This window comes from Bacillus sp. ISL-46 (assembly GCF_018613205.1).
This window is the reverse complement of record NZ_JAGGQR010000026.1, coordinates 1-55,902: the sequence shown is the minus strand read 5'-3', so window position 1 is coordinate 55,902 and position 55,902 is coordinate 1. Positions and strand designations below refer to the sequence as shown.

Annotated in this window: 70 protein-coding genes, 1 tRNA gene and 9 pseudogenes (1 of these 80 only partly in view); 13 read left to right on the top strand and 67 right to left on the bottom strand. The window is 37.3% G+C overall.

Going from position 1 to position 55,902, the window contains the following annotated elements:
- From J7E67_RS14860 to J7E67_RS14645, 44 genes and pseudogenes are all read right to left on the bottom strand, one after another.
- A protein-coding gene (locus J7E67_RS14860; protein WP_214732236.1) for a phage distal tail protein crosses the window boundary here: on the bottom strand, positions 1-779 show its 5' portion. 82 nt of this gene lie to the left of the window's left edge; only the first 779 of its 861 coding nucleotides appear in the window; the start codon lies at positions 777-779; its stop codon lies off the left edge, out of view.
- On the bottom strand, positions 772-3,081 hold the full coding sequence (locus J7E67_RS14855) for a phage tail tape measure protein (protein WP_214732235.1): 2,310 nt from the start codon (positions 3,079-3,081) through the stop codon (positions 772-774). The genes J7E67_RS14860 and J7E67_RS14855 overlap by 8 nt, the downstream gene beginning before the upstream one ends.
- Positions 3,082-3,086: 5 nt before the next feature.
- Entirely contained in the window at positions 3,087-3,344 is a 258-nt protein-coding gene (locus J7E67_RS14850; RefSeq protein ID WP_214732234.1) for a hypothetical protein, read from the bottom strand.
- Positions 3,345-3,370: 26 nt separating this feature from the next.
- On the bottom strand, positions 3,371-3,664 hold the full coding sequence (locus J7E67_RS14845; protein WP_214732233.1) for a hypothetical protein: 294 nt from the start codon (positions 3,662-3,664) through the stop codon (positions 3,371-3,373).
- 47 nt (positions 3,665-3,711) lie between these two features.
- On the bottom strand, positions 3,712-4,263 hold the full coding sequence (locus J7E67_RS14840; RefSeq protein ID WP_214732232.1) for a hypothetical protein: 552 nt from the start codon (positions 4,261-4,263) through the stop codon (positions 3,712-3,714).
- Between the two features lie 6 nt (positions 4,264-4,269).
- Positions 4,270-4,632: a DUF3168 domain-containing protein gene (locus J7E67_RS14835; RefSeq protein WP_214732231.1), complete on the bottom strand. Its 363-nt coding sequence runs from the start codon at positions 4,630-4,632 to the stop codon at positions 4,270-4,272.
- Positions 4,625-5,080, bottom strand: coding sequence for an HK97 gp10 family phage protein (locus J7E67_RS14830; RefSeq protein ID WP_214732230.1), 456 nt, complete (start codon positions 5,078-5,080; stop codon positions 4,625-4,627). Before J7E67_RS14830 ends, J7E67_RS14835 begins: the two co-directional genes overlap by 8 nt.
- Positions 5,073-5,390, bottom strand: a complete 318-nt coding sequence (locus J7E67_RS14825; RefSeq protein WP_214732229.1) for a phage head closure protein — start codon at positions 5,388-5,390, stop codon at positions 5,073-5,075. Before J7E67_RS14825 ends, J7E67_RS14830 begins: the two co-directional genes overlap by 8 nt.
- On the bottom strand, positions 5,377-5,646 hold the full coding sequence (locus tag J7E67_RS14820; RefSeq protein WP_214732228.1) for a head-tail connector protein: 270 nt from the start codon (positions 5,644-5,646) through the stop codon (positions 5,377-5,379). The genes J7E67_RS14825 and J7E67_RS14820 overlap by 14 nt, the downstream gene beginning before the upstream one ends.
- 62 nt (positions 5,647-5,708) lie before the next feature.
- Positions 5,709-6,911 (bottom strand): phage major capsid protein, encoded by a 1,203-nt coding sequence (locus J7E67_RS14815; protein WP_214732227.1) that lies wholly within the window; start codon positions 6,909-6,911, stop codon positions 5,709-5,711.
- A 35-nt stretch (positions 6,912-6,946) separates the two neighbouring features.
- Positions 6,947-7,087: a hypothetical protein gene (locus J7E67_RS14810; RefSeq protein ID WP_214732226.1), complete on the bottom strand. Its 141-nt coding sequence runs from the start codon at positions 7,085-7,087 to the stop codon at positions 6,947-6,949.
- A 16-nt stretch (positions 7,088-7,103) separates the two neighbouring features.
- Positions 7,104-7,697 (bottom strand): HK97 family phage prohead protease, encoded by a 594-nt coding sequence (locus J7E67_RS14805; protein ID WP_308161412.1) that lies wholly within the window; start codon positions 7,695-7,697, stop codon positions 7,104-7,106.
- On the bottom strand, positions 7,663-8,868 hold the full coding sequence (locus J7E67_RS14800) for a phage portal protein (RefSeq protein ID WP_214732224.1): 1,206 nt from the start codon (positions 8,866-8,868) through the stop codon (positions 7,663-7,665). Before J7E67_RS14800 ends, J7E67_RS14805 begins: the two co-directional genes overlap by 35 nt.
- A gap of 18 nt (positions 8,869-8,886) precedes the next feature.
- On the bottom strand, positions 8,887-10,575 hold the full coding sequence (locus J7E67_RS14795; protein WP_214732223.1) for a terminase large subunit: 1,689 nt from the start codon (positions 10,573-10,575) through the stop codon (positions 8,887-8,889).
- Positions 10,572-10,934, bottom strand: coding sequence for a hypothetical protein (locus J7E67_RS14790; RefSeq protein ID WP_214732222.1), 363 nt, complete (start codon positions 10,932-10,934; stop codon positions 10,572-10,574). The genes J7E67_RS14795 and J7E67_RS14790 overlap by 4 nt, the downstream gene beginning before the upstream one ends.
- A gap of 132 nt (positions 10,935-11,066) precedes the next feature.
- Complete coding sequence (locus tag J7E67_RS14785) at positions 11,067-11,372, bottom strand: HNH endonuclease (RefSeq protein ID WP_214732221.1); 306 nt, start codon at positions 11,370-11,372, stop codon at positions 11,067-11,069.
- Between the two features lie 14 nt (positions 11,373-11,386).
- Positions 11,387-11,551, bottom strand: coding sequence for a hypothetical protein (locus J7E67_RS14780; protein WP_214732220.1), 165 nt, complete (start codon positions 11,549-11,551; stop codon positions 11,387-11,389).
- Between the two features lie 261 nt (positions 11,552-11,812).
- Entirely contained in the window at positions 11,813-12,001 is a 189-nt protein-coding gene (locus J7E67_RS14775; RefSeq protein WP_214732219.1) for a hypothetical protein, read from the bottom strand.
- A gap of 75 nt (positions 12,002-12,076) precedes the next feature.
- Positions 12,077-12,238 (bottom strand): hypothetical protein, encoded by a 162-nt coding sequence (locus J7E67_RS14770; protein WP_214732218.1) that lies wholly within the window; start codon positions 12,236-12,238, stop codon positions 12,077-12,079.
- Between the two features lie 62 nt (positions 12,239-12,300).
- Entirely contained in the window at positions 12,301-12,870 is a 570-nt protein-coding gene (locus J7E67_RS14765; RefSeq protein WP_214732217.1) for a hypothetical protein, read from the bottom strand.
- A 427-nt stretch (positions 12,871-13,297) separates the two neighbouring features.
- Positions 13,298-14,488 (bottom strand): YaaC family protein, encoded by a 1,191-nt coding sequence (locus J7E67_RS14760; RefSeq protein ID WP_214732216.1) that lies wholly within the window; start codon positions 14,486-14,488, stop codon positions 13,298-13,300.
- 195 nt (positions 14,489-14,683) lie between these two features.
- Positions 14,684-15,226: a site-specific integrase gene (locus tag J7E67_RS14755; RefSeq protein ID WP_214732215.1), complete on the bottom strand. Its 543-nt coding sequence runs from the start codon at positions 15,224-15,226 to the stop codon at positions 14,684-14,686.
- Positions 15,223-15,678, bottom strand: a complete 456-nt coding sequence (locus J7E67_RS14750; protein ID WP_214732214.1) for an ArpU family phage packaging/lysis transcriptional regulator — start codon at positions 15,676-15,678, stop codon at positions 15,223-15,225. Before J7E67_RS14750 ends, J7E67_RS14755 begins: the two co-directional genes overlap by 4 nt.
- A gap of 70 nt (positions 15,679-15,748) precedes the next feature.
- Positions 15,749-15,919, bottom strand: a complete 171-nt coding sequence (locus tag J7E67_RS14745; RefSeq protein WP_214732260.1) for a hypothetical protein — start codon at positions 15,917-15,919, stop codon at positions 15,749-15,751.
- Positions 15,920-16,096 (bottom strand): hypothetical protein, encoded by a 177-nt coding sequence (locus tag J7E67_RS14740; protein WP_214732213.1) that lies wholly within the window; start codon positions 16,094-16,096, stop codon positions 15,920-15,922. It lies immediately after the preceding gene.
- A gap of 36 nt (positions 16,097-16,132) precedes the next feature.
- Positions 16,133-16,294 (bottom strand): hypothetical protein, encoded by a 162-nt coding sequence (locus tag J7E67_RS14735; protein ID WP_214732212.1) that lies wholly within the window; start codon positions 16,292-16,294, stop codon positions 16,133-16,135.
- A 36-nt stretch (positions 16,295-16,330) separates the two neighbouring features.
- Entirely contained in the window at positions 16,331-17,116 is a 786-nt protein-coding gene (locus J7E67_RS14730) for a hypothetical protein (protein WP_214732211.1), read from the bottom strand.
- Positions 17,117-17,128: 12 nt separating this feature from the next.
- Positions 17,129-17,356, bottom strand: coding sequence for a hypothetical protein (locus tag J7E67_RS14725; protein ID WP_251026781.1), 228 nt, complete (start codon positions 17,354-17,356; stop codon positions 17,129-17,131).
- A gap of 4 nt (positions 17,357-17,360) precedes the next feature.
- A complete protein-coding gene (locus J7E67_RS14720; protein WP_214732209.1) occupies positions 17,361-17,498 on the bottom strand; it encodes a DUF3983 domain-containing protein in 138 nt (45 codons plus the stop codon).
- Between the two features lie 4 nt (positions 17,499-17,502).
- Complete coding sequence (locus J7E67_RS14715) at positions 17,503-17,664, bottom strand: hypothetical protein (protein ID WP_214732208.1); 162 nt, start codon at positions 17,662-17,664, stop codon at positions 17,503-17,505.
- Positions 17,665-17,689: 25 nt separating this feature from the next.
- Positions 17,690-18,052, bottom strand: a pseudogene (locus J7E67_RS14710) (DUF1064 domain-containing protein); the annotation flags it as partial.
- Positions 18,053-18,120: 68 nt separating this feature from the next.
- Positions 18,121-18,426, bottom strand: coding sequence for a MazG-like family protein (locus J7E67_RS14705; RefSeq protein ID WP_214732206.1), 306 nt, complete (start codon positions 18,424-18,426; stop codon positions 18,121-18,123).
- Positions 18,423-18,698, bottom strand: coding sequence for a hypothetical protein (locus tag J7E67_RS14700; RefSeq protein ID WP_214732205.1), 276 nt, complete (start codon positions 18,696-18,698; stop codon positions 18,423-18,425). The genes J7E67_RS14705 and J7E67_RS14700 overlap by 4 nt, the downstream gene beginning before the upstream one ends.
- Complete coding sequence (locus tag J7E67_RS14695) at positions 18,698-18,901, bottom strand: hypothetical protein (protein WP_214732204.1); 204 nt, start codon at positions 18,899-18,901, stop codon at positions 18,698-18,700. Before J7E67_RS14695 ends, J7E67_RS14700 begins: the two co-directional genes overlap by 1 nt.
- Before the next feature lie 222 nt (positions 18,902-19,123).
- Positions 19,124-19,480: a hypothetical protein gene (locus J7E67_RS14690; RefSeq protein ID WP_214732203.1), complete on the bottom strand. Its 357-nt coding sequence runs from the start codon at positions 19,478-19,480 to the stop codon at positions 19,124-19,126.
- Positions 19,461-19,649, bottom strand: a complete 189-nt coding sequence (locus J7E67_RS14685; protein ID WP_214732202.1) for a hypothetical protein — start codon at positions 19,647-19,649, stop codon at positions 19,461-19,463. Before J7E67_RS14685 ends, J7E67_RS14690 begins: the two co-directional genes overlap by 20 nt.
- Positions 19,642-20,484 carry a DnaA ATPase domain-containing protein gene (locus J7E67_RS14680; RefSeq protein WP_214732201.1) on the bottom strand — a complete coding sequence of 281 codons (843 nt, stop codon included), beginning with the start codon at positions 20,482-20,484 and terminating at the stop codon, positions 19,642-19,644. The genes J7E67_RS14685 and J7E67_RS14680 overlap by 8 nt, the downstream gene beginning before the upstream one ends.
- A complete protein-coding gene (locus tag J7E67_RS14675) occupies positions 20,399-21,232 on the bottom strand; it encodes a phage replisome organizer N-terminal domain-containing protein (RefSeq protein ID WP_214732200.1) in 834 nt (277 codons plus the stop codon). The genes J7E67_RS14680 and J7E67_RS14675 overlap by 86 nt, the downstream gene beginning before the upstream one ends.
- A gap of 88 nt (positions 21,233-21,320) precedes the next feature.
- The gene (locus J7E67_RS14670; RefSeq protein ID WP_214732259.1) at positions 21,321-21,515 is read right to left on the bottom strand and encodes a hypothetical protein; all 195 of its coding nucleotides are present in this window, start codon (positions 21,513-21,515) and stop codon (positions 21,321-21,323) included.
- Between the two features lie 10 nt (positions 21,516-21,525).
- Complete coding sequence (locus J7E67_RS14665; protein ID WP_214732199.1) at positions 21,526-21,696, bottom strand: hypothetical protein; 171 nt, start codon at positions 21,694-21,696, stop codon at positions 21,526-21,528.
- Between the two features lie 114 nt (positions 21,697-21,810).
- Positions 21,811-22,461, bottom strand: a complete 651-nt coding sequence (locus tag J7E67_RS14660) for a Rha family transcriptional regulator (protein WP_214732198.1) — start codon at positions 22,459-22,461, stop codon at positions 21,811-21,813.
- 98 nt (positions 22,462-22,559) lie between these two features.
- Entirely contained in the window at positions 22,560-22,913 is a 354-nt protein-coding gene (locus J7E67_RS14655) for a hypothetical protein (protein ID WP_214732197.1), read from the bottom strand.
- Between the two features lie 17 nt (positions 22,914-22,930).
- Positions 22,931-23,200 (bottom strand): DUF771 domain-containing protein, encoded by a 270-nt coding sequence (locus J7E67_RS14650; protein WP_214732196.1) that lies wholly within the window; start codon positions 23,198-23,200, stop codon positions 22,931-22,933.
- Between the two features lie 41 nt (positions 23,201-23,241).
- Positions 23,242-23,478: a helix-turn-helix transcriptional regulator gene (locus J7E67_RS14645; RefSeq protein WP_214732195.1), complete on the bottom strand. Its 237-nt coding sequence runs from the start codon at positions 23,476-23,478 to the stop codon at positions 23,242-23,244.
- A gap of 155 nt (positions 23,479-23,633) precedes the next feature.
- Here J7E67_RS14645 and J7E67_RS14640 point away from each other — a divergent pair, with 155 nt between their 5' ends.
- The 3 genes from J7E67_RS14640 to J7E67_RS14630 all read left to right on the top strand — a co-directional run bounded on the left by J7E67_RS14640 (position 23,634) and on the right by J7E67_RS14630 (position 25,776).
- Positions 23,634-23,999 (top strand): helix-turn-helix domain-containing protein, encoded by a 366-nt coding sequence (locus tag J7E67_RS14640; RefSeq protein WP_214732194.1) that lies wholly within the window; start codon positions 23,634-23,636, stop codon positions 23,997-23,999.
- Between the two features lie 67 nt (positions 24,000-24,066).
- Entirely contained in the window at positions 24,067-24,588 is a 522-nt protein-coding gene (locus J7E67_RS14635) for an ImmA/IrrE family metallo-endopeptidase (RefSeq protein ID WP_214732193.1), read from the top strand.
- A gap of 69 nt (positions 24,589-24,657) precedes the next feature.
- Positions 24,658-25,776 (top strand): site-specific integrase, encoded by a 1,119-nt coding sequence (locus tag J7E67_RS14630; protein ID WP_214732192.1) that lies wholly within the window; start codon positions 24,658-24,660, stop codon positions 25,774-25,776.
- 50 nt (positions 25,777-25,826) lie between these two features.
- Here the strand turns inward: J7E67_RS14630 and mutL are convergent, their stop codons facing one another.
- Together mutL and mutS are read right to left on the bottom strand one after the other, a co-directional pair.
- Positions 25,827-27,743, bottom strand: a complete 1,917-nt coding sequence (mutL, locus tag J7E67_RS14625) for a DNA mismatch repair endonuclease MutL (RefSeq protein WP_214716011.1) — start codon at positions 27,741-27,743, stop codon at positions 25,827-25,829.
- Between the two features lie 13 nt (positions 27,744-27,756).
- Positions 27,757-30,366, bottom strand: a complete 2,610-nt coding sequence (gene mutS / locus J7E67_RS14620) for a DNA mismatch repair protein MutS (RefSeq protein ID WP_214732191.1) — start codon at positions 30,364-30,366, stop codon at positions 27,757-27,759.
- A 230-nt stretch (positions 30,367-30,596) separates the two neighbouring features.
- Here mutS and J7E67_RS14615 point away from each other — a divergent pair, with 230 nt between their 5' ends.
- Together J7E67_RS14615 and J7E67_RS14610 are read left to right on the top strand one after the other, a co-directional pair.
- Positions 30,597-31,340: a YwaF family protein gene (locus tag J7E67_RS14615; RefSeq protein WP_214716013.1), complete on the top strand. Its 744-nt coding sequence runs from the start codon at positions 30,597-30,599 to the stop codon at positions 31,338-31,340.
- 64 nt (positions 31,341-31,404) lie between these two features.
- Positions 31,405-31,478 (top strand) — tRNA-Arg (locus J7E67_RS14610).
- A gap of 103 nt (positions 31,479-31,581) precedes the next feature.
- Here the strand turns inward: J7E67_RS14610 and J7E67_RS14605 are convergent.
- The 10 genes and pseudogenes from J7E67_RS14605 to J7E67_RS32545 form a co-directional block, all read right to left on the bottom strand.
- The gene (locus J7E67_RS14605) at positions 31,582-31,794 is read right to left on the bottom strand and encodes a hypothetical protein (RefSeq protein WP_214716015.1); all 213 of its coding nucleotides are present in this window, start codon (positions 31,792-31,794) and stop codon (positions 31,582-31,584) included.
- A gap of 946 nt (positions 31,795-32,740) precedes the next feature.
- Positions 32,741-33,049: an ArsR/SmtB family transcription factor gene (locus J7E67_RS14600; protein WP_214716033.1), complete on the bottom strand. Its 309-nt coding sequence runs from the start codon at positions 33,047-33,049 to the stop codon at positions 32,741-32,743.
- Between the two features lie 225 nt (positions 33,050-33,274).
- Positions 33,275-33,865, bottom strand: coding sequence for an MBL fold metallo-hydrolase (locus J7E67_RS14595; protein ID WP_308161415.1), 591 nt, complete (start codon positions 33,863-33,865; stop codon positions 33,275-33,277).
- A gap of 2 nt (positions 33,866-33,867) precedes the next feature.
- Complete coding sequence (locus tag J7E67_RS14590) at positions 33,868-34,143, bottom strand: MBL fold metallo-hydrolase (RefSeq protein ID WP_214732190.1); 276 nt, start codon at positions 34,141-34,143, stop codon at positions 33,868-33,870.
- Between the two features lie 34 nt (positions 34,144-34,177).
- Positions 34,178-34,654, bottom strand: a complete 477-nt coding sequence (locus J7E67_RS14585) for a hypothetical protein (protein WP_214732189.1) — start codon at positions 34,652-34,654, stop codon at positions 34,178-34,180.
- Between the two features lie 84 nt (positions 34,655-34,738).
- Positions 34,739-35,647, bottom strand: a complete 909-nt coding sequence (locus tag J7E67_RS14580; RefSeq protein WP_214732188.1) for a DMT family transporter — start codon at positions 35,645-35,647, stop codon at positions 34,739-34,741.
- 813 nt (positions 35,648-36,460) lie between these two features.
- Positions 36,461-37,037, bottom strand: a pseudogene (locus J7E67_RS14575) (recombinase family protein).
- A gap of 534 nt (positions 37,038-37,571) precedes the next feature.
- Positions 37,572-37,930: pseudogene (locus tag J7E67_RS31315) on the bottom strand (IS110 family transposase); the annotation flags it as partial.
- Positions 37,931-37,945: 15 nt separating this feature from the next.
- A pseudogene (locus J7E67_RS32315) lies at positions 37,946-38,089 on the bottom strand (RHS repeat domain-containing protein); the annotation flags it as partial.
- Between the two features lie 943 nt (positions 38,090-39,032).
- Positions 39,033-39,482, bottom strand: a complete 450-nt coding sequence (locus J7E67_RS32545; RefSeq protein ID WP_214732186.1) for a zincin-like metallopeptidase domain-containing protein — start codon at positions 39,480-39,482, stop codon at positions 39,033-39,035.
- A gap of 13 nt (positions 39,483-39,495) precedes the next feature.
- On the opposite strand from J7E67_RS32545, the gene J7E67_RS14555 reads away from it, so the two are divergent.
- Positions 39,496-40,221: an MFS transporter gene (locus J7E67_RS14555; protein ID WP_251026780.1), complete on the top strand. Its 726-nt coding sequence runs from the start codon at positions 39,496-39,498 to the stop codon at positions 40,219-40,221.
- Between the two features lie 132 nt (positions 40,222-40,353).
- Here J7E67_RS14555 and J7E67_RS14550 read toward each other — a convergent pair whose 3' ends face one another.
- The 3 genes from J7E67_RS14550 to J7E67_RS14540 are packed head-to-tail and all read right to left on the bottom strand — an operon-like array spanning position 40,354 to position 44,008.
- Positions 40,354-41,418 carry a Ger(x)C family spore germination protein gene (locus tag J7E67_RS14550; protein WP_214732184.1) on the bottom strand — a complete coding sequence of 355 codons (1,065 nt, stop codon included), beginning with the start codon at positions 41,416-41,418 and terminating at the stop codon, positions 40,354-40,356.
- Positions 41,415-42,503 (bottom strand): GerAB/ArcD/ProY family transporter, encoded by a 1,089-nt coding sequence (locus J7E67_RS14545; RefSeq protein ID WP_214732183.1) that lies wholly within the window; start codon positions 42,501-42,503, stop codon positions 41,415-41,417. Before J7E67_RS14545 ends, J7E67_RS14550 begins: the two co-directional genes overlap by 4 nt.
- A gap of 17 nt (positions 42,504-42,520) precedes the next feature.
- Complete coding sequence (locus J7E67_RS14540; protein WP_214717125.1) at positions 42,521-44,008, bottom strand: spore germination protein; 1,488 nt, start codon at positions 44,006-44,008, stop codon at positions 42,521-42,523.
- A 288-nt stretch (positions 44,009-44,296) separates the two neighbouring features.
- On the opposite strand from J7E67_RS14540, the pseudogene J7E67_RS14535 reads away from it, so the two are divergent.
- Positions 44,297-44,482: pseudogene (locus J7E67_RS14535) on the top strand (multidrug ABC transporter permease); the annotation flags it as partial.
- Positions 44,483-44,504: 22 nt separating this feature from the next.
- Positions 44,505-44,926: pseudogene (locus J7E67_RS14530) on the top strand (response regulator transcription factor); the annotation flags it as partial.
- Here the strand turns inward: J7E67_RS14530 and J7E67_RS31310 are convergent.
- Complete coding sequence (locus J7E67_RS31310; protein ID WP_308161413.1) at positions 44,912-45,091, bottom strand: hypothetical protein; 180 nt, start codon at positions 45,089-45,091, stop codon at positions 44,912-44,914. The pseudogene J7E67_RS14530 and the gene J7E67_RS31310 sit on opposite strands and share 15 nt — an antisense overlap.
- On the bottom strand, positions 45,088-45,309 hold the full coding sequence (locus J7E67_RS31305; RefSeq protein WP_251026788.1) for a hypothetical protein: 222 nt from the start codon (positions 45,307-45,309) through the stop codon (positions 45,088-45,090). The genes J7E67_RS31310 and J7E67_RS31305 overlap by 4 nt, the downstream gene beginning before the upstream one ends.
- Before the next feature lie 831 nt (positions 45,310-46,140).
- Between J7E67_RS31305 and J7E67_RS14520 the strand changes: the two are divergent.
- The 4 genes and pseudogenes from J7E67_RS14520 (at position 46,141) to J7E67_RS14505 (ending at position 49,336) form a co-directional block, all read left to right on the top strand.
- A pseudogene (locus tag J7E67_RS14520) lies at positions 46,141-47,408 on the top strand (spore germination protein).
- A 17-nt stretch (positions 47,409-47,425) separates the two neighbouring features.
- A complete protein-coding gene (locus J7E67_RS14515) occupies positions 47,426-48,517 on the top strand; it encodes a GerAB/ArcD/ProY family transporter (protein WP_214732182.1) in 1,092 nt (363 codons plus the stop codon).
- Between the two features lie 213 nt (positions 48,518-48,730).
- Positions 48,731-48,892: pseudogene (locus J7E67_RS14510) on the top strand (Ger(x)C family spore germination protein); the annotation flags it as partial.
- A 96-nt stretch (positions 48,893-48,988) separates the two neighbouring features.
- Positions 48,989-49,336 carry a Ger(x)C family spore germination protein gene (locus tag J7E67_RS14505; RefSeq protein WP_214732180.1) on the top strand — a complete coding sequence of 116 codons (348 nt, stop codon included), beginning with the start codon at positions 48,989-48,991 and terminating at the stop codon, positions 49,334-49,336.
- 152 nt (positions 49,337-49,488) lie between these two features.
- On the opposite strand, the gene sinI is transcribed toward J7E67_RS14505, so the two are convergent.
- Both sinI and J7E67_RS14495 read right to left on the bottom strand, forming a co-directional pair.
- Positions 49,489-49,590 (bottom strand): DNA-binding anti-repressor SinI, encoded by a 102-nt coding sequence (gene sinI / locus J7E67_RS14500; RefSeq protein ID WP_214717487.1) that lies wholly within the window; start codon positions 49,588-49,590, stop codon positions 49,489-49,491.
- A 181-nt stretch (positions 49,591-49,771) separates the two neighbouring features.
- Complete coding sequence (locus J7E67_RS14495) at positions 49,772-50,686, bottom strand: tyrosine-type recombinase/integrase (protein WP_214717484.1); 915 nt, start codon at positions 50,684-50,686, stop codon at positions 49,772-49,774.
- Positions 50,687-51,237: 551 nt separating this feature from the next.
- Between J7E67_RS14495 and J7E67_RS14490 the strand changes: the two genes are divergently transcribed.
- Positions 51,238-51,834 carry a right-handed parallel beta-helix repeat-containing protein gene (locus J7E67_RS14490; RefSeq protein WP_214717483.1) on the top strand — a complete coding sequence of 199 codons (597 nt, stop codon included), beginning with the start codon at positions 51,238-51,240 and terminating at the stop codon, positions 51,832-51,834.
- On the opposite strand, the pseudogene J7E67_RS32540 reads toward J7E67_RS14490, so the two are convergent.
- The 4 genes and pseudogenes from J7E67_RS32540 to J7E67_RS14475 all read right to left on the bottom strand — a co-directional run.
- Positions 51,783-51,894 (bottom strand): annotated as a pseudogene (locus J7E67_RS32540) (IMEF encapsulin system ferritin-like cargo protein); the annotation flags it as partial. The gene J7E67_RS14490 and the pseudogene J7E67_RS32540 sit on opposite strands and share 52 nt — an antisense overlap.
- 304 nt (positions 51,895-52,198) lie before the next feature.
- On the bottom strand, positions 52,199-53,446 hold the full coding sequence (locus J7E67_RS14485; protein WP_214717482.1) for a type III PLP-dependent enzyme: 1,248 nt from the start codon (positions 53,444-53,446) through the stop codon (positions 52,199-52,201).
- A gap of 21 nt (positions 53,447-53,467) precedes the next feature.
- Entirely contained in the window at positions 53,468-54,691 is a 1,224-nt protein-coding gene (locus tag J7E67_RS14480) for an MFS transporter (protein WP_214732179.1), read from the bottom strand.
- Positions 54,679-55,902 (bottom strand): IucA/IucC family protein (locus J7E67_RS14475; protein ID WP_285291929.1); only part of this gene is annotated, 1,224 nt, incomplete at its 5' end. The genes J7E67_RS14480 and J7E67_RS14475, both read right to left, overlap by 13 nt.

The window sequence follows — 55,902 nt, the reverse complement described above, 5'->3', positions numbered from 1 at the left end:
TTTTCGCCTTCTTGCAAGGACCAGAGAGAGCTTTCATCAATCAGGGTATAGAAAAGGTTAGCCCCATCATTTTTCGTCACAGTCTTAGCGTATGGATTTGTGTCGATAGTGATGGTTTCGCCCACACCTAAAGAAGTTTCTAAGTTCATGACATCCCCTGTGGACATATTCCTCAAGACGATATTTTCACCAGGTCCTGTGATGATCCATTCCGGCCAGGTTTCCACATCTCCTGTATTTTCAATGCTTATATCAGCAAAGACTGTGGATGAAGATAAGCGTAAAGGAAAGATAGGAAAGAATGTACCTGGTGATTCATTAATTTTAAAGGTTTGGACGATGGTGTTTGAATCGTGCCAGAATGGGTCAAAGGCTCTAAATATCAATAATACGATTTTCCATGTACGCCCTTTAGAATCTTTGCTTTCTGTCCCTTCTAACCCTGCTTTGTAACGGCAAATAAGTTCCCTTTGACTATCATCAGGAGCTGTTACTTTTAATTTTCCATCCCCAGTTAAAGGGTTAAACATTCTTAAGCAGTCTCTAACCTTTTGTCTGAGTTCAATTTCTGACTCGCATTTTATAAATAATTGAACATCGACATCACGGGGCTTTACTTGAATATTCCTCAATCTACTACCCGACTGAAACGGTGCCTCTTCCTCCACAAATTCAATCTGGGGCATAAATAATCCGCTTGTACTTAATACAGAAAAATTATCTTGAAAGGTCAATGGATATTCAGTGCCCTGGCTGTCAATCCAAGAGATTTTATCCATGAAGCACCTCCAACCGTTGGAACACCCTCAGCAATTGATACTCATCTAAATCGACTGACTTTGCATCAATCTGAACATTAATATCGCCGCCACGTTTATCTAATAATCCTCGTGTCTCACTCGCATTTTTTACTTGTGATCCGCGCGGGATATTAAGTATTTCTGGACCATGTTCCCCAACAACAGACAATCCACCATCCGCATAATTGGTTCCCTTTGCGTACCATTCAATACCTAAGGACGGCATATTTTTCACCCAATCCAAAGGGTTCTTGGACCAGTTTTTTAATTTAAAATGAGGAGTCTTAATATCAGGTAGTTTTAAGCCAAGTCCACTAAACAGGCTTTTAATTTTACCAAGTGCCGTACTAACAGCATCTCGTGCCGCATTAATTGGTTTTGTTATGGCGGATTTAATGTTCTCAAACTTGGTTTTTATATTTGACCAAATTTCCCCTGCTTTTCCGGTAATAGCTGATTTTATTTCTCCAAAAATTCCAACTGCTTTTGATTTGGCAGCGTTCATTTTTTCTGAAATCGAATTTTTTAAGGATTCAAATTTTGACTTCACGCTATTCCAAATTTCAGATGCTTTTCCGACAATCGCCGATTTCAAATTACCCCAAATTTCTGCTGCTTTAGTTTTTATGGCTGACCAAATTTCGATTGATTTCGACTTGATTTTGTCCCAATTTTTAAAGATTAGTAGGGCTAGTATCCCAATTGGGCCAGTGATTACTGCTAAAATAGTTAGACCCCATTTTTTAAAAAAACCAACGAGCCAATCAAAAACAGATACGGCCACATTTTTGATCCATTGCCAGGATTTTGTTAGCCATTTACTTACGGAATCCCAGTTTTTCCAAAGTAGTAAACCTACTGCAATTAATGCTCCAATCGCTAGAGCAACCAATCCAATTGGATTCGCATTCATTGCCGCATTAAGTAACCATTGCATGGTTGTTTGTGCTTGCGTTGCGGCTTTCCATTTTCCATATAAACCAACGAGAGTGTTTATAATTAATTGCGCCGTAAGTGTGGCAGTAACACCTGCGATAATAGGACCAATAATATTAAAATTATCGATGACAAATTTAATGGCTGTTTTCAACTTGTTAAAAACTTCAGTAGCTCCACCAATAGCAGTCTCTATACCTGATTTAATTTGTGGCAGATGTCCTGAAATCCATTGGGCAAATTCGTTTAATTTCGGCATTACTTTTTCGCTTAACGGCAGAATAATACCTGTAGTTATTTGACGACCTATGCCTGTTAATGCTTCACCAAATGAGTCATATTTAATTTCATTTATTTCATTCAATACATCTATGGAGCCTTTTATACTATCATTCGTCTTTGTCATAGCCAGGATTCCCTTAGCTCCAACATCTTCAAATTTAGTACCGAATAAGGCTACACCATCGGAATATTGCTTTTGTGGATTCTTTTCTTTTGCTAAAGCTTGTGATATTTCAGCCAAAGCTTTCTTGGCTCCATCTCCACCTTTAGCGAATTGTTTTTGCAGTGCAGCACCATTCAGACCCATATTGTCTAATGTTTCAGCAGCTGAACCGCCTTGCTCGGTCATTATAATTCCGAATTCCTTAATTGCATCCCCAGCATAATCAAGGTTAAAAATTCCTGCAGATTTTGCATTTTGGAAGAGTCCAAACATCTCACTAGCTGAGAATCCAGCCTGTTTGAAATAAACAGAGTACTCGTCAATGGTAGGAAGAAGGTCATCGGCATAATTAAGCCCCTTCTGTGAACCTTCTGCAATTAATGCCATGGCATCCGAACCAGCTAATCCAAACTGTTTCATCAGTTTATCAGCTGAACGTATAGATTCATTCGTATCATAGCCAAAGGTATCACTGAACATTAAAGCATCCTGGGTAAGATACTTAAGATCCTCGCCCCATTCACCAGTGATTTTTTTAGCATTGGCCATAACCTCTCCAATTTGTTCAAATGATTCCCCGAAATTATTTCCGTAGATTTCCTTAACTGAATCGCCCATGTCTTTCATTTCATCAGTGGTGGATCCTGTTGAGGCTTGTAGTCCATTTAACGCTTTTTGAAGGTCATCACCAGCAAGAACCATCGCTCCGATACCGACACCTGCTAATCCGGTTCCTGCTAGTAAGGCTCCTCCGATTAATTTACCTGCAGTTGCAGCAGCTCCACCAAGAGTACCGAAAACTTTAGAGAGGCCTTGCCCTTTTTTCTCAGTGTCATCAATTGCTTTATCCGCTTTATCGTTATCAATGAATATGGATCCAAATAATTTGAATATCTCCATAACTTTTACTTCACCTTCCCTTCATAGGAGGCAATCACATCATCCATTTCCCGGCCAATTTCTTCGTATGTTTTATCCGAATGTTTATGAACTGGAGAGTGCAATTTTTGTTTAAACTCATCGAACGACATGAATTTGATTTTTTCCATCATCATATGAGGATAAATAGCCATCCACAATTGCCAGTCTGTGTTCTCGGTTTCTTTGTCGATTGCATGTTTTATATAACTTAGTGATAAGGGTAAATCAAGAATGGCTGACAAATCATAAGTCTTAGATAGTAATTCGACTATTCTTGGACATTTGATTTGGCAGCAGATTTGAAAAAACCAGCTGTGGTTGCATCAGAAAATAATTCTTTAATAAAACTGATTAAGTCGATTTCCTCTGCTTCTTGAATAGTACATTTCTTAATTTCAGCCACAAAAGTATAAATCTCTTGTTCTGCCTTGTAAGCTTTTTTAACTACCTGCATGATTAAATCAGCGCCGACCGCTTCCTGTGAGGATTTCGCATTCGTTACTTGAATATCTAATTTATCAATAATGGCTGAGAGTTTAATTCCTTGTTTTAAAGTAAGCATTATTTCTCCTCCTCATATAAAAAAAGACAGGGATAGTCTCCCTGTCCTTAAGCTGGTTCTGTGATAGTTGTTACATCTTCGATTGAATATAAATCGTCTGATACTTCTAATGGATCCCAGTGCGCGAACACTTCGAGTGCAATCTCACCTTCCGCTTTTGGAGCAGATGATAGGACAAAATCACTTTCATTCATGGCATTGAAGATCGTGATTTTTTTGTATTTACCATTCATTAGCTTTCCAAACATTGTAATGTTTTTAAAGTATCTCGAAGCTGGGATAGCGCCACCTTTATTGTTTTTAATGATTTTAGTAATATCGTCATAATCTGCTTGAGGCAAGGTCTTCGCTAATGTTTCAAGACTCGTATCCAAGATGCTGAATTTAAGAGAAGCGTTGATTTCGTCAATGACCTGCATCCCCACCGATTTCCCTAATGAACCATCATATTCAATATCACGAATATTCTTGGTGGCATTAAATTCAGCGCCGCCTTTAGTAGGTCCTAGACGTTCTGCGTCGAGTTCTCCATAATTCAGTATGACAATACCGTAATCAATTTGAATGTTATCGATCTGTTCTTGTTTTAGTTTTGTCACTTATCTTCACTCCCTTTTATATAACCTAGCTTGATAAATATATTTCCTTCTCTTTATGAGAGGTTCGGGATCGGTTAATGCTAATTTACGGTCTAAATAAAAAGTGACAGCTAAATCATCAGCCATCAATGTTTTTTTATTCAATCCGTTAATACTAACCATTAGATTTTCCAGGGTTGTAGTGTCGCCTGTTCTATCCCATCCATCGATATCTAAAATGAAGAGTTCTTGAAATTCTCCATCATCGGAACTGTTAGGAAAATTAACAACTATATAAGGATAAACGGCTTTATCAGGAGCAGCCTGATAAAAAACACGGGGGTGAATGCCTTTTAAGTAAGAAATTAATGCTTTTCTTAGATTAATCATCTGCTTCTTCATCCTCCACTTCTGGCAAGCCGTTTGCCTTTAGATGTTCTATTTGCCTTAAGTATTCCGCTTGAAGCTGGCGAATTAAGTCAATATTTCCGAATACTGGCCCTCGCATGTAATCGGTAGCTGGCATTTCTCCATTACGAGCACCAAATTGAACTAAATGGGCATGATATGCGTATGTGTAGCCTTTTTTTCTTGCTCTAGCTGCATCATACACACCAATTTGAAGGACCGGTGCTTCGCTTGCCTTTCCTCTTACCCATGAACCCACATTCTTTTTGAGGTCTCCTTCATCCACAGGGACAGCTCGCTTAATTTCTTTCCTCAAAAATTTAGCTACTTCTCTTAATGCTTTTTTCTCCAATTGACCTAATGCTTTCTTGACATCAGGGGCAAATGAGGAGTATCTTTGTGCGTTGTTATTGGAGTCTCTTCTAGCCATTGGAATCACCTTTATTAACAATTCCAGTGCAAATAAGCTCTATGATCTCACCGTTTTTATCAAACGTCCGCAGGATTTCATATTCTTTACCATTAAACAAGAGTTTTGGTTCGTCCAGGTATTCACTGGACCGAACCTCAAATTTTATTTCTGGCTTTAATCCTGTGGAAGCTGCTTGATAAAATTCAGATTGACTTATAGATTTTTTATTTGCGAATATTTGCCGATTACTTTTTATTTCGATAGTGTCGGCCATGTCATTTTCAGTAAGAGTGACTGAAATAAGATCGATAACATCACGAAACAACATTGTAATCACCAGCTAAGGACAAATGTATTTTTAATGATGTGTAAGCTTGATTAAGCTTTTCAGAATCAGGATTATCAAAACCAAAATTAGCCTTACAATAGGTTGTAACCGCTCGGATAATTAACGGATCATCACTATCGGTTTTTTTAACTCCAGAAAGTTGTAAATCTAAAATAGCCCCATCAATCAAATCTTGAATTTCATCATCAAGAGCATTGTGAGTGATTCTAAGGCTTTTACGAATCTTATCAAGCATTTAAACACCTGCTTTCAAAAGAAAAGAGCCACCTCAAAGTGGCTCCTTTCTAATTCACCTCATTAGGCACCTTTCTTAATTAACAATACTCCATTTGCATCTCTTAATTTTCCATCACCAATAAGAGTTGCTTTATCAATCCATTCGTCTGTGTTCTCATCGAAATAACGTTTCATTGCCATTTGAAGATTGGAGTTGAATACATACTCGCTTAAATCAACAAATACAGCAAATACATCACCAGTAGCAGCTGCAGCATAGTTAGCTAAGTAGTCAGGCTCAACACATAACACATCATAACCGCCAAATCGTCTTACTGGTGACCCTGTAATTCCATAGTTTGTTCTAGCAATAGGTTGACCATTTGTATCAACCATTCCATCGATATAACCTTCGAAAGTAGCCTTAGACATAATAAGAATTCCGCTTCCTTCATAAGCCAATGGAATATTTGCAAAAACATTCTTTTTCCATTTATCCCATTTACTGATATCAGCAGATGCAACTGTAATTTGTTGAGCAGCAGGAATTTCTGTAGTGTGGGCAAGAATACCTTTTGGCTGTCCAGTACCAGTACCGCTAATAACAGACTTTTCAATTGCGACAACCATAGCTTCAGCCATATCTGATGCAAGAGTAGCTTCAAAAACAGGCAAAGCGACAGTTTCAGCTTCTAAACTAGTAGCAATTCTGCATTGCAATTTGTAATAACTAAACTCAATAAAGGTATTGATGGTTTTCTTTTGCTTATCAGATAGAGTACCTTCACCTTGCCATGTTGCTACTGGCTTAACGGAAGCAGTCGGGATTTTTAATCCGCCTTTAAAGGCTGTATTTCGAATCCTAGAGAAAATCTGCCCATAAGATTTCATTTTTTGGACGACTTCATTCATGATTGTGGTCGGAATTACAGCACCAATGTCAGTAGTTACTGTTGTTGCATTAGCGCGTAATTCTTCCGACATAACTCCTGTAGTTACATAAGTTCTAAACGCTTTGCGATATTCAAAAGAAGAATATTTATCTTCCCTTTCTTCAACCTCTTTTTCATTTGCATTAGGAGAAAAGATTCCTCGAGTTTCACCAGCTGCACCCTTGTTGATTTCGCCAGCTTCTTTCATAAGCTGTTCTCTCTTTTCAATTTTGGCCTGCATTTCGTTAAGTTCACGAAGTTCTGTTTCAATGGCAGCAAGGTCTGCTTTAGGATCTTCTAGCATTGTACGCAATTCTACTTTTCTATCTAAAATTTCTTTGAAAGTTTTCATATAAATAAACACCATCCGTTTCTAATATTAGTAAATTATTTATCTTTCTTTTTTTGTTGTGACTCTAGCTTATCCAAATCTTTTAGCTCTTTTTCTAAAGGATCAATTTGCCTTTGATACGAATCAATTGTATTTTTTAAAGCTGCTTTTCTTGCTTCAATTTCATGAAGTTCCATTATCATCACCTCATTTCTAAAAGAGTGTTTGAATCAATAATTTTTTTCTGAGGTCTGAATTTTCTTGTTCTGTTTTCTTAAAATCTTCTAAACTCCTAACACTTATTTGACTTGTATCATAAGCCGGAAAAGTGCAGGGACTTACTTCAAACAGTTCAGCTTCTACAATGCTTCTTTTATAAATCTCTCTACCTTCGTATTGAACCTTTGACCAAACGTCATTAGTACAAACAAAGCCAAATGAAGAACCATCTACATCACCGCGTTGTACACTTTCATAAGCATCATTTCCGAATGTATTGTTAGGTAAATCAATATCATAATTCAATCCAGAAGTATCAGAATTAAACCTTAATGTTCCTGCTGATACGCTTCCTAATGGTTTTGATTTATCATGATTCCATAATGCTTTTTGATTCCTATTTTGAAGTGAATTATCAAAGGCACCAGTAGAGATCTCCTCAAGAAATTCATCACCCCACCTATCGCGAATTAAGGTAGGCGAATTATATTTAACAGCATAACCGCCGATAGTCTTTTTTTGACCATCAGTAACTGCTCTAACTTCCAATTTTTCAGTTATCAGCTGCCTTACTTCCGTTTTTTTCACCATCATCACCTCCTTTATTGCCGTCTTTAACCAACGCAGTATCTAAACGACGTATAGGCTTGTCTCCACCTTCAATAGGTCCCAAGGATAGGATAGAACGCCATTCATTCGGTGTCATTGCTCCACGATCAACCATTTGTACAAGATTCATCTTTGTGGACATAGAAGCGTACTGTAAAGCCGACGCTTCAAAAATAATTTTGTTTCCGTATCCGCGTTCTCGTCTGGAAAAAAGCTTTCTAGTAAATTCTCCAGATAACTGCATTGCCACAGGTTCGATTTCAGACTCATAATAAGCATTCCACTGGTCCTCAGTAAATTTACTTTGGATAATATTTTCATTTGTATTAAAAAAGCTATATATCCTTTGCAGAGTCTCTTTCATTTGATCTGCATTAGGTACATAGCTTTCTGGTTTTACTTGTTGCAAGTCGTAGCGTGGATCTGCAGCAGCTGCCCCACCATTACTTTCAATGTTTAAATAATCATTAATAAAAGCATCGACTTGTTTCTTTGTATCTTCAGGTTTTAAAACAGATGTAAACTTTAAAATCCACTTAATCACATTGCTGTTTTTAATAGCCTTCACAATACCTTGGTCTGTGGTATTGATTACCTCCATTAGTGGAGATAACGCTTGACCAGGATGCTCGCCAAAGAAATCATTTTCATTAAAATCTTTTCTTAAATGAATGATATCCGTGTATGGAATGGTCATTTGCTTTCCATTACCAAAATAAAACTTAAGAAAGATATCGCCTAGACTTCCTTCCACAACTTCTACAGTGGTGCATGGTATTGGATACACTTCAGCAGCATAACCAAGTTCATCCCGTTTGATAAATGCAAAAGCATTATTGTTTAGCTCCATTTGTGTTGCCATTTTTTCCTGAAGCATCTGCCCGGTCATCAATGGGTTAGGTTCTTCTAAAATAAACCGCATGTATGGGTCCGGATTGACTTTAAACTCTGTGGCATTATCACGAATATGTTTGGCCGTAAGTTTCCCAACTGCTTTCGCCTTGGGGCGAATACAAGCTCTCACAATATCACTCTGATAAATGTTCCCATTCCAAGAATAGAATCCATTGGATGAATCATTAATCATTTCAAACCTAGTTGTTGTAGCAGGATTTTTGTTTTTATTGAAAATGCGATCAAATAGTCCCAAATTCTCACCACCTTTCGATTAAACCATGTTAAGATAATCATTTTTCTTTTCTTGGAGAACGACATACGCATTTAAAAGAGCTGCAGTACCGTCAATTCTCCGGCGTTGATTATTTGTCTTACATGGTTGGATGTTCAAATTCTTATCAACCTCAATTGCAGTATTAGATAAGCACCATTTGTCCACAGGATGATTGTTATAAATGATTTTTTTCGCTTCTAAATCAGCGCCCAACATTTTCATAGGAGCTGATAAGGTCTTTTTACCTTGAATTACAGGTATCATCGATTCTTTTCCGAAATGTCCTTGCATTTCCTCAACCCAATACCTAGCAGACCAGCTATCATAACCAATCCACGGAATATAAATTCCAAATTCATCGCGTATTTCCAAAAACCACTCAGTGACAAACTTAGGATGAACACTATTGCCGGGCGTGGTCCTTAATAAATCTTGATCATGCCATAAATCATAAGGTATCTTATCTTCCTTAGTACGCTGTTCAAGTAAATCTTCAGGCAACCAATACATTTGTTTTACATATATCCTCGGATCATCCGGTAGCATAAAAATTACCTTTGCTGCTGTTAAGTCTGTCGTGCTGGATAAGTCCACACCACCTATGCCGTAATTAGGCATTAACTTTTCTACATCAAAGGTTTCCGTATTATTCAATTGTTCAAAGGTTAACCAGGCTTCGCTAGAAGTTTCACGAATATTAAAGTCTTTGGTTAGCAAGTTCTTTACTAGCAATGGATTTGCTTGTGCTTTATTAACCTTGGTTCCTAACTGGTCCACTTTCTTTATGGTTCCCAAGCCAGGATTCGCTTTTTTCCAAGTAGCAGGATCAGTCCATTCTTCCCTTTTGTCCAATTCATAAATGATGGGGAGGAAACGGTCATCTTTGTAACCTTCTTTATCATCGAACCCATTCAATAGCATTTCTGCCTCTTCATATTTCATGTCATAAACAGATTCTCGAATGGTCCCAGCAGTGGTAATCATAAAAATCATAGGTTGTTCACGAGCTGATGTACCATCCACAATAACATCATATAGATTCTTATCTTTCCATGCGTGAATCTCATCCATCATAGCCCCATGAACGTTTAATCCGTCTAATGTTTCACTGTCAGAACCTAGAGGTTTGAATGAACTATCATTCCATTCTGAAACCAATTCTGAAACTAATGGTTTGATGCGTTTTAGAAGAACAGGAGATTTTTTAACCATCCGTTTCGATTCTAACCAAACTAATTTAGCCTGGTCTTTCTTGGTTGCTACCGCATAAACTTCTGAACCAGGTTCACCATCTGCAATTTGTAAATACAAACCGATTCCAGAAGCAATTGTTGATTTTCCGTTTTTACGGGCCACAACCAAAAGCACTTCACGGTATTTTCTTGTACCATCTATCTTGTGGACGAATCCAAATGAAGCCGAAACAAAAGCTTTCTGCCATAATTCGAGTTCAATCGGTTTGCCGCCCCATTTACCCTTTGAATGTTTGCAGAAATTCTCAATAAACTCAATGGCGTGATTCGCTTTTTTGGAATCATATTCATAAATGGATTTGATATCGTAAATATCATCAACTAACTTTTTATAAATGCGACGAACCTTATTGCCTACAATTTCTTTTCCAGATTCAATCTGCTCATAATATTCAATGACGGGATTGTAGGTTAAAGGATATCTTTTACTCATTTGTTCATCACAAAGTCGTCAAACCCATCATCATGCTCCAATGGTGTTTCTTTAGGAAGTAAATCGGTTAACTGTTTCATGGCTTGCATATGGTTTTTTATCATCGTGTTGTAGACTTCTACTGCTGATGATTTTTTAGTACCAAATTGATTTGCGCCATTCTGATATGTTTCAGTTACACCATTTTCATTTATGTCATCCTGGAGATCCTCAAGGGTAACAGTCATGAAGGCAGCGTTTTTTATAAGTGAATCAACAGCCTTCTTTTTTTTACTATCTAACTTTTTCAATAATCCGTTAAGTCTCGATATTTCTTTTTTAATCCGTTTTTGTTTTTCTATATCCTGATTTTCACTCATAAAAATCACTTCCTTCCTATCACTGAATACTACACCCCTCATGCACGCGACCTGCGCGTTCTTCGAAAGTCCCCCCTCCGGTCCCCGACATTTTTTGTTTTTAAAATTTTTAGGGGGGGTTTGGGAAAATATTTATATAAAATTATTACTTTTTTGAACCAAATTGCCTTCTTTATCGAACATTAAGCCATAAATTGTAGGAGAATTTTTCTCATGATGTTCCCTGTTATGGCAGTCTTGGCATAGAAGTTCTAGGTTAGTGAAGCTAAGCGTGATGTCTGGATCATTAATGTTATCAGGCGTTATGTAACTCTTGTGATGAACTATCTTACCTGGTCCTTGACATCGCTCACACAACCCATATCTATGATTAAAGTAAGAAGCTCTACAGTTCTTCCACTGCTTCGACTTATAGAACTTAGCAGCATAAGGTTTCATCTAATCCTCACCCATTACTCCTCATCCTTTGAATCTAAGATGCTATTAACCTTGTCCATTACTTCTTCTCTAACTGAAGCAGGTACCCGTTCATCATCCGTAACATCCTTGATGATTTGTGCCAATTGTGTAAATATATCCAGTCCAGTTGCTTTTACTACCACGGTCATTACCGCCATGTTACTTGCCTCCTTTAAATAAATACCAGTTATAACCAATATACATACAGATAACAGTAACGATCATGCCGGCAGCATAACCACAGATGAATAATTTCATACCATCAATCTCCAGTCCTTAGTTCTCAATGGTGGTTCAAGTATTGCATATGTGACAGATGAACCGACACAAAGTAACAGTCCAATGATTATAGTTCGCATCATTCATATCACTCCAAAATAAAAAGCACCTTCAAATGAAGATGCTTGCACAAATATTCTTTAGAATTTTAACCCCGACAATCTCGCTTGCCTTTTTTGCTCCTCTTCAATAACTATCAAAAGCTGTGATTTAATTACTTTATTATTCTCAGTAATAACATCAGCAATTGAGAGTTTCGCTCGATCATCTAAACCACCGTCAGCTAATTTTTCAATAATTTGACTGTGTGTTAATCCTATATAATTCATGGAATCGCCCCCTTTGTTATATATTTCAACAAAAGGGACTATTTTCCTGCAACGATTTTATTATAAAATTATGGCTTACTTCCTCCTCACAGCTCCATTCCTTCTTTCATAGGTATCACGCCTGGTACCCATTAACTCCTCTATATCTCTAACACTAAGTTTCTCTTTCTTCTTAGGTGACTTCATACGTTCTAGCTGCTGTTTCTGTTTATCTGATAATTGATCAGCAATTCTCATCCCATCACCTTCTTTGACAAAATAAAAAGCACCCGATTATTCGGCTGCTTTCAAAATATAATTTATTTGTTTATAGAATTCTTCATATCTTCAACTAGTTCTTTTTCTCTTTTTATAATTTCTTCAGCTCTTTTTTGATAATGAAATATAAAATACATATTGTGTACTTTAGTATCAGCCCAAATAGATGCTAATAATATTCTTAACTTATCCAATAAAGTTTTTTCTGATTTATGAAATCTACTTAAATCTTTATAAAATTGTTCTTTAGATGATTTTGAAAGCGTAGAGACTAGATCGTCGTAATTTTTTTCCTCCAGTTTAAAATTCAAGTTATGAGCAAATGAATTCCTAAGAGTATTAAATTTGTTTAGAGGACCAATCATATCTTTGTCAATTATCAATAGTGATTTACAAAAGTTTATTTTCTGAGAAAAAGTCATATCAGGTACTATTTCAAGAACTTTATGAAGAAGTTGATTTATTTCTTGTTCAATATATAAATGTGCCCTTATAACTACAATCATTGCTTCTTCATGATCTGTTATCTCCAAGAACTCATTATATGATCTTTGAAACTCTTTCATTCTTGTATCATAGTATTGATCAAAATCTTCTTTCCAATTTATCATTATTATCACGTCCCTTCGCCCTAATTATGAGCAAAATGAACTATGCGGACAAATACTATCGTTCGTCAAATTATGACAAACCACCTTTATTACGGCAGATGGCTAAGCCGGTGTGATCCACGCCTTAACCGCCATGGTACGGTACAAAGGAGGAGAAACAATTAATCTTAATACTGGCGCTATTAAAATTAACCAGGCGTGGAGTATTCAATATATAAAAAATAGCACAGTTTCCATAAGAACCTGAGCATGATTGCAAATAAAAAAGCGATACTGCCTAAATCAGTACCGCCAAATACCTGATAGTACGGAAAATAATTGTCGAGGTTATTTCCGTAACCTATTTTTACATACTACTAATATAGCACAGTTAAAACAAAACATTCGTTCTTTTTTCTGCCTTTATTCATTCACTATTCTGCCATTATTAAATAAATGAATGCTTAAAACCTGTTAATTGATCTAATATAAGATTAGGAAGTTTTCTATATGAGATATTTAGAAAACTGTTGGTAAACTCTGAAATTAAAACATTTTCATCAATTGCTTTCATCCATACATCTGGGTAATATCTAGATACCATCCCCAGACAGTAAAGAATCATGAAGTGTATTGAAGGTTCTATTATATATTCATCTGTTTTCGTAATGAAAAACTTATTACCAAACATATCATCAACAATATCAGGAACAAATATATTTTTTTTATCTGAGTTATAGTTACACTCCAAATGTAAGTGGTTTCCTACTTCTGAGAGTACTCTAAACTCCATTTCTTTTTGTTTGTAGTATTCTAAAAGTAATGTCCTATCTTTAGGTAAAATTCCATTAATGATATATTTCCACTTCTCATCAGTTCCCACGTATTCTTGCTTACCATCTCTTACTGCGTAACGGTTATCAGCCCTAACACTTACTTCTCCTCTAGATAAGTTTGGTGTTATTTCCATGTTAAATAATTCATAATATAAGTCAGGTAAATTCTTGATAAGGTCAAAAATATTGAACTTTTTTCCAATAAATCCACTAATCGGAGCAACATCATTACTATTCATCGATAGATTCCTTTTTAAAAAAGAAGAACCGAAAGTACTATCATAAATTTCTACTTCAACTTTGATTGCTGGTGAAACTAATGAATCATAAAACAAAGGAAATTGTCCCCAGGGCTTCCCTTGATTGAAGTATACTTGACATTGAATCTGTTGAAAAAATTCATTAATATTTTTAGTATTTGCCCTTTCTATATTTCCTCTAATTATTTCCAATCCATGGTGGCTATGTTTTTTTTCTTCCCTGAGTTTATCTAATGAAAAATTCCCATCTTTTTTTAACAGAAATAACGCTTGAGATAGATTAACTGCACCATAATACATTAAAAGTGGACGAGTAGCTAATCCAACTTGGGTTGAAGCCAAAAAATATTCCTCTGCCTGTCTTATACAAAAAGAAATTTGACGTGCTTGCTTTTTTATAAATTTATCAAATTTATCCTCAGTAATATTAAGATTCTTTTTAATTAATTTAGTTGTATATTCATTGTCTAGAAAGTATCTTAAGTTCTTCCAAATTTCCTTACTAACATCTTGTGTCATAATTTGCTTAATTTGATCAATCATTTTTTTCTCCATCCTATTATTCTTTATTTAATTTAGAATTATCCATATCTTATATTGTGTGTAACTCCCCAAAACGCTACAAGCCTTGGTAGACATAATTTCTTAGCACTTCTAAAAAATGAATTACACACTGCAATAATATGGATAACTGAATATAAAAAGCAATTAAAAAAGCTCACCATGGTTAACGGTGAGTTAGATTTTGAACTCTTTTATTGCTTTGTTCATTGCATCCTGGTCAATTCCTATATATCGAAGAGTAAAAGCTGGATCTGAGTGGTTTAAAATCTTCTGGAGCAAAGCCACGTCACCAGTCTGCTTATACAGATGGTAACCAAATGTTTTCCTTAATGTATGTGTTCCAATATCATCAAGCCCTACATACTCAGCAGCGTTTCGTAATATCTTATACGCCATGCTTCTTCCTATAGGCTTATTTAATCCTTCTCTACTTTTAAATAAGTATTCATGATCTTCCTTGCCTTCAATATATTTTTTGAATTCTCGTTGAAGCTGTGGCGTCATATCGATTCTTTTTTTCTTATTCGTTTTCATCTCAATAATGTTGAAATATGGTCGCTTAGTATCCTTTACCCTTAGTGGTAGAATATCAGATATTCTTAGACCTGAGTTAATCCCTGTGACAAAGAGCATGTAATTCCGATCATTCTGTTCTCGTAAATATCGTTTAATTTCAAAAATCATGTCAGGGTCTCTAATGGGTTGAACAAAGTTCATGATCCACTCACGAACTGTTCATAGACTTCTATTTTAAGAGCAAAGGCTAGACTGTAAAATGCTCTCGCCTTTATCCGGTAATACTTCCTTTCGGACATACCTAGTTGATTGTAGAGCTCATAATCATATATTTCTTCATCTTCCAAGTAACGCTTTACAATGATTTCGCGTTCTTTAAATTTAAGCCGGTTTAAGCCTTTTCTAACCCATTCAATGTGTTTTTCTCGTTCTCTCTCTAAATCAATTTTTTCAATTACTGCACTTTCTGTAGGTGAGTGAAATTCATTGGTGTATGCAGGAGGAACCAGTGAATAATTGGCAGTGATTTTTGGCACCTTTTCTTCTGGGATAGAAAGTAGATACATGCGGTATTTTTCAAGCGCTTTTTCTACCTCATCCTTTGTTTTTTCCCGATCAATCTCAGGAAGAATAAAATGTAATTGTTTGCTCACCTAGATACCTCCCGTATGGTAAAATATACTTGTCGAGTATTTACCAAGCCAGGAGAATTCCTGGCTTATTCTATTTTTCACTCCATCTGCTATCAGCTGCTTTTTTCCCACGCCATTTATAGTCCGGATAATCCGTATGGAAGTTAACAGGTCTTTCTTTTTTCGTTTTTACAATCGGATGCTTTTCAATATAGGCTAACCGCTCTTCTTCGGTCATCTGCCAAGTAGTGACTTGTCCCATTTATTTCATCACCTCTAAAATCTTAATTTCGTTTTCCGACTCAACTAATCTGCCAAACTTATAACATTCAATAGCGATATGTTTTTCATGATCTGATAGTGGTCGACTCCATTTTTGTTCCAGGTAATAAATGACTTCCTTATAAAAAATTTGTTCATAATCGAAGGGCTGATTCATGGCTTACCTCCTTCGCTATTTCGTCGAATGTAGACGTTAAATTAAAATATCTAACCGCTTTACAACGTGTTTCCCATGCGTGCCCGTTTCTATCTCAACTGTCGATTGCATAACCGTAAATCCTTTATCTAACCAGTAATCAAACATTGCTTTTGCCATCGAGTCTGTCATACAGTAAATAACATCTACTGACCTCATTTAACTCCTCCTTACGTCGCTTTTTGTGTCTACTATTCAGTTCACGTACTTAATCGGAACTCCATTCTTAAACTTATAACCCATGCGCTCCAATTTCCCCCGAACACCTAGAGCACTCTTATTAATTCTGGAAGCAATATCTTCAAGGCAATGTCCTTTATCAAAAAGAGTTACGATTAGTTCAACCTCTTCTGGTTTGTATTTAATGTGATTGTTAAGCCTAATAGGTCTTTGTTTAAGGCTTAAATCTTTGATTCTCCTTTTTACTGCTCCCTCACTTCGATTGACTCTTTGAGCAATCTCAGGATAGGTATATTTATAAGCGGATAACATTCCTTTTAAAATATTGTCTTCCTCAATTGTCCAAGCGTGATTATGACTTTTTCTAATTTTCCGAGCTTTGATAAAATCGGCATTTCGTTTTTCTTCCACCCATTTCGGCTCAGGTCCTAACATGTTCTTTTCTACTCGTGAAAAATCAATCATTTGTTTGTTTTTCTCTGCCCATTTCCAAAAATCAGCATAACTAACGATCAGCACTTTATTCTTTTTGCAAAAGACCTTCTTTTTAGCAGGGAATTCATAAATCTTGATCCAATTTTTAAGAATGCCATAAGAGACATTTATCGCTAAAGCTAATTGATTAACTGTAATTCCTTCGAAAGCAAAGCGCGGATCAATGAGACCCATTCTGCTAGCCTTTAATTTAACTGCAGTTACTGTCCGACCTAGTTTGTTTGCAATTCCTTTTATGCTCACTGTTCCCCAAATTTCTTCAAGACAATTTACTTCATCTGTCGTCCAGGTCTTACCTACTCCCACTTTTCAACCTCCTCATTGTCCAAACTTATTCATAAAATGTACCCGTATTTTCTGTGATGTAGCTTCGCCAATCCCCGGCCATTCCTCCAAGCCTTCAAGAAGATTTACCAAGCATTCAATATCTGATTCCCTTTGCTCTTTAGCACCAGCTGCAAACCCACGATTAAAGATTAATGATTCCGTTAATTTTAAATCTAGCTGATAATCAACTTTTGGCTTAGGTTGGTGTTCTCGTTTCATTTTCCTAAGACTCCCCATTTAACACACCCGCCTTCACAAAAATATTCCTCCATGCTATAGATAAAACTTCTTTCTCGATAACCCGTTGTCGCTTCGCAATTGCCTTTCTCAGCCTTCTTTTCTGCTTTGCTTTGTTTACCATTACCTCACCTCAATCTAGGAATCTCTGTACCGCCTAGTCGCTTGCATTCCATTCCAAAGCGACTGGCACATTTTTTATGCAGGGAACATCTTGTGATGCAAGTCATGAGTTTGTCCTCTTCCCTTTGCCACTTAGGGCGATCATCCGCAATAATGACTTTCTGCAAGACGTTCCCTCCCTTTCGTTTATTTCATTTCCACAAAGCCTTTTTTCTTGTCATATTTTAGGACAGTAAGAGAATCTAAATATTTTCGCTCAAACAGTTTTCGTTTGATGGCAAATTCCTTCGTAACAACCCCCTTGACATCCACAATTTCAACCGAGTCATCTAACCTATGAACCTCAAAATCTGCCTTATATTCAATCTTGCGAAAGGTCTTCCCATTCTTTTTAAATGCTTCCTGCAGGATGAATTTAGGTTGAAGTTTAAAACTCTTAATTTGCCTTGATTGTTTTAGCCATTTCAGTTGCTGGTAATATTTCGCCTCCGCTTGCGAATCAAAGGTGATATCATCAACAACCGTTTTTTTATTGCCGAACTTACTTCTTCCCATAGAGCTGGCTCCTAATCAAAATAAATAGCTTGTCCAAAATTATGGAGATCATTTGTTTTTTCTTTTTCTCAATTTTCTTGCGTTGTCTTTTCTTCATACCGTTCCCTTTCTTCGAGTACCTGTTCTGCAATAGCTGAGGCAACTGCAGCAACATGAATTAATTCCTCATACAAATTATCTGCATCCGTTGGTTTGGTACCTTTGGGAAAGTGGATTTTGTTTATTGCTTGGCAAACTTCCCCGAATTCTTCCCCTAATATTCCTAACCATTTACCCCAATCATGCCGTTGATGTCCCCAAATATCGTTTTGCCTGAGCCTTTCTTCAAATACATTCATGTTGACTGTGGTCATCAATTCTTCGATTTTGCTCACTTTGTTTCCCCCTTCATCCTTTTGTCTCGTTTTTTTCTTGGTTGCGTACCCTTTAATCCACCATCTCTCGGCTGGATCCATCCTTCTAGTTCACAATGCATCACCAGCAATACCATTTCATAATTAGCCACCCAAAATTTTTCCGCAATCTCACCGATTGGAATACCCTTTTCCCATAATTCAATAAATTTCGCAATTTGTTTTGGGCTATAGTCCATTTTTGCATCTGGTAACAAAATGACTTGGTCCATTAAGCTATTAATTCCACTCATCAATACCACCTATTACTGTCATTTTCAGAGTCAATTTCCCTAAAGGACGCTAACACAAGTTCATATTTCAACTCGTGGTAATCACAATCGTGAATGGACTTTCCTGTTTGAGATTTTATTACCCCTAGTGCGAGTAACCGTTCTAGAACAAAATCACGCTTCATATTCTTTTGAAGTTTCACAGAGTTGTAGAGGATACCCATAAAAACAACCCCTCACAAGTTTCATTTTTTGTCATTTACGACTTTCTGAATAACACTGACAACATAATCCCTCGACTGCAAATCCATTTGGGCGCTCACATCTCGGACAAATCTCGGATGTAGTCATCCAATTTTTATGACAATCCTGGCACTCCATCTTGACCTCTTGCTTTTGCTTATCGACGACATAACCATTACCGCCACATTTCGGACAGATCCCACTCATGCTTTCACCAAATCCTTTAGCCTGGCATTTTCTTGCGCAAGTTTTAAATTTTCCTCAGACATATCGTAAAACCGAGTGAGGCGGCTATTTTGCTTCATTGCTTTGATTTCCTGGTCTTTCTTCTCTAATCGACCTAGAAGAATGGTTTCTTGGAGTTGGTATAGCTCAATTTCTTTTCGTTGCTGTGTCACAATGCTCATAAAATCAGCAATAGCCATATCTTTTTCGGCGTGTTTTTCAGCCATAGCACCGTTTTCTTCCTGAAGCTGCTCGTAAGAATCGATTAGCCATTTGATTTCCGCGATATTCATACGACCTCGATTGAAACTCCCTTTAATGATTTGCAAATTCATAGGTTTCCTCCGCCTTCTTTCTCATTTCCGCTGACCTTTCTTTAAAAGCCTTCAATCTACCGTACCAACTTTCATCTGGTTCAGGGCCACATGCAGGACAACAGCATGTCCTGATGGAATAACTATCAATCTCATGGACTACATGAGTACCATTGCACAGGTTACACATTTGGCGCACCTGCCAATCTATGGTTCAGAACTTTCCTATCCCCTTTTATAACTACCGTGTGATTCTTGGACATTTGATAAATCCGTGTACCTAATGCCTCATCGATGTCACACAGCTCGTCTACCGTTTTTTCACTGGATACCATGATAGGTTTGTGGTTTAGGTATCGATAATTGATGACAGCGAACATTTGCTCGATCTGGAAATCTGTCGGAAATGTTCTGCCTTTAAACAGATCATCAATATAGAGGACACCAACGCGTTTCATCCTCGCCAGCTTTTCCTCCAGTAAATCGAAATCATCTTTCAAGTCATTGAATCCTTCGACAAAGGGGAAATACAAAACACTCACTTGTTTTTTCATGATCAAGTTATTAGCAACCGCTGTAAGCAAATGTGTTTTTCCTGCCCCGGGCTGACCTAGTAAACTGATACTGTTATTACGTTGGTCTTTAATGTGCTCAAACTCCACAAAGTAATCTTTCGCGCACTGGTGAGCCTGATGTACGGCTTCTGGCTTACTTTCTAAAATAAAGTTGCTGAACGTCATTTTTTTAAATTCATCAGTAATCTCACTGAATTTCATTAAGTGATTTGCTTGACGTTTTTTTGCACATACACAATCCTTTATAACTTCAATAAACATTGGATTACCATTGGGCCAAACCCGTTGTTTACCTTCGTGATTAAGGGCAGGTACGTTTTTTAGAATGAACCCCTTATCCTGACATGCAGGGCAGCTATAGTTTTCAGTATCTGCCGACTTTGTTGCCGAAGATTGGTTCTTTACTCTCGCTTGCAGCTCTTCCATGACCTCTGCGATACTTCTTGCCATCGTTCGCCCCTCCATTGTTTTTTTCATAATGTTTATCAAGGATAAATCCAACGCAATAATCTAAACTGTTTATCCTATCTCTCTTGTGCTTCGGTTTATAAGTCTTAAATTTCTCCTCAAGCCATGTAATAGCATCGTTAATATTCACTCCAGCATCTAAAATTTCCTCAGCTGCTTTTTCGTCAATTGGTGAATGATCGAAACCATATCCTCTAAGAGAAATGAATTTTTGGAGGAGAGGACGTGTATCTGCTGCTGCAGCAATATCTATATCTCTATCTTTATCTTCTTCTACTTCTCTCTCTTCTTCTGTTGCGTGACCTATCGTGACTGTCCCGTGACTGTCCCGTGACTCCAAGTTTTTTTTCTTCTCGCGCTGTCTTTGCTTCCGAATACGCTCTTGTTCACGGATTTTTTCAAGACCATCAATGTTTTGATGTTTTTCCCAGTTGGTTATAGAAATAAAGTGATCATCACTAATTTCAATCATCCCGAACTGTTCGAACGCTTTAAGTGCAAGTCTTACAGTTGGAATTGGTCTGTTAAAGATTGTTGCTAACATTTCATCTGTGTAAGGAATATTTTCATTTAAATAAATGTACCCGGTAGCGTTCGTTTTTCCGGCCTGAGCAAGCAGTTTCACCCATATGACTAAGATTGTGTCCGCTTCTGGCAACGCTTCAATCAACCGTATTTTTTCATCTTCAAACATGTTAACGCTCAATTTTATCCATTTAACTTCAGCCATTTATTTCACTTCCTGGTGTAAAACTTGTAAAACATGATAAAATAGTCGTAAGTTATTTTCTTTTTGGTCCGATGTTTGCAGCATCGGGCTATTTCTTTTTTCCCTTCACCTCATCTTCCCGATCACAGATGGCAAATCCATTCTCTTCTCGGATAAATTTGTAATTGGGATACCAAGTCAAATAATTCTGAACTAAGAATAAGAAATTCTTCTCAGTCGATGTCGCTTTCATTTTTAATATCCGTTCTGGAAGTAATACTTTACAACGCGTGTATGAAATCAAGTTTTCACCTCTATGCCTCTATAAAAATATGAATATGATGATTTTTATTAATTGAAAGCTCTTCACGAATACTCTTCGATTTTTCCTGACAATCTGATACACTTTCTGCAAAAACAAATGCCTTATGAACGTTTTGAAAATTTCCGTTAATCTTAACCGCAAAATTTACTTCAAATAGCATTAAAACCACCCTTCAAATTTTACTTTCTGGTATTATTCTGTTTTTCAGCATGCATATCTCCAATGACAACGCCGACAATAAAAGTGATCATTGCGTATAAACAAGCCGCGAATGTCATAATAACGGCCTCCATGACTTCACCCATGCCATTGCATCACTAAAGTCTTTTCTTTTCACAAAGATGTACTTAGGAGCTGCAAACGCTCTTCGTAGGTGACTGTGAATTTGGTTGTACAGCTTATTGGAAGGAACTTCATAATCCGCTTTGATGCACTCCACCCGTTGTTTAATGGCATGATGCAAAGAAACTTGCTGACCATGATCTAGTGTCAATTGATTGGTTAGGGTGTGTTTGATTTCCTTTACCTCTTCTTTAACAGCGGCAATTTCCTCAGCAGATTCAATGGATAGCTTCATAGCAGCGACTAACTGCTCACGTTCGGATAAAATTCTTGGTTTTTTTAACTTTTCTTCCATTTGTTCAAATTCATCAATGTAAGCTTCTTTGAACTTCATAGCTTCTTTTCCGGTGTATCCCATGGCCAAAAGCGTGAATCCCTTTTTGTTCATGTGGTACATGGGCAACTCTTTGTTTTGATTGTTTAAATATGTGGACTCTCCAAAATTGGCGAGTCGGAATTCATCACTGCAGCCAAGATTTCTAATATCGCGTAAAACTTTGTCATGACCTTTCTCAAATACTTCTGCAACTGTTAGCGAATCAGTTACGGCTTGATTTTTTTCTACGAATACTAATTGGTTCAAATGTTTCTCCTCCTATGAATCTTTTATTTTTTTATTCTTAAAATCGTTCATCAAATTTCGCCATTTGGCTAAAAAGGAAAACCTGATTAGGCTAAAAGTTAGGCTTTAACTTCAGTGTGCTGGAGATAAAAATCCCGGAGCTCTAAATAGCTATCTATTTCAAACTCGCCTATTCCGATACCATGCTCAGCCGTTAGTTTTAAATGATCACTAACATTTTTAGTACTTTTATAAAAGTTAAATTCCCTAAAAAATAGTGTTCTTCTCTCTGTTCTCTTAAATAAGCATTCTACAGTTGCGATTCTGTCATCATTACCAGTAATTCTGTATGCCACCATCTCCACATTTTTGAAGCGATCAGTGTTTAATAAATCATTTACGGTAATAAACACTTCTCCCTCACCAAGCGTTTTTATTGGTCCGATATTGCTTGCTAGGTATAAACCGTTCATACTTGTTACCTCCTTTTTTATCTAATTGGTTGCTCTGAGAGCCATTGAAGCAGGAACCTCTTTGCTTCATCTGCTGGAAATAACCATTTGGCACCGACTTTATGTTTCGGAAAGCGTGGATCATAAAAGAATTTCTCTAAGATGGTATTCCAAGATAAACACGTTCTGCGAAGCAGCTCTTTTCTATCCCAAAACACAAGTTCCTTATCAACCTCTTTTACTTTTTCTTCCAACTTTTCGAGATAGAGCTGTTTTACTTCTTGTTCATCGATCTGGACGCTTAGCATGATGTCGCCTCCTTTCATGGTGTTCTGGAAAATTGGTTATCCTAAGACGTGGAAACTTCATTGTCACTATTATGTTTCGTTTCGTTACCACGAGTTTCAAAAAAAATGGTCCAATCAAACCCAATTGCATCAGCGATTAACTTTGCTACAGGAACACTTGGCGATCTATCGCCTAATTCAATCATGGTGTAGTATGCACGTTCAATCTCACACTTTTCAGCGACTGAATTTTGTGTTAACCCTCTTTGTAAACGTAATTCTTTCAGCCATGTTCTCAACTTTCATCACCACCTTGTAACGTTTCGTTACTCTTAATATAGTATCATTACGTTACAAAGTCAATACATAAAAACAAAAAAAGTTTCGATTTGTTACAAGAACTTTAAAGTAACTAATTGTTACAGTAAAATAAAAGAAAAAAGGGGTGAGACCATTGCTTTCTGAAAGACTGACTGTACTTAGAAAAGAAAATAATAAAACGCAGCAGCAAGTGGCGGACTACTTAAAAATTACAAGACCAGCTTATACAGCTTACGAGCGTGGTACTCGCCAACCTGATTACGATATACTCCAAAAACTTGCAGACTATTTCGATACCACAACAGATTTTCTGTTAGGAAGAGAAATAACTGAACAAACTAAAGAAAAAGACATCGAAAAAGTTCTTGATGATCCACAGCTTGGATTATGGTTTAAAGAAGGAAAACAAGCATCAGCTGCTAATAGACAAAGAGCATTGGAATTTCTAAAGTTTATTGAAAATCAAGAAAATGACCGAAAGCCAGGAGATAAACAATAATAAGCCATTCGGCTTTTTATTTTATGCACAAAACAGAACATACATTCCCATCACGAGGAGATTGTCTATGAATTATGTACTCACGCCGCTGGAAGAAGAAATTAAAAAAATGTATTTATCATTTGGAATCCGCCGCCCGGATCAAATAGAACTATTCAGCATCGCTAACCATTTGGACGTTTGGGTTCACATCGCCGATTATGAAAGTCAAGCTTGTGAAAGAGATGGTCTTTTAAGCATTGTTCTTGATATCTATAAATCCGAACAGGAACAATGGGAGGATTTCGGGCACGAGCTCGCCCACATTCTATGGCACGGGGGGAATCAGCTCGATATGTCCGATTCTTTTGCAGAATTTCAGGAAGTGAAGGCGAACAATTTCGCCCTGCAATTTTGTGTCCCTACTTTCATGCTTCTGGAATCAGGATTACCGTCTACTTGGAATGAAGCGATTCTTTATGTGATGGAAACATTTAACGTCACGGAGCATTTCGCAAGAAAAAAACTTATACACTTTGAACGTCAGGTCGTGGGATTTCAATTTCATCAAGCCATCTGGGAAGCTCAAAAAATTCTCGAATTGATTTAATATGGAATGATTTAACACGATATGAAAAGAAAAAAACCTTTATGATTGTGTAGAAGGGAGGAAATACAGTTGGCTAGTTTTAGACAGAGAAGCAAGAAGTGGGAATACCGGATTAAATATACGGACCCTGCCACTGGCAAAACGAAAGAGAAAACAAAAGGAGGTTTCCGTACAAAGAAAGAGGCACAGATCGAAGCTGGGGAAGTGGAAAAGCAGCTTTACCTTGGACAACATACGATTATCAAGAGCAAAGAGATTTTGGTTAAGGATTGGTTAACTCAATGGCTCCAGGTATATGGTACCCAATGCGAACCTAGCACGTTTAGGACTAGGAAGTTTTATACCGAAAAGCATTTGATTAACCACCTGGGTTATTATAAATTGAATCAACTTACAAAATTGGATTATCAAAAATTTATTAATACTTTACTGACAAAGTATGCGAAACGAACGGTTCAAACCATCCACTCCATATTTTGCACAGCCATTAACAAAGCAGTAGATTTAGAGATGCTCAGTCACAATAAATTCAGATTTATCAACATAAAAAAAGAGGATGATAACTCCCATTTAAAAAATAACTTTTTAACGAAAGAAGAAGTGGACATTTTTCTCGATGCGGCCAAAACAAGCCCTTTACATCATTACATGTTTGTTTTTCTTACGATCCGTACTGGTCTACGAAAAGGAGAAGCTCTCGCTTTGACTTGGGATGATATCGACCTTGAAAATAAAACAATTAGTGTGGCGAAATCCCGCGGGACCAAAAACGGGTTGAAAGCACCAAAAACCAAGTCAAGTATTCGGACCATTTCTATTGATACTACCTTGATCAATGAATTGAAGTCATATCGAACATGGCAAAAGAAGAACAAATTGAAATACGGTCAAGCCCACAAAGAGTCAGAATTCATGCTGACGAACCGGAATGGGTCGGAACTTACAGAATTCGGAGTTAATAAAATCGTCGCATCGATCCTTAAAAAAACAAATCTGCACCACATTTCCCCGCATGGATTGCGTCACACACACGCCATCATGCTTTTAGAAAGTGGAGCAGATATTAAAACGGTTAGCACTCGACTGGGTCACACCTCGATAGATATGACTGCTAATGTGTATCTTCATATTACCAAAAAACACGAGGAAGCAAGCGTATTGAATTTAGAAGTTTATTTGAATAATTGAGAAAGTGGGCAAATGGTGGGCAATACCCAAAATAAAGGCTTTGAAACCCGCTACATAACCCGTTTAAACATTTTCTCCATCTCATAGACCGAATAATGGACAATAATCGGTCTGCCGTGCGGGCAGGTAAATGGATCAGATGCTTTCCTCAAATCATCAAGGAGTGCTTGAATCTCATCATTTCGTAAATGCCGATTGGCTTTTATGGATGCCTTGCAGCTCATCATAATCGCTGCTTCTTCACGTAGTTTCTTAATATCCACCTTTTTCATCAATAAAAGCTGTTCAATCATGTCTTCGATGATTTGTTTTTCTTCCCCTTTTGGGAACCACTGCGGATGGGATCGAACAATAAAACTATTTAGTCCAAATTCCTCAAGAAAAACCCCGACCTTTTCAAGCTCACTTTGGTATTCATTTATTTTCAAAAATTCATCCGTCGAGTATTCAAAGGTTAATGGTACAAGCATTTCCTGCAGTTCTGATTGGACTTGCCCAACTTTCTCCCGGAAATACTCATACTTCAACCGTTCCTGGGCCGCATGCTGATCAATTATATAAAGGCCATTTTCATTTTGAGCAAAAATGTAAGTTCCGTGCATTTGTCCAATCGGATATAACCGTGGAACTCTGCTCTCGACCGAAACATTTCCTGTCTCAACAGTATCTACATTAGGTTCAATCGTTTGATTACTATCATCAGGTTCGTCATCTGAGTCACTAAATGGATTAATAGATTGCCAAGTGTCTCTTCCACCCGTCGCTTCATCACGCTGGAAACTCGGTAATTTATTAACAGGTGTCTCAACAGGCACTTCCAGCCATGGACGGGTCTCCTGAATAGTTGCAGCTGCAACTGGTTGTTTCCATTCAAACTCTTTCCCATCATTTGCCGGTCTTGTACCTTCATCCAGAACCAAAGAAGTTTGTTCTTCCTTCGGTACATCCTTTTTCACCGCTGTATATGCTGTCGGGATAAGGATCTTTGATTTAAACGCTTCTTTTATAATCGAAGTGACAAGCTCATTCAGTTCCGCTTCTTTACTAATGCGGACCTCCATTTTCGAGGGGTGAACATTGACATCAACGAGTAAAGGGTCCATTTCAATATTAAGGAGCACAATCGGGAACCTGCCGATCGGAAGCAAGGTATGATAGCCTTCTTGAATTGCCTTGGCTAATGGATAGTTTTTTATAAATCGGCCATTAATCATCGTCGAAATATAGTTTCTTGAGGCACGCGTTACCTCAGGCATCGAAGCAAATCCATTAATTTTATAATCCAGCGATTGTCCGGTGATTGGAACTAACTGCTTGGCGATCCCCATACCGTAGATCGATGCCAGAACCTGACGAACATCCCCGTTACCATTCGTTTGCAGCAGTTTGCGATCATTGTGAATCAGGCGGAAGGCCACTTCAGGATGAGAAAGGGCCAGTCGATTCACGACATCCGTGATATTTCCAAGCTCTGTATGAATCGTCTTCATATATTTTAAACGGGCAGGTGTGTTGAAAAATAAATCAGTGATCGAGATATCGGTCCCGCGCCTGCTTGATGCTTTTTCAAACGTTTCGACTTTGCCGCCTTCAATCACCAATCGATTTCCGGCACCTTCTCCTGTAGAAGTCTTCATCTCGAGCCGTGAAACCGAGGCAACACTTGGCAGGGCTTCTCCACGGAACCCAAGAGTCCGGATTCGGAACAAATCATTTTCATTTTTAATTTTGGATGTGGCATGACGTTGAAAGGCGAGTAAAACATCCTCTTCCTCGATGCCATATCCATTATCGGTAATGCGGATTTTGGCGAGGCCCGCTTCTTCTACCTCAATTTCAATCACAGTGCTGCCGGCATCAATCGAATTTTCAACCAACTCTTTTACAACAGAAGCAGGGCGCTCGACTACTTCACCGGCCGCGATTTTATTGGATAAGGCATCATCTAATTGAATAATTTTACCCATTCGGATTCACCCCCTACTTTAACTTTTTCTGAAGCTCGTACAACAGGTTGATCGCCTGAAGTGGTGTTAAATCCAATATATCAAGATCCTTCATTTTCTCTATGACTCTTTTCTCCTTCGAAGAGAGATCTTGCTTTTTCACTTCTTTTGGTTCATCAAAGAAAGATAGTTGAGCAGGTTGTTCTTGTACCTCCACTACTTCCGCTACTTTTACCACATCTTTTTTTGGCGTGTCTGGTTGGATATCAGACTGTTCGAGTGCTGTTAATATTTCATTAGCACGGCTGATTAATTCTGACGGCAGCCCTGCTAGTTGGGCAACATGAATCCCGTAGCTCTTATCAGCCGGTCCTTCTTTAATTTTATGAAGGAAAACAACTTTTCCATTATGTTCAATCGCACTGACGTGAATGTTTTTTAACTTATCCAGATCTTCCTCTAAAACTGTTAATTCATGATAATGGGTGGAGAATAGAGTCTTTGCCCCAATCTGGGTATGAATATATTCAATGATGGCTTGAGCAAGTGCCATTCCATCATAAGTAGATGTACCGCGCCCGATTTCGTCAAACAAAATTAAACTGTTTTGTGTCGCATTTGAAATCGCATTTTTGGCTTCCAACATTTCAACCATAAAGGTACTTTGTCCTGAGATCAAATCATCCGCCGCACCGATGCGGGTAAATATTTGGTCAAAAATCGGCAGTATCGCTTCTGTGGCCGGAACATTACAGCCAATTTGGGCTAATATCGAGATTAACGCGATTTGGCGCATGTACGTACTTTTCCCTGACATGTTCGGACCCGTGATCAACAAGACTTCGCGCTCGCTGTCCATGAAGCAATCATTCGGAACATATTCCTGGGCGTTTAATACCTTTTCAACGACTGGATGGCGGCCTTCCTTTACAACGACCCGGCCTTCCATAGAAAACTGCGGTTTTATATAGTGCCGGTCTTCACTTACTTGAGCAAAACACTGCAAGACATCAAGCTCACTAATCGTTTTTGCCAAGGCCTGTAGGCGCGGGATTTGTTCCTTCACAATTTCGCGAATTTCGGTAAACAACTCATATTCAAGCTCACCGCATTTTTCTTCAGCTTGTAAAATTAATGCTTCTTTTTCTTTTAAATCTGGAGTAATAAACCGTTCTGCGTTCGATAAGGTTTGCTTCCGTTCATACTGCCCTTCTGTTAAAAGATGCAGATTCGCCCGGGTAATCTCAATATAGTAACCAAATACACGATTATAGCCAACCTTCAACGATTTAATACCGGTTTTCTCGCGCTCTTCACGTTCGAGTTGGGCAATCCACGTTTTCCCGTTCCGGCTGGCATCACGATATTGATCGAGCTGAGCATTGTATCCATCACGAATCATATTGCCTTCTTTTAAGGAAAGCGGTGGATTTTCTACAATCGACTGCTCCAAAAGATCTGTGATCTCTTCACACGGGTCAAGAAAATCGGCAATTTGGCTCACCTTTTCATTCTGCATGCCTGCAAGGATTTGTTTCAAGTAAGGGACCTGCATTAATGAACGCTTTAATTGGACCAAATCACGGGCATTAATATTGCCAAAGGCTACTCTTCCCGCTAATCGTTCTAAATCGTAAACTTCTTTCAGCTTTTCACGAAGTTCCTGACGCTCGAAATAATAAGACATCAGGACTTCAACGATGGTTTGACGTGATTCAATTTCATTCTGATTGATTAACGGGCGATCGATCCAGTGTTTTAACATTCTTCCGCCCATTGCGGTCATCGTCTCATCAAGGAGCCATAATAATGAACCTTTCTTGCCTTTAGAACGAATCGTTTCCGTAAGTTCAAGATTGCGCTTTGAATAGTAATCAATTTTCATAAATTGATGGATTTGATAGGTAGTGACTGGCTGAAGATGGTCCAAACTTCTTTTTTGTGACCGGTATAAATAGTTAAAAAGTCTTGCGATGGATTGCTTTAATTTTTCTTGATTCAAATCTTGAAGTAAATGCGAATAATTGATATCTATTGAACTATTATCTTCAAATGAAATCGCTAGTACATCGCGTTCTCGTAGCTTCTTCTGTAGCTCTCCGTCAAAACTGCTAGAGACAACGACTTCCTTTGCACTTAAAACAGCTAACTCATTTAAGACATCGTCAAAATTATTCGATAATAACGTAACCCGGCTTTCACCGGTTGAGATATCATTGTAGGCAAAACCATAGGTTTGGTCATCAAAGCTTGTGATCGAGGCAATATAGTTATTCTCTTTATCATTTAACCCCTTGCCCTCCATCACTGTTCCCGGTGTGATCAATTGGACAACTTCCCTTTTCACCATCCCTTTGGTCAGTTTCGGGTCTTCCACTTGCTCACAAATGGCCACTTTGTAGCCTTTTGAAATGAGTTGTTCAATATAGTTCGGTGCCGCATGGTAGGGAACGCCGCACATCGGAATTCGGTCATCCGTGCCACCTTGTCTGCTCGTTAAAGTTATTTCTAATTCTTGCGAAGCTTTAATCGCATCGTCAAAAAACATTTCATAAAAATCGCCTAAACGAAAAAATAAAAAGGCATCTTGGTAATCTGCCTTAACTGTTAAGTATTGCTGTATCATCGGCGTATATGCAGCCATAATGACCTCCACTAAATAAAGACTTTCGATTTTCTTCGACAAATTATTATACCATAATTCGAGAAGACTTTATTAGGAAGAAAAAACCTAATCATAATCAAAAAGGAAATAATTAAAATTTCTTAAGAGGAGTAAAAGCAAATCCCATCGAATATAATTATTAAGGTAAAACTAGCATTAATTTACAATTGATAATTGTTTTGATTATTGTCTACAGGGGTGGTGGTAAGATGGATGGAGTTTTTGGCCGCAGTAACAAAAACTTTGATTTTGAGATGTTTTCTGCAAGTCACTTTGTTATTATCTCTATCTTACTCTTAGTTTCAGTCTGCCTATTCATGTTTAGAGATAAATTGAAGGCTAATGAATGGAGACGAACTGAAATCGGGGTCGCTATTTCACTAATCATCATGGAAACGACTTATCATACCTGGATGCTTTTAAATGGAAGTTGGGATGTCAGTCACGCCATCCCATTAGAATTGTGCAGTATTAGTCTGATATTAACCGTCATTTTATTGTTAACTAAGAAAAAAATAATCTATGAGATTTTATTATTCACTGCATTATTAGGCGCATCTCAGGCGTTATTAACACCATCATTAAATTATGATTTCCCGCATTTTCGATTTTTCCATTTCTTTTATACACATTTGATGGAGATCTGGGTGCCACTTTATTTTACATGGGCAAAGGGATACCGACCGACGATTTGGTCTGTATTAAAATTATGTATCTTTTTGAATGTGTTAATGCCGATTATTATGTTGATCAATAAACTGGTAGACGGAAATTATATGTTCTTAAGTCATAAACCTGACAGTGCGAGTTTATTAGATGTTTTAGGACCTTATCCATGGTACATTTTATCGCTTGAAGGACTATTAATTGGGCTTAGTCTAATCGTCTGGTTGATCTTCCGTGAAAAGACTGCGAAAAAAAACGAAGTGGCCAGAGACCTGCCAATTCAATAATCTCAACTTTTTATTGACCTTTTAGAATTAACAAATTATAATAAATAACGTTCCTATTTTATTTGTCTCAGTAGCTCAGTAGGATAGAGCAACAGTTTCCTAAACTGTAGGTCGGAGGTTCGAATCCTCTCTGGGACATCTTTTTAAGAAACGCTGTGTTATCGTATTTGTTTCCGTTCAATCATACGGGACAATCACGTGACATTGCGTTTTTTTTTTCGTTAGCTGTAGGACGTGGTTTTTATGACTGTAGGACAGAGTTTTGTAACTGTAGGACACCTCGATATTGTTCAAACTCAACACCGTCCATTAGGTCAATTTCTCTAATGCCAGCTTCACTTAAACGTGCTTCATATGCTTCGAGCTCTTCTTGTCTTTTTTTTGATTGATAAGCATAAACGGCAAGAATAGATAAGAGAAAGATAGCTAGTAATAAGAATACGTCTTCAAACACAATAATTCTTCTCCTTTTGAATAAAAGTTAAATCAGTCATTTAACAAGCTCCTCTCAAGGGCGAGTGATAAGCCTTTCTATTAGTCTCATTTTACCATCCTCCTTACCAAATTGTGGAGTTAAATAAATTACATTAATATGTAAAAAGGACCGCACAGCTGCATTAACAGTTTACAACGAATAACTCAATTATCTACTTTTATTAGCGTATTCATCGGTTCACCTCATACGTAAAATAACGATTTTATTATGGTTATGTTTAACGTATAATCGTTAATCGTCATGTCGTAATACTAAACCTCGCTAACGCTCAGTTGAATCCTGCTTATGCAGTCTTCTATTAGAACATAATCTATATAATCTTTAGATGTTACTGAAGCTGATAAGCTTTGGTTACATCACCGAGCCGATAGGCGAAGGTTATTACGTCATATACTTTCTCTTAAGACCTATACGCCTCTAACCCTTGATACGAATGGGTTTTCAGACGATTTTAGCACGGCCTACTTGCTAAATTTATTAGTCATAGTTACCACCCTAAATTGAACCGATTAATATCATCTTTTGTAATGCGTCAAGGCTTCGGATTCCACGTCATAGGCTTCCATCATCAGGCACATGGTAATAAAATATAACCCTCTTTCGTCATCCAGTGCCCCATTAAGTTACTGATCCATCATATATACGTTCCTATTCTTAACTACATATTCTAAAGTAAAAAAAATGACCGCCATTTTTGACGATCATAGTTTATTAAAGTAAAGCCAGTTACTTTAAGTACACTTCTTCACAAACTTGTCTTTTTCCAGTTCTCTTATTAAAGGAATGTTGCCCCGTTAGTCACATAACATAGAAAAGCCACCAATTGGCAGCTAGATCTGTAAAGAAAGAACAAAAAAATAGAAAGAACACTGAAATCTTAACCTTAATAGAGATCAGTTTCTTTCTATATTTCCTTCCCAATCATTTCTTTAATTCGCTGAAAAGCTTCTTCATTTCTTTTATAATAGGTAAATTTGCCATGGCGTTCTGTTTTTACAAGTCCAGCTCGATGTAGAATTGAAAGATGCTGCGAAGCAGTTGATTGGGAAATATTTAATTTCTGATGGAACTGTGTTACACATACCCCTGATTTTTTTAAGTCACTCACTTCCTCGGGTTGTGGCGAAAAATGCTTTTCCGGTTCCTTTAGCCAAACTAATATTTGCAGTCTTGTATCATTACCTAGAGCTTTAAAAATTTCTACTGGTTTCATAACATTCATTATATCGTCCTTTCACGATATGTCAAATATCCTATACTATTATGTAGAATAGGATGTCTTAGTATCCAATAGCATTCTAAATTGTGTTACTACATTAGCTATTATTACTTGATTAGAGAAATGTAATGAACCGTATTGCAATATTATTCTCGAAAAGGTTGAACCATGGAATATTGGTCATTTTATTACTCCATGGTTCTAACTTTTATTCTAGTGTTATTTTACTTTTGATACCTCATCATCTGCCAAATCAACTTCTACTATAAATAAATCTTTATCCGTAATGCGGGATGGAAATCTTTCCGTAATCCCTTGCTCATGGATTGGTATGACACGTTTTGAATCTCTACCAACTAAGCACAACATTTTATCAAGACTAAATATCATTTCTGTTTGACTGCCCGTTGCCAATCCAACTGGAAGAAGGATACCGTCTTGGTTTTTCCCTTCGACATTCTCAAATTGGTAAGCATTATCTCCAGCCAGAATCCAACTATCTTCTTCAGAGCCGCCTTGTTTTACTCGAACAAACTGAGAACCGTAAGTGTGTGTATCAAATGCAGCAAAAATGTCTATCCCTGGTAGAAATTCTTCAACATCTCCATCTAAAAGTCTCATTCGTCCTTCTTTAGCAAGTTGAACTCCTCGTAAAATATCCGAAGGGTCAATACCTGACATCAAGTATTGGAATTGATGTGGAAGTGACATTGCCCAAATAAACTTAGACAACTCTTTTTCTTGCATATAGAAAGTTGCATTTGGAAAATCCTCTACGTTACCGAAATGATCAAAATGAGCATGAGTAATGATTACTGTATCAATATCTCAGGCTTTAATCCCACTTCTTTGAGAACGACTGAAGGGCTTTGCCAATCGACTACGTTAAATTTCTCTCCAAGAACCTTTCCATAATCTTTATGGTTATATCCCACGTCGACCATAATATTATGACCGTTTCCCTTTATAACCACATAACTATAAGGTAGTTTTACATAACCTTCATTGTGCGCTCCATAAACAACTCCACTTTTATGATAATTTACTACACGAGAGTACTCTAATACCCAGATAGAATAATTTTTCATTTTAATATAAACTCCTTTAGTATATATTTTGAATTTAATGTGCACCACAGAAACAGCTTGTTTCCAGAGATATCATTCCTAATCCCATTGAGAATGAGGACGATTTTTTTAAATAGGAATTTGCAACAACTAACAAACGTTGAATGTCCTCTAATTGACGGTCATTCATAAAATAGATGTCTTCTATTAAAGACTGTCGATTAAAAATACTTTGAAGGGCTTGAACACTTTGGATCAAATGATCGAAGTGTATTTTTAGACCATTAGGAACAGCCAAATCTTTAATTCTATTACTAGTTTGAATTAATGTCTCATTAGCTGAAGATAAGGTTCTACTTACATCTTGTTTAACACCTAATTGCATAAGAAGTAAGCTACCACTTAATGCTTGAATCACACGTTTAATATCACTAAAATCCTGTTGAAGAGAAGCAAAATAGATGGCTGATTTCTCTTTATCAATCAGTCGAATAAATTTATGGTTAATATCTAAAGATTGGCCGGAAACCATCTTTTGATAGAGAGTTTCAACTTCGTTTTACATTTTCATGATTTCACCTCCTTTCAAAGAATTCACTTTCATATTTTCTTTAAGTTATATTTCGTGGGTATGTCCAAAAGAGTCTCTTGAAGATGTCACACGAAAATTCCCGGAAATATACAGCCCCAAAAGTACTACCACTGTCCCAATAACTGCATAAACAGTAATTGCTTCTCCTAAAAATATTGCAGCCAAAATATAACCAGCGACAGGATTAAGCATTAACCAATTGTTTGCTTTAATAGCATCTTTTTTTAATAGATAAAACCAAAGGTTTACATTGAAAATAGAAAGAGCAAAAACGGACCAAAGTAAATAGCCTATAAAGTGAAAATCGATTGTAATAGACTCACCCGACTCTAAAATAAGCGTTGGGATAAGTAGGATTCCTCCCCCAATAATTACTTGCCATGTGTTCACGACTATGGTAGGTAGCTGTAAATCAACTTTCTTGTAAATTAGACTTCCAACAGCCATTGCTATCATTGCAAAAACAAGTAATAAAATCCCGCTTATGGACGAATGGCTTCCCGATAATGATGGATAGGTAGCAACAAATAAACCTATAAATGATACAACCATCCCTCCCCATTCTCTAAGTCGAATAGTTTGCTTCATAAATATCAGAGCAAGCACGGCAAAAAGAAATGGATTTATAGGTATAAATAAATTGAATATTCCTGAAGAAACAGTTTTAAGAGCCAGTAAACCGAATCCTAAAAAGATGGAAGTGTTTAATAAACCTAACCAGAATAAAACCTTAAATTCTTTTCTATTTGGTAACGGATATTTGCCTTTATGAAACACATATAGATAGAAAAGTAATAAAATTCCTGCAATGATAAATCGAATAGTTGATAGTGTTAATGGTGGAGCTGAGTGAATGCCAAATTTCATTACTACAGCACCTGAAGCGTATAAAACTGTAAACAGTATTCCTATAAGCAATTCTTTGATGTTCATTAAATCGCTCTCTCCCTCCCAGTCATGAATAAAATCTAAATACAAATCGTTATATAGTTAAATAACGATGTGATGCTATAAAAAAATATACATTTCGTCACATAGAAAATTGACGATGTATTAGTTTGGAAAAAGTAACTATATCGTCGAAAAGCAATATGGTATCTTAAACTATGAACATTGTTAACTAATTTTAGATTAAAACTATTCTTATTAGTGTATTCCTCTATACTCCTTCCTCCTTCTAAACGACTCAAATTTGTAAAAACCGACTTATGGATTCATAACAACAAATCGTCATTTCGTTCATTAACGATATGATAACTTGTACTTTACATGATGTCAATCCTTTTTATTTATTCTCCTTATTCAACTATACTGAAATTTTTTGATTCCGAAGTTGTGGAAAAAGGAGCATCTCTCCTTTCCATCTCGTTAAGGTATCGAGATTTCACCCTGATATTTGTATTACACTAGGCATATTTCAATTATGTATTAGGGCCTTGTTCGTGATAGGGTAGCCCCCCTGTTCAATAAGAAAGACCGCTCTATACTTTAGAAACGGTCAATCATTCGTATTGCAATCGTTCGTCATAGCTGTCATGGTGGTGATGGCAGACGAGTATTTTACTATGGCGACTTCTTGAAATACTGCTACTATTACTATTACTGCTTCCATCATCATTAACCATGTCGGAAGAATATCCTTTGGACTAGGCACATTATGATATTACATTGGGGCCATGTTCGTGATAGGGTGGCCCTCATAACATGAACTTTAGCAACTATACACGGAATAAAAAATTCAACCGTCTATAGGTTCGCCTGTTGCTCCTCGTATTCTCTTACCAACTTATAAAACGTTGTTCGCTTAAGATCCGCTATTTTCATGGCTTCTGTTGCAGTGATTCGCTCTGCCTTCCATTCTTTATATACTGTTATGAATGCATTTGTTAATTCCGCTTTTGGTCTGCCAAATTTTATTCCATTCTGTTGGGCAACGTCTATCCCCTCTCGTTGACGTTTTTTGATCCGCTCTCTTTCCTCTTCCGCTAACCATGATAGAATCTGTAATACCAAATCGGAGATAAACGTTCCAAGGCTGTCCTGGTACTTTGTAGTGTCTAGTAATGGCATATCAAGAACCACAATATCCACTTTTAGTTTTTTTGTAATATCTGTCCATTCGTTTAAGATTTCTTCCTTGTTACGTCCAAAACGATCTAACGAGTGAATATATAGAACGTCTCCCGCTCGTAAATGGTGTTTAAGCGATTGATACTGTTCCCGATTGAAATCCTCCGCTTTGTTTATCGATAAATATGTCTCTGTTACTTATACCGACCTCTTTCATAGATTGCAGCTGACGTGCTTCGTTATTCGGATACATTCGTGTTAGCAGTCGAGATCAGAATACGAATATTCGCAAAATGCATCAGATACTTTTGCGAACATGATGAAAAACGGTAGAATGCGAGTTTTAGGGAAATCCTTGAAGTGTTCGTAATTGTACACTTTTTTGAACGGATTTTCGCCTAATTAATGTGTTAGTTTAATTGTTAATTGAAGTTACTTTTAATCATTCAACCGAACTTATGGTCAAAAAAACTTTCTCTTCTATTATATATAATGTTCTAATACGCATTAGCCAAAAGGTCTTGATTAGCAACGGATTGAATATTTTTACAATATATGGAATAAAATAATAAATAAGAGCAAGGTTGGCCCTCCACATACATTGAGATTTCATCAATGCCTTGCTCCTTTATTTTTAGCTACAAGGCTAATGCCCAAGAATTACTTGCTATTTTCCATAGAATAGATTGTTATATATTAATTGCCAACCAGTTGTGAATTTTGAAGGCATCAAAAGTGCCTTTATTTTTTTACAATTGTAAAAACCCATAGTTTGAAGGCAACCAGTTTTAGGATGATTAAACCTCTCGATCTCACCAATTCCAGGGATCGATTGGATAATCTTATTTTCTTCTATTTCTCCTTCCAAAGCATCTATTCGCTCATCCAACTTGGATAGATGCTCTTGGTATTGGAGAAACATTTGAATATACATCTCTAAGCTAATCAAATGGCTATGATATAGTGTACTCTTAAATGGGTTACGCTTAGCTGCCTCCATCAACTTCTTTGCTCTTCTCTTTCCTAACGCTCTGAACGACTTGTACATAAGCTCGAAATCTTATCTGCTAATTTAGATTCCCCTACCTTCAACACAGTTTCAGATGTGTTATTTTCCAAAAGTGTATTTAATGAAGTTATCGGATGGCTGATACTAGTTACACGGTCTAACGTATCATAGCTAACCGCTGTTTTGACACTTCGAGCATCTGTGATGCCTGTAATTTTATGATCGCTATCATAAGAAAAGGTAGTTATTTTCCCTTCAGGGGCGGTTACTTTTAGCAGATTCCCTGACGCATCATATTCGTAAGCTGTTACCCTTCCTCCGGGACTTTAATTTCCGAATGCCTCAACAGCTAGTTTCTCTCCTGATTTCACCGATTAAGGCTTGTTTATACTCTCCTGGAAACAGTAAGTTTTTTAAATAATCGGTTAATATTAAAAATTTTTCCTCAAAAACTACGCATAATCAAAATTTGTTATAATACAATTATCTTATAACGTTTGTTATATATAACAGTATAAAATGAGATGAAAAGGAGATGATTATTATGAAGGACGACACAAAAACCCCGTCACAACAAGAGGAAAATATTGAAGAAGAATATTCTACTATTCTAGAAATGATTAATGAGTATTATAGTATTTGTAGTAAATAAAAAGAAGGCTTAATAGCATGATCCATTTTCTATTTTTATAAACCTCGCTTGATTAAAGAGAAGTCGAGCATAATTAGACAAGCGATTCATCGTTATTTTTTTGATTTATCAAAAGATTAATTATTGTTACAAAAAGGAAGGCTGATTTCCAGAAAAGAGAAATCAGCCTTGAAAGTTACAAAATAACCAGGAAATACTGTTAGCTCCTCAAAATAAATAACCTTTACATTTTTCTCTTTAGTTAATTCCGTTAATTCCGCCAATTTCCCTAATGGGCTTGATCACAGGGTTGCTGCTCTAATCCGTCACATAAGTCTTAACAGGGATATCGCCCGCAAAACGCGAATTTTGTACACTAAGCAAATACTCCACCCAAAAAAGCCGATTTCCTGTACGTAAAAGGAATCGACTTTTTATTTGTCTTATTCAATTAAAGCGCCCGATTGTTGAATAAGCTACTGCATATTCTCTTCGTAGTGCGCAGCAAACATAGTCAACCAAACAGCCACAACCACCCATAAGGTCATCTCCTTTTTATCAAGTATTTACATTGGTTTAACTAAGAAACTCTTCTCATTATAGTCTGTTTAACCATTTCCGCTACTAATTCCTCTTTCCTTCGAATACACTTCGTCCCCAAAAGCCACACCTTGTGTCGTGACGCCTGGGCGTGCTAAGCGACTTTGATGTCCGGTACTGTGAACGATTTCATGCAACAGGGTGCAATAGTATTCTTCCGGCACTTTATAATCTTTAAGTGGAGGGCAATTGATTCTATCCCATGTCGGATAATATACGGCTTTTCCAGAATGAAATGTGTAATCAGGACCATTCATATATCCCTTAATAATTTCCTCTGCCTTTTCAATGGGGTCATGATCAAAGGTTTCATTACTTCTTTTACTTTCTAAACCTGTACACTGTTTATTAATCTCCCAAATTCGATAATAAAAAGGTTTGGCAAAAGTCTTTTTTTCCCCTGTTTCTTTGAAAGGCGGTAATGTTGATGTAATTGGCTTATTTCTAGTAGGAGCCATTGCTGCAACCCTATTGTTATATATTACTGGTTTTAACTATATTTATCTTCTCGTGTTTATTGTCGCAATTGCCTTGTTCATAGTTTATATCAGCAAGGATTCCAAAGCTTTCATTGGCATTTCATTTTTCCAAAACAAGCGTTTTTTCTCTTTGTTAGCAATCGCTTTTGTTATTTACTCAGTGCAATTAGCGTATATTTTCTTGTTTCCGTTTCTCCTTGAAAAGCTTTATAATTTGAATCTTGATACCATTTCGTTATTACTAATCCTGGCTTATGTCTTAGCCGCCACTGTTGGGGCACTTTCTGGAAAAATTGCTAGAGTATTAGGAACCAGGCAATGTATCACTATTGCAATGGCTGGTATTACCACCAGTCTATTGGTAGGCGGATTTTTTATACAAAGTTCTGTGATTGTGTTCGTAATTTCCATGATTTTATTCTCTAGTTCGTTTGCGTTTATGTATGCTCCGATGATTGATTCATGCATTAGTACTATTGCGAAAGAAAACTCGGGAACAGCGGTCGGATTTTATAATTTGATTCTTAATGTAGCTGCTTCCATTGGTATAGCCTATACAGCAGCAATGATGGATCACTCATCAATGAGAGGAAATATCCTTGAATATCTAAATAATTCGGACGCTTCCTTATATAGTAATATTTTATTGGTTCTTTCACTCATTACTGTTTTCAGCGCATTCCTTTATTGGGTTTTAGTGGGGCGATTTTCCAAATAAATGTTTAAAATGTGATCTAAAACCTTATATTAAATGAAAAGGAGATCTTAAAACAAAGTGTCTCCTTTTCAGATTCAGCAGAGAATGGTATGAAGCAATATATTTTCTAAAATGGTTAAGTGAATATCAAAATTATTCTATGACCCCAGATTCCGTAATGGCTACATCTGCATGGACATTTACTTTTAGATTTTGATAGTCAGTTGCCCACTGTTTAAAATTGAATTGCCTAGTGTTGCTTTTTACAAAATGCCCATATCCTACTGGATCAATATTTTTTTCCTGAAACCCTTTTGTTAATTTTTTACATTCAACTTCAATTTTCTTTTGTAGTTTCTTTTCGATTTCTTTAATTTCCTTTGGTGTAGCACGGTTGCCGGAGTATTCATTTAAGATAGCTTTAATCTTAAGCTGCACATTTACTGTAACGGGATCTCTGGATGCAAGCCGCATTTTGTATTTTGAACGGATGCTTTCAATGGCTGCCAAATCTTTGCCCATGTTCACCTTTAAGGTTCCTTGACTATATTTGTCCACGAGCAGCTTGAAATAGAACATTTTCTCAGCTGGAATGGTTTCCACGACTTTTCCATACCGAAAAAAGCTGATTCCGCTTATTTCAATCTGATCCTTTCCAATTTTTCTTAACTGCGGGAGATAAGGTGTTTTCCCCAATTGATTAAAATCAAATAAAAAACGCTGAAGGTTTGTTTTGGGCACATCTTTTGTTTTCATATTATGGCGAATGAGATTGGATAAATAAACGGCATTTCCTCTTTTTCCAAACTGACCTTCAACAAAATCCTTTGCTTCACCCTCTGTTACAGCGAGGTAAAGGCCAGCACCAATGCTGGGATCCCGTTGAAACGAATCCATCAGTTCTAAAATTCCCTTTTTTCTCGCAAGCCGTTCACCAAAAAGGACTACTTTAAGACTTCCTGTCACGATCGGATCTGAAGATTGACGCTGCACATCTCTAAAAAAATCCCTGCTTAAGATAGAAGAGGCCGTAAAGGTTTTATTTTCAACGGCTTTATCTGGCAAATAGATAGGTACTAATGCCGTTCCGCGTATCTTATCACCAACATAATCATAAGCGCTTCCCGTTTCGAGATTAACATCATCTAAGATCTCCTTTTGTACACACCCTACAAGAACTGTGGTTAAAATTAGTAGGGATATCATGATACTTTTCATTTTTTCTTCACCTTCTTCACAATAAGAATCAGAAAAAAGAGTAATGGGATGTACCCGTAGTTAATCAAAAAAGCAATTTTTCCTGTATAGTCGATCAAGGTGTGAATTTGTTGCCGGGTCTTTAAAAAATTAATGGTGATTAACACGACCATTGCTAATATAAGGACACCATATTTTTGCTTCATGTTGGTCACCCTTTTTACAATGCGGCTGGCACACCATAGGGCAATACAGAAATTGGGGAGAATGATGATATTCCAATTGGCGATGCCAATGTATTCAAATCTCTCCACAAAAGGCATTTCCACTATTTTCCATATTGTTAACGTTGCCCAGACATTCTTTTGCAGCTGTCCCTCTGAAAAATAGGCAAAGGTTACAAAAGTAAGAAACGTATAAAGAAAAGTGGTAAAAAGGACACCCAGATGAGCCCATTTTTTTGATTTTTGTGGTTCTTTAATAAACGGGTAAATAAACAATAGTATCTCATAGCCGAGATAAGTAAGCGACATTTGATAAGATGCCATAACCAGATCCCTAATCGAGTGATCAAAGATTGGAAGTAAATTTCTTAAATCAGCATAAGGGATGGTAAAGAAAAAAGTGAATATTAGATAGGCTGGAAGAACAACTCCAAAGAATGCCACTCCTGTTACGGTTCTAAACCCTCCGAAAATAATATAGATAGCTAAACTACAAAAAGCCAAGGAATACCAAAAAGTACTCATATCCTGAAACATCCACACTTGTACGACCTCAATAAAGGTCCTAAGCACCGAGACACAGATAAGTAAAAAATATAACACAAATGGCAGAGATAGGAGTTTGCCCATTTTCTTTCCAAATACGAAAGTATGAGCTGATACAATATCCCCATTGGCTGTTTCAGCGATTTTGTAAATCATCCATAGAATGATATGGACGCTTAAACCAGCAATAACTACCGATATCCATGCATCATATCCTGCGGTCTGAGCGATAATGCGCTGATAGCCAAGGACACCTATGCCAAGCTGCATAGTGTGGACTAGAAAAAAAACTAAAAAAGGCGATATTTTTGCTTTTTCAGGCACTAATTGTTCCATATCCCAACACTCGCCTCCTATTCATCAATATCTCTTTTTTCCTTTTTTTCATTAAGAGAAAAACGAACAGGATTTTGTGTCCGTAAATCTTGTGGCCTTTTGGATTGTTTGCTGAACGGAAGCCTAATAAGCGAATCCTTCAAATCCATCATTCTAGGTGGATAGATTGGTTCTAAAAAAGGCCTGTTAAGGGAAGTAAGCCTTATTACGTGTGTCATTAACAGACAAAAACAAAAAACGATTCCAAGCAGCCCCCACAATTCTGCAAAAAACAAGAAAGGAAAGCGCAGTAACCGAATGGCGTTGCCCATTTTATAAACAGGTGTCGTAAAAGATGCTAATGCTGCCAGCGCCACGATGATTAGGAGGACGTTACTTGTCAGTCCGGCTTCAACAGAGGCCGTTCCGATAACGATACCGCCCACGATACCAATCGTCTGGCCAACCTTAGTAGGAAGACGCGCTCCCGCTTCCCGAAGCAGTTCAATCGTCAGTTCCAAAAAAAGTGCTTCCAGAATGGGCGGGAGCGGTATTTCCCGGCGGGAGGTAACCAAAGTGTTCATTAAATCCTTTGGTATCAGTTCGTAATGGTAGGATAAGGTCGCTACATATACAGGCGTTATTAAAATTGAAAAGGCAACGGCGAAAAGCCGGATCAGCCGGAAAAAAGAGGATAACATCCAATTTAAGAAATAATCCTCAAAGGAACTGAAGAATTCAACCAGTGTTGTTGGCGCAATCAATGCTTGCGGTGACCCATCAACAAGGATAGCAATTTTCCCTTCTGCCAGAATGGCTGTCACCCTGTCTGGACGCTCCGTATCCAGAAGTTGGGGAAAAGGGGAATTTTTATTATCAGATATGATTTGGACGATATAGGAACTATCCGTAATAGCATCAAATTCGATACCTTTTATCCGTTCCCTAATGGTTTTGACATTGGTGGGATCGGCAATGCCATCAATGTGCAAAACGGATATTTTCGTTTTAGAAAGAGAACCCACTGTAAAATCTTCAATAATAAGTTCTTTCACGGGGAGCCTTTTACGAATGAGGTTGATATTTTGCTCTACTGATTCGACAAAAGCTTCCTTCGGGCCGATTACACTAAATTCAACCTCCGGCGTTGTAATGCCGCGGACAAGCTCTTTTTGGGCGGCCAAAAACGCAAAGTTTTTTTTGTCTGAATCATGTGTTAATAGTACATATCCATTAAACAATTTCTGTTCGATTACGCTTGGATCGTTGCTAATTTGCACGTCAGCTATCGCGATAAGTTTCTTTACATCTTCGATTGTTTCGAAGGGTTTCTCTAGTAAATAAGGAAGGGCATTCTCCTGCAAAATGCTTTCGTCAATTAGCGTAGCAATAAAGGAAAAAGAAAACTGAGTGTTTGTTGGTTGATTGATATAATAAACCTGTTTAAAATCGTTTGAGCGTTTGAGATATTGTTCGAGTGATTCTTTTTCATCTGTTTGTCCCTGTTTTTTTGTAAACCAGCCCATTATCGTTTTCACCGCCGTATTCAGCATTGTATTTATTATTTCCAATGCTGGAAGGATTATGAATTACAATTAGTAGTCAGATGAAAACTCATTTTGAGCACTATGAACCTTTGTTGTTCATATTCAATTCATATATTCTTTGTATAATCATGTTTGTAATAAGGAATGGGATATGTTAATTACCGACAAAGATAGAAAGGATGTAAATTAATATGTCAGAAGTGAAGCAACAAAAAGGCTGGGGTCAATTTATTCAATTGGTGCTACGAACAAAACCATCAAAGCTTTTTAATGAAGGGAAGAACGACCCTCATTATCGCCCATCGTTTATCAACTGTCATTGATTCTGATCAAATTATCTTTTTCGAAAAAGGAAAAATTACCGGAAGTGGTACACACGAACAACTTCTACAAACTCACTCTTTGTATCGTGAATTTGCCGAGCAACAATTACGATTAATAGAACCTGCGTAATAACTCGGAAGGATGAGGATGAATGACGAAAATAATAATTGTCGATGATGACTGCTATATTCGAGAACTTGTCCTCCTTTTTTTAAAAAAGGAGGGATTCGAGCTTTATGAGGCTTCTGATGGTATAAAGGCATTGCAATTGATGGAAAAAATAAAGGTAGATTTAGCAATCATTGATATTATGATGCCAAACATGGATGGCTAGGAATTATGTCGAGAGCTTCGGGAGTTCAGTGATATTCCGATCTTAATGTTAACCGCCAAATGAGAAACAGCGCAAAAGGTGAAGGGGTTTGATCTCGGGGCGGATGATTATCTTGTTAAACCATTTGACCCGATTGAGTTAGCCGCACGAGTAAAATATTAAAACGGTATAAAATAACCGTTTCACAAACAATCAATATTGATGAATTTAAGTTAAATCGGAAATCACATGAAATTTCTTTTAAAGGGTGGAATCACGGTATTCGTTGCTCCACTAATTACGGAAACGTCGTTGCTTACAGTATTTGCTACATAAATAAGGTTGGTAGATGTATTAACCCCTACTCCCAGTGGAATAGTCCCAACCGCAATAGTAGTAATCACGGTATTCGTTACTCCATTTATAACAGAAACATCATTACTACCAGCATTCGATACATAAATTTGATTGATAGATGTAGATCCTGTTGGCCCTGTTGGTCCTGTTGGCCCCGTTGGTCCTGTTGGTCCTGTTGGTCCTGTTGGTCCTGTAGCTCCTGTAGCTCCTGGTGGCCTGGCTTACCTTGCTTACCTGGTGGTCCTGGCTTACCTGGTGGTCCTGTTTGTTCTTTATGTTTAGGCATTAATAAATGCACCTCAATTTTTATGAATACAAATATATACCAATATATGAAAGATATTAGAATCAGCTTGTGCTTGTCCCCAAACTTAATAGGTTTATTTTAGTATGTTGATGTTCAGAGAAGAGGTTACGTAAAAAAAGTCTTTTGTTTAATAAGAGACTTTTTGTATTCTCTATACATGTACAGTTAACATATCCCCACCATCCCTACTATATCAACATTTCTATGGTGTTCCGAAAAAATGAAATATGCAGGATTTTATACATGCCCGTAACCGTGCGGGTTTTCGGGTTCCGCTTTTCTTCCGGATAGGACTGTCCCCTTCAACTACCGATTAATTGAGCTAGGCAGTCAATTTCAAATTTTTATTGTAGATAATATCCCTCATCAAATTGCTGAAGAATTTGTAGAGTATATATTTTATCATAACGATGATAAAGATGTTTAACTCTTCCATAATAATAGATTCAGATTTATCAAAAGCTACCCCATTTTAAAACCAAATAAAAGCCTTCACGCTGCAGTTTCAAAAACTCACTCATTTTTTGTATACCCCTTCTTAATTTCGCCTATTTTCTAAAAATAATTTTCAACATAATGTCAACTATGTTGCGTTTATTGGATATGAGGGCATGATATGCTTTTAGCAGCCAAACCTTTATTTACTCAATATACTAAAAAAACATCTACTGGAATCCAAACAGTATCTATTTCCATTCAAGTTTATATTTTTTTCAGCAGCATGATTCATAATTCTTCCAAAGGAGGAAACGATAAATAAAAAATGGTAGACGGTGGTGAGACGCCAAGAAGGGCTGGTTTGCAAAAAAACTGGGACAAAATGATGAAATAGAATCCCTGGAGCAATATCTTCACCGATCAAAGGATTATAAAAAGGTTTCTTTTATTAATCGTCAAACCAATAACAGTTTTTCTATTTCATTTATTATTTAATGGATATGGTCTGTAAACTCTTTAATCAGACAAAAAGAATTTTGGGTTTTTAGCTGCCTAAAAGGAACTTGCGGCATTACAACGCCTGAGGTTGAATTTAGCGTAATCGGTCCGAAGGAAGCTTTTGTCGAATCAATTGAGCAAAATGTAAAACTTATTTCCCAAAAGGCTTCCCGTTAAAGAACGATTGTTGAAGAATTAACCGTCGGCTCTCATTCCAAAACGAATGTGGTCATTATGCCATTGATGGCATTACCGATCCTGAGAATGTTCAAACCGTTAGAGAACGGATCAAAAGTGTTGAATTTATTGCCATTACAGATAGTTCCTACATAGTTCAATTAAGTATCGTATAATAAAAATTCCGCTTTTCCACAGCTTCTGGACACGGAGCGTCCGGACAGGGTCAAGGCCATTCTGACAGAAGGGAAAATAGCCATATTCGTTGATAGGTGTCCACAAGTCCTGATTACCCCAACAACTCTGGTTGAATTCTTCAGTTCTTTCGAGGATTATTTCCTAATTTGGATGTTATCCTCTTTTTTCCTGCTGATCCGTCTTTTTGCTGTAGCATTTTCTATTTTAATAACGCCAGTATATGTAGCTGCCTTATCATACCATTACGAACTCCTACCAAAGGATTTGATGAACACCTGAGTTACCTCCCGCCGGGAAATACCACTCCCTCCCATTTTGGCGGCGCTATTACTAAGAGAGGCAGGAGCACGGCTTCCTACCAAAGTCGGTTAGACAATTGATATCGTAATCGGAACAGCGTCCATTGAAGCAGGACTGACAAGTAATGTCCTCCTGATTTTTGTGGCCCTTGCTGCACTGGCCTCTTTTACAACGCCAGTTTATAAAATGGGCAACACCATTCGTTTAATACGCTTTCCATTTTTGTTTTTTGCCGAATTATGGGGCTGCTTGGAATCTTTTTTTGTTTTTTCTTAATGACAAACTTAATAAGACTTACTTCTCTTAACAGGCCTTTTTTAGAACCGATCTATCCATCAAAAATGACGGACCTTAAGGATTCTCTAATCAGGCTCCCATTTAACAAACAATACAAACGGACACAAACTTTAAGGACACAACATCCTGTTCGTTTTACTCCCAGTAAAAAAAGAGATATTGACGAATAGGAAGCGGAGGAAGGGCTATGGAACAACAATTAGTGCCTGAAAAAGTAAAAATATCGCCTTTTTTAGTTTTTTTTATAGTCCACACAATGCAGTTTGGCATAGGGGTCCTTGGCTTCCAGCGCGTAATCGCCCAAATCGCAGGATATGATGCATGGATAGCGGTTATTATTGCCGGTTTAAGCACCCATATTATTCTTTGGATGATGTACAAAATCGTAGAAACGGCAGATGGGGATATTATTTCAGCTCATATTTTCGTATTTGGAAAGAAAATGGGCAAACTCATGTCCCTGCCATTTGTTTTACATTTTTTGCTTGCAGCTATCATAACTCTAAGAACTTTTATTGAAGTCATTCAAGCTTGGATGTTTCAGGATCTTAGTACCTTTTGGTATTCATTGGCTTTTTGTGGTTTGGCTATTTATATTATTTTCGGAGGGCTTAGAACGGTAACAGGTGTGGCATTTTTCGGAGTCGTTCTTCCGGCATATCTAATATTCACTTTTTTATTTACCATACCCTATGCTGATACCAGAAATTTACTTCCAATCTTTGACCACTCGATAAAGGATCTGGTTATGGCATCTTATCAAATGTCCTTCACCTATTCTGGCTATGGGGTACTATTGTATCTTTATCCGTTTATCAAAGAACCGCAAAAATCAAAGAAATGGGCCCATCTGGGTGTTCTTTTAACCACTTTTCTCTATACACTTCTTACCATTGCAACCTTTGCCTATTTTTCAGAGGGACAGCTGCAAAAGAATATCTGGGCAACGTTGACAATGTGGAAAATAGTGGAAATGCCTTTTGTCGAGAGATTTGAATACATTGGCATCGCCAATTGGAATATCATCATTCTCCCCAATTTTTGTATTGCTCTTTGGTGTGCCAGCCGCATTGTAAAAAGGGTGATTAACCTGAAGCAAAAATATGGTGTCCTTTTATTATCAATGGTCATATTAATCACCATTAATATTTTAAAGACACGGCAGCAAATTAACACCCTGAGCGACTATATAGGGAAAATAGATTTTTTCTTGAATTATGGGTACGTTCCTTTACTCTTTTTTATGATATTGATTGTGAAAAAGGTGAAGAAAAAATGAAGAACATCATGATACCCGTTATCATCGTTTCCGTTGTTCTTGCTGGATGTGTACAAAAGAAGATCTTAGATGATGTCAATCTCGAAACGGGAAGTCCTTTGATTATGTTGGTGGTAAGATCCGCGGAACGGCGTTAGTACCGGTCTATTTGCCAGATAAAGCTGTGGAAAACAAAACCTTCACGGCCCTTCTACGCTAAGCAGTGACTTTTTAAGAGATGTGCAGCGCCAATCACCAGATCCACTCGTAACGGGAAGCCTTAAAGTGGTCCTTTTTGGTGAACAGCTTGCGAAAAAAAAGGGAATTTTAGAACTGATGGATTCGTTTCAACGGGATCCCATCATTGGTGCTGGCCTTTACCTCGCTGTAACATAGGGTGAATCAAAGAATATAATTGGAGGCAATTATTGAAAAATAGGAAATGCCGTATATTTAACCAATCTCATCCGCCATAATATGAAAACAAAAGATGTGCCAAAAACTAACCTGCAGCGTTTTTTATTTGATTTTAATCAATTAGGGAAAACACCTTATTTGCCACAGTTAAGAAAAATTGGGAAGGAGCAGATCGAAATAAGCGGAATCAGCTTTTTTCGGTATGGTCATGTTGTTGATACCATTCCTGCTGAGAAAATGTTCTATTTTAAGCTGCTCGTGGACAAATATAGTCAAGGAACCTTAAAAAGTGACCATGGGCAGGGAAATGGCAGCAGTGGAAAGTATCCGTTCAAAATACAAAATGCGGCTTACAGCCAGAGATCCTTTTACAGTAAATGTGCAGCTAAAGGTGAACGCGGTGTTAAAAGAATACTCCGGTAAACGTGTTACACCAAAGAATATTAAAGAAATAGAAAAAAAACTACAAGAGAATAACAATATATATACTCCTTACTGACCAAAAATGGGAATATAGACAGAGTAAGACAAAGCAGCAATGCATACCAGGTTATAAAAAAACATTAGATATTCAATTACCTTAAGCCTTTATCCCTTTTCTCTTTTTCCTCTTTCAAAAATTGCTTAAAATCCTCTTTCGTTATATTTGATTTCATTGCTTCTTTTACTAATTTAATCCACTCTTCAGGAAGTTGATTTTATTAGCATTTTCTTTTGTGGTCAGGTTGATCCTCCTTTTAACCCTATATTACTACAAGAAAGCTTTTTTATTAATAAACAGCTTATATAATAGAAGAAACACGTCAAAATACTCCCGAAATAACAAATACCATTTTACTTTTCTACTTTCTTAAAAAATTAAAATTTTGGTAAACCTTCCACCGCATCCGCCAGGTCACTATAGGAATCTCTTAGATACCTTGCTGTAGTTGAAATGTTGCTATGGCCGGCCAACCTCCGAACTTTTTCAATGTCATTATTCGTTGCTTTTAACATCCATTTACAAAATGTATGCCTAAACATATGGGGCGTTAATTTTTTCTTCGGCAAGCTATAACTTTCAATCATCGACTGGATCCCACGAACTGTAAATTTGGCTGACCTTTGGCTATAAAACACATAGGGCGACTCTTCTACATGACGTTTCTTGTTTGACATTTCTGCTCTAAAAATTAACCAGTCGTACAGTTCCTGCCACAAGGTATTGGACATGGGCACCGTCCGAAGCTTCCGACCTTTCCCCAATATCCGAATACGTCTTAACTCTAAGTCAAGATCGGTTAACTTTAAATTTGATAGTTCATCCACCCTCAAACCAACGTATGTCAATAAATAGATAATGGCTCGATCGCGGCGGTACTTTTCTTCTGGATCCACCCCTCTACTTTTTACCGGTGTCTTTCTCACCCGATGTAAAAGATCTTCAAATTCTTCTTCTGTGAGCCACATGATTTTTTCTTGATCTTCATCGGCAGATTTTAAATCAGGGATTCCCTCCATTGGATTATGCTGCAGCTTCCTACTTTTTTGCGCCCATGAATAAAAACTTCGTAAAGAATTTAATCGGCGATTAATCGTGGTAATCGCCAAAGGCTTTCCTTCATGTGGATTTAATAAACTATTAATCCACTTTCTTACATCCGTTGCCGTCACAAAATCATCAGGCTGAATATGTAATTCATCTAAAAATATATGTATATCATTCCGATAGGAAATAATGGTTTTTGGGGACTTATCCTGTTTTTCAAGACTAGCAATATATTCTTCTAGCATCCTTCTCACCTCTTAACTTATATGCTGAGTTTAACCACTTAAAATTCATACCAAATGGAGCCAAAAATAAACATTATATGATGAGTATAACATATGATTTTGGTAGTTTAAATGAATATAATGTATATTATATGATAAGTTAAAATAAAAATTATATCCCTTTCTAATAACTTACTTCTTGATTGGTTGTTCCTAAAAAAGGAAAAACGCGAACGTGCTCATCTGTGAACTCCTGCTTCGTTAGTAAGCGTTCCCCTCCACTTGTCTTAATGTTGTCTCTTGTATTCTCTTAGATTTTCCAAAAATTTAAATTACATCAGTATGCATGGGTCAGTGATTTACAATAGGAGGGAAGACTGGAGTTTAAAAAGAGGGATATTTACAAAATAAAAAACCATCTAGATTGGATGGCCATTTTGCCTACTGAGTCCTCGTGAATAAACCGGTCACTATTCTCGGTCCGCAAGCGAATGTAGATTCTCGTCCGAATTGTTTTACAACTCGGACGCCAGGAAATAACTACAGAAGCTATTGTTGATGGACTTAATAAAGTGTCTGTTATTTTTAGAATTCTGGCGGATGATGTAACGATAAATGGTTTGGAAATAAGAAATGGAAGAGGAGACTTAATTGAATTATTAGCCTCTGCACCGGTCAAACAACGTACGAGAATCCTGTACAATACTATCCATGATTCAAGTGGTGACGAAGGGGCTCAACTGCGTAATGTTTCAAACGGTTTAATCAGTTTCAACCATGTTTTCAATACAGCCGGAGATGGAATTAATTTTTGTTGTGGAATAACGAATAGTACCATTAGCTTTAATGAAGCGCATGACAGTCGTTCAATAGATGCAGGGATTTATGTATTCGAGTCAACCAATATGATAATTGAACATAACCTTGTCTATAACGTTACTGTTAACGACGGGATTAAGCTGGGTAGAGATGATGGTTTTGATGCAGGCCGCACTGGAGGAGTCATCCTCGATAATATTGTTGTATTACTACCCAAGTTGGCAACATGCCATAGAAGAAAGTTGGTAGGGGTAAAATCTTTCTCTTCTTTTTCTTGTTCAAATTTGCTAATCAGGGGGATCAGTTCAGCTAAACGTGATAACCACTGTTCTTCCTCTTCTGTAATATGATGATAATAGGCGTTCATGTTCATCATTGGAATGTTGAATGACCGGATCAAGATCAAGCATATTGATAAATTTCTCGATAGCTTCCCTGGTTGTGGTAAAAATACGGAAAAATGTGTTTAGTTCCTCCTTCACTCCCTGGACCTCCTAGTATTTCAAACTAATCGTCATTATTGCCCTGATATTCATTTTCCAGTCTTTTTTTACCATATTATAAATAAAATGTATTTTAATTAAGTTCGCTGCCACTTATGTATTAAGAATAAAAAAACCCAACAAAGAATTTTTAAAGTATCCCTTATTGGGTATAGTCATCATTCTTTCTTCAATTTTAAAGGCCCTCTCGATGTGTTACTTCATAGATTATTCAAGAGAATATATAAAATTCGTCTCTTTGTTCTTCCATTCTTGTATCAGAACTAATAATAGAGTTAGATTCTATGTAAAGATGCTCTGGGTGTGGATGGCTAAGAAAATCATGATGAGAAATAGCCCACCCATACGCTCCCGTATAACTGAAAAGAATAATATCTCCAACCCGTACTTTTGTAACTAGTATATCCCTTGCAAGTACGTCATTAGGAGTACACAACTCCCCAGTTACTGTAATCACAGCCCCGTTTACTTCAGGACGTTTGAAAGGATATGACCATTTTTCTACTGGTACGATTGTAAAAGGATGACTATGCTTCCAAGCTGCCGGAAGTCTAAAATGATGGCTTCCCCCGCGAACCACACAAAAATATTTACCATGATTTTGTTTAATATCTAATACCTCAGCTGCATAATAGCCGCACGAAGAAGTAATATAACGACCACTTTCAAACAATACCTTCCAATTGGAATGGTTGTGCTTTTCTAACACTTTTTCTAAACACTCCATAAAGTCAACCCAATTAAACTGATTTTCAATATTCTGGTAGTTAATTCCGAAACCGCCTCCTACATTTATATAGGAAATGTCTATATTCCACTGTATTCTCCATGTATTTGCCATTTCGAAACAATGGTCGACGAAGTCCGCATGGGTTTTGGAATCAACATTATTGGACATCGCATGAAAATGAAAACCGACGAGTTTTACATTTTGCAAACTTTTTGCTAAAGCAATCGCATTGGGTATTTCTACTTCATCAATTCCAAATTGTGTCGGTACACCTGCCATTTTTAGCTGTGCGTTTGGAACCGAATGACGCAGGTTGACTCGAAGTAAAATGTTTACGGTTGTTTCGTTTTGACTGGCAATGTGATTGACCAACTGTAATTCATGGATACTTTCTATATGAAGCAAGGAGACTCTATGATGAATAGCCCCTTCAATCTCTTCATGTGTTTTTCCAGGACCGCCGAATAAGATGGGGATTTTTTTATCTATAGCCCGAACTTTCTCAATCTCCCCTAGGGAAGCTACTTCAAACCCATGAACAATTGGAGCTAACGTTTTAAGAAGAGTCGAATCTGAGTTAGCTTTTATCGCATAAAATAATCGGCATGTCCGAGGAAGAGTCGTCATCAAGTCATTTACATGATGATGCAGTTTTGATAAATCATAAATATAAGCACAAAAAGGCTTCCCCCGTTCCATCTTGAGGGTCTGAACGATCTTTTCCATCATTTTTCTACACTCCTATAATAATTACAAATTCCAGATTTGTCGTCTTCTGGCTACAATAAGCAAGGTTATTCCTATACAGCCTGCTCCCATCACAATACCTGCCCATAAAGTACCTGCCCATGACGCAATCGCTCCTATGAGTATCGCTCCTAATGGAATAAACCCTCTATCCATTAAGGCAATACTCAAAATCCTTCCCCTAAGTTGATTAGGAACATGCATTTGTAAAGCAATGCGGCTCATCGTCCGGTAAGTCTGACTTGTTAACCCCGCAAGGAACATAGCTGTTGCTGCTATAAACACGTTTGTAGTTCCTATGAATAAAAGCAAAGAGAATCCAAATCCCATAATTGAATAAATCAACCACTTTCCTTCACCTTTAATAGCTTTACCAAGCGAAAGCCAGGTTGTGCCAACTAAAGCACCGATAGATGAAACAGATAGAAGCATCCCAAACCCTTTAGGTCCAAGCTGTAATAAATCTCGGGCAAATAACGGCATCATTGTTGTATAAGGAAATCCAAATATCATCGGTACAATCGCTAAAATGAGTAAAGATTGTACTGATGGTTGGCTCTTCACATAATCCGCTGCCTCGCGAAGCGTTGTCTTCTCTTTACCCTTTTTATCAGAGTTTGGAAAAGAATGAGAACGAATCATAAGCAATGAGAATAGTACACCTAACGTACCCCATGCATTAATATAAAATAAATTGGCCATATCGGTAACTGTAAGCAGAGCGCCTGCAATCGCCGGTCCCATTATACGAGACAGATGAATAACGGTTGTATTAATAGCAATTGCACTAGTCATTGAGCTTTGGGTTACAAGCTCCGGGACTAAGGCATTACGAATAGGCGGGTCCATAGCGGCAAGCATAGACCGTAAGGTGACAATGAACACAAAAGACCAAAAGGACTGTTTTGCCTCGACAAGATAGCCCAGGCAAAACGTTAACAACATCATTCCTATTTGAATCCATATTAATAATCTTCGTCGATCATAGCGATCAGCCAATATGCCTGCCGGCAAACTTAAGATAAAAGTGGGCACCAAACGGCAGGCATTCACCAATCCTAGATAAAGCGGAGAGTTTGTAAATTGTACTACCGCCCAGTTTAAGGCGACTAAATCCATCCAATCCCCTACTCGTGTCACCAGGCTTCCAGCCATAAAAATATTAAACGTTCTTGAGCGAAGAGCAAAGCGTGGAAGCTGATGATGCTGTACTTCTATTTGTGCCATGGTTCGTTACCTTCCTCCTTCCTAAATTTATAAAGAGGATTAGGAACGGTTGCATAGGAATATCCTTTCCCTTCAGATTCTAAACGCATTTTTGTAAGGGCCTTGTGATCGACTTCTGCTTGGTATAATGCTTCCCTGTCAATACGCGCGTCTTTGGCAAATTGGGGTAAGGATTCAAGTTGATCAAGAACTTTAGTGCAAATCCGATGAATCTCTTGCCACAACTCCCCTTCTCCAAGCCCAAAATGCTTGCAAACTTGCAGAATTAATTCACCGCACTGATTCTGAAATACAGTATAAAATACCTTGTTATGCATTTCCTTTAGACTATCCGTTATCGTTACAGAACCTGGATAAAATTGTACTTGGAACGGATGTTTCTGAAGTCTGTCCCTGTAAATTCTGGTTCCTCCCCAATCACGGAACAACATTCGAACTGGACGCCCCTCTTTAAAAACCATTACACTATTTTGTAAGTGACCTTCTAAACCAACTCCATACTTTACCATCAGAGTAAGGAAACCTGGAAGCGCGATTGAAACATACTCTGAGACAAATTGTAACGCTGCCTTACGAAGTATCGGTTCTTTTATTTCGTCTCTATACTTTTCAATCAATTCGATAAGAAGCGGCTTTTCTGTGATCGGTGATTGAGCAAATAATGAGCTGCAGACGATAGCGACTTCGTCCAATGCTACAAATGTTTCTATATTCTCACGTATCACGGCAGATAGATTTCGGCTCTTCAACTTATGAGGATCATCTTTACGCCCTGCTGTTTCTTTGATTTTGAAATTAAATCCTGCGCATTCACATACAGGTAAAAACTTTTCTGCCAGGTCTTGTTCCTGCTTCATAATAGAATGTATAAGCCGGGTGAATACCACAGCATTGTTTGTGGTATTGGCGGAGATGGAGCGGACTGTTGACGTCATCTGGCTGTTGACAGCTACTTTTATCGCATGTTTTGGCTCCTTTCCCTTCGTAAAAGGTACAACGGTTCTAAATGAAGATGTTGCCCCGCTTGGAATCCTTATGTTACGTATAGGAACCACGATCTGTTTCTTGATTTCTTGGTGGTAGATATCCGGTATTGCTTTGTCCAGTTGCCAAGGATGCACAGGTACTACCACATAATCATTGGTGCAGAGTCCTTGCTCCGTCAATTCCTGTTCCACTACTATTGCCAATTCAGGATACTCTTTAAAAAG

Excerpts from the sequence above, each read along its gene's own strand:
- J7E67_RS14855 (WP_214732235.1), bottom strand. The coding sequence starts at position 3,081 with ATGGAGATATTCAAATTATTTGGATCCATATTCATTGATAACGATAAA.
- J7E67_RS14845 (WP_214732233.1), bottom strand. The coding sequence starts at position 3,664 with ATGCTTACTTTAAAACAAGGAATTAAACTCTCAGCCATTATTGATAAA.
- J7E67_RS14835 (WP_214732231.1), bottom strand. The coding sequence starts at position 4,632 with ATGATTAATCTAAGAAAAGCATTAATTTCTTACTTAAAAGGCATTCAC.
- J7E67_RS14830 (WP_214732230.1), bottom strand. The coding sequence starts at position 5,080 with ATGGCTAGAAGAGACTCCAATAACAACGCACAAAGATACTCCTCATTT.
- J7E67_RS14825 (WP_214732229.1), bottom strand. The coding sequence starts at position 5,390 with ATGTTGTTTCGTGATGTTATCGATCTTATTTCAGTCACTCTTACTGAA.
- J7E67_RS14820 (WP_214732228.1), bottom strand. The coding sequence starts at position 5,646 with ATGCTTGATAAGATTCGTAAAAGCCTTAGAATCACTCACAATGCTCTT.
- J7E67_RS14815 (WP_214732227.1), bottom strand. The coding sequence starts at position 6,911 with ATGAAAACTTTCAAAGAAATTTTAGATAGAAAAGTAGAATTGCGTACA.
- J7E67_RS14810 (WP_214732226.1), bottom strand. The coding sequence starts at position 7,087 with ATGGAACTTCATGAAATTGAAGCAAGAAAAGCAGCTTTAAAAAATACA.
- J7E67_RS14795 (WP_214732223.1), bottom strand. The coding sequence starts at position 10,575 with ATGAGTAAAAGATATCCTTTAACCTACAATCCCGTCATTGAATATTAT.
- J7E67_RS14790 (WP_214732222.1), bottom strand. The coding sequence starts at position 10,934 with ATGAGTGAAAATCAGGATATAGAAAAACAAAAACGGATTAAAAAAGAA.
- J7E67_RS14785 (WP_214732221.1), bottom strand. The coding sequence starts at position 11,372 with ATGAAACCTTATGCTGCTAAGTTCTATAAGTCGAAGCAGTGGAAGAAC.
- J7E67_RS14780 (WP_214732220.1), bottom strand. The coding sequence starts at position 11,551 with ATGGCGGTAATGACCGTGGTAGTAAAAGCAACTGGACTGGATATATTT.
- J7E67_RS14775 (WP_214732219.1), bottom strand. The coding sequence starts at position 12,001 with ATGAATTATATAGGATTAACACACAGTCAAATTATTGAAAAATTAGCT.
- J7E67_RS14770 (WP_214732218.1), bottom strand. The coding sequence starts at position 12,238 with ATGAGAATTGCTGATCAATTATCAGATAAACAGAAACAGCAGCTAGAA.
- J7E67_RS14765 (WP_214732217.1), bottom strand. The coding sequence starts at position 12,870 with ATGATAAATTGGAAAGAAGATTTTGATCAATACTATGATACAAGAATG.
- J7E67_RS14760 (WP_214732216.1), bottom strand. The coding sequence starts at position 14,488 with ATGATTGATCAAATTAAGCAAATTATGACACAAGATGTTAGTAAGGAA.
- J7E67_RS14755 (WP_214732215.1), bottom strand. The coding sequence starts at position 15,226 with ATGAACTTTGTTCAACCCATTAGAGACCCTGACATGATTTTTGAAATT.
- J7E67_RS14745 (WP_214732260.1), bottom strand. The coding sequence starts at position 15,919 with ATGGGACAAGTCACTACTTGGCAGATGACCGAAGAAGAGCGGTTAGCC.
- J7E67_RS14740 (WP_214732213.1), bottom strand. The coding sequence starts at position 16,096 with ATGAATCAGCCCTTCGATTATGAACAAATTTTTTATAAGGAAGTCATT.
- J7E67_RS14735 (WP_214732212.1), bottom strand. The coding sequence starts at position 16,294 with ATGAGGTCAGTAGATGTTATTTACTGTATGACAGACTCGATGGCAAAA.
- J7E67_RS14725 (WP_251026781.1), bottom strand. The coding sequence starts at position 17,356 with ATGAAACGAGAACACCAACCTAAGCCAAAAGTTGATTATCAGCTAGAT.
- J7E67_RS14720 (WP_214732209.1), bottom strand. The coding sequence starts at position 17,498 with ATGGTAAACAAAGCAAAGCAGAAAAGAAGGCTGAGAAAGGCAATTGCG.
- J7E67_RS14700 (WP_214732205.1), bottom strand. The coding sequence starts at position 18,698 with ATGAGTGGAATTAATAGCTTAATGGACCAAGTCATTTTGTTACCAGAT.
- J7E67_RS14695 (WP_214732204.1), bottom strand. The coding sequence starts at position 18,901 with ATGGGTATCCTCTACAACTCTGTGAAACTTCAAAAGAATATGAAGCGT.
- J7E67_RS14690 (WP_214732203.1), bottom strand. The coding sequence starts at position 19,480 with ATGAATTTGCAAATCATTAAAGGGAGTTTCAATCGAGGTCGTATGAAT.
- J7E67_RS14685 (WP_214732202.1), bottom strand. The coding sequence starts at position 19,649 with ATGTGTAACCTGTGCAATGGTACTCATGTAGTCCATGAGATTGATAGT.
- J7E67_RS14680 (WP_214732201.1), bottom strand. The coding sequence starts at position 20,484 with ATGGCAAGAAGTATCGCAGAGGTCATGGAAGAGCTGCAAGCGAGAGTA.
- J7E67_RS14675 (WP_214732200.1), bottom strand. The coding sequence starts at position 21,232 with ATGGCTGAAGTTAAATGGATAAAATTGAGCGTTAACATGTTTGAAGAT.
- J7E67_RS14665 (WP_214732199.1), bottom strand. The coding sequence starts at position 21,696 with ATGCTATTTGAAGTAAATTTTGCGGTTAAGATTAACGGAAATTTTCAA.
- J7E67_RS14655 (WP_214732197.1), bottom strand. The coding sequence starts at position 22,913 with ATGAACGGTTTATACCTAGCAAGCAATATCGGACCAATAAAAACGCTT.
- J7E67_RS14650 (WP_214732196.1), bottom strand. The coding sequence starts at position 23,200 with ATGCTAAGCGTCCAGATCGATGAACAAGAAGTAAAACAGCTCTATCTC.
- J7E67_RS14635 (WP_214732193.1), top strand. The coding sequence starts at position 24,067 with ATGAATTATGTACTCACGCCGCTGGAAGAAGAAATTAAAAAAATGTAT.
- mutL (WP_214716011.1), bottom strand. The coding sequence starts at position 27,743 with ATGGGTAAAATTATTCAATTAGATGATGCCTTATCCAATAAAATCGCG.
- mutS (WP_214732191.1), bottom strand. The coding sequence starts at position 30,366 with ATGGCTGCATATACGCCGATGATACAGCAATACTTAACAGTTAAGGCA.
- J7E67_RS14615 (WP_214716013.1), top strand. The coding sequence starts at position 30,597 with ATGGATGGAGTTTTTGGCCGCAGTAACAAAAACTTTGATTTTGAGATG.
- J7E67_RS14600 (WP_214716033.1), bottom strand. The coding sequence starts at position 33,049 with ATGAAACCAGTAGAAATTTTTAAAGCTCTAGGTAATGATACAAGACTG.
- J7E67_RS14590 (WP_214732190.1), bottom strand. The coding sequence starts at position 34,143 with ATGAAAAATTATTCTATCTGGGTATTAGAGTACTCTCGTGTAGTAAAT.
- J7E67_RS14585 (WP_214732189.1), bottom strand. The coding sequence starts at position 34,654 with ATGGTTTCCGGCCAATCTTTAGATATTAACCATAAATTTATTCGACTG.
- J7E67_RS14580 (WP_214732188.1), bottom strand. The coding sequence starts at position 35,647 with ATGAACATCAAAGAATTGCTTATAGGAATACTGTTTACAGTTTTATAC.
- J7E67_RS32545 (WP_214732186.1), bottom strand. The coding sequence starts at position 39,482 with ATGGCTCCTACTAGAAATAAGCCAATTACATCAACATTACCGCCTTTC.
- J7E67_RS14550 (WP_214732184.1), bottom strand. The coding sequence starts at position 41,418 with ATGAAAAGTATCATGATATCCCTACTAATTTTAACCACAGTTCTTGTA.
- J7E67_RS14545 (WP_214732183.1), bottom strand. The coding sequence starts at position 42,503 with ATGGAACAATTAGTGCCTGAAAAAGCAAAAATATCGCCTTTTTTAGTT.
- J7E67_RS14540 (WP_214717125.1), bottom strand. The coding sequence starts at position 44,008 with ATGGGCTGGTTTACAAAAAAACAGGGACAAACAGATGAAAAAGAATCA.
- J7E67_RS31305 (WP_251026788.1), bottom strand. The coding sequence starts at position 45,309 with ATGCCTAAACATAAAGAACAAACAGGACCACCAGGTAAGCCAGGACCA.
- J7E67_RS14515 (WP_214732182.1), top strand. The coding sequence starts at position 47,426 with ATGGAACAACAATTAGTGCCTGAAAAAGTAAAAATATCGCCTTTTTTA.
- J7E67_RS14495 (WP_214717484.1), bottom strand. The coding sequence starts at position 50,686 with ATGCTAGAAGAATATATTGCTAGTCTTGAAAAACAGGATAAGTCCCCA.
- J7E67_RS14485 (WP_214717482.1), bottom strand. The coding sequence starts at position 53,446 with ATGATGGAAAAGATCGTTCAGACCCTCAAGATGGAACGGGGGAAGCCT.
- J7E67_RS14480 (WP_214732179.1), bottom strand. The coding sequence starts at position 54,691 with ATGGCACAAATAGAAGTACAGCATCATCAGCTTCCACGCTTTGCTCTT.